Raw genomic sequence first — 55527 nt, 5'->3', positions numbered from 1 at the left:
AACTCGGTTCCGCGCGCGGTTCGGCTGGGCTCGGTGTAGGGGAGCAGCTCGTCGATCACCGAGGGCAACGTGGTCTCACCCTGGTAGACCGGAATCACGATGGAGATGGTGTGCAAGTGCGTGCCCTCGCCCTGAGTCGTCGGAGACTGGATCAACGACATCGTAGACGCAGGCCGGCAGCACGGGCCGGGGGCCACCGTCGAGGCGGCGACCCGTCGTCGACCTGCACGACGCGGGCACCTCCGGAGGGGGCGCTCCGACGACGACGCCGCAGGAGAGTCGAGGGATCCGGGTGGCGACACCTCAGGCGGCGTGTCGGGTTGCGGTCCAGGCCGGATTTGGCCGCGTGCACCCCGACTCGGTACTCTTGATGGGTGCTTGGGCGGAAGTCTGCCCATTGCCACACCCTCGCCGGGCAGTCGTATGTCAGGCAAGGTCCGCCGGACCGGCGGATCGTCTGCGCGAAAGTGCAGGGGAGGGGTCGCGCCGGACACGCCCGAGAGCGTGGGTGCGCGGCATGACAAGGAGCTCGTCGGCCCAGGTCGACGAGCGGAACAGAAACGACACGTTCGGAGAACCAGGTTGCCTACGATCAACCAGCTCGTCCGTAAGGGTCGCCAGGACAAGGCCGTCAAGGCTGCAACTCCGGCTCTTAAGGGCAGCCCCCAGCGACGCGGTGTCTGCACCCGCGTCTACACCACGACCCCGAAGAAGCCGAACTCGGCTCTGCGCAAGGTCGCCCGCGTCAAGCTCACCTCGGGTATCGAGGTCACGGCCTACATCCCGGGCGTCGGCCACAACCTGCAGGAGCACTCGATCGTGCTCGTGCGTGGCGGCCGTGTGAAGGACCTTCCCGGTGTGCGCTACAAGATCATCCGCGGCTCGCTCGACACCCAGGGTGTCAAGGGCCGTAACCAGGCGCGTAGCCGCTACGGCGCGAAGAAGGAGAAGAAGTAATGCCTCGTAAGGGTCCTGCTCCTAAGCGCCCCCTCGTCGTCGACCCGGTCTACGGTTCGCCGCTCGTCACGCAGCTCGTCAACAAGATCCTCATGGATGGCAAGAAGTCCATCGCTGAGCGCATCGTGTACGACGCCCTCGAAGGCTGCCGTGAGAAGACGGGCACCGACCCCGTCGTCACGCTGAAGCGTGCGCTCGACAACATCCGTCCGTCGCTCGAGGTCAAGTCCCGCCGCGTCGGCGGTGCGACCTACCAGGTGCCGATCGAGGTCAAGCCGGCCCGCGCCACGACGCTCTCGCTGCGTTGGCTCGTCGGCTACTCGCGTCAGCGTCGTGAGAAGACGATGACGGAGCGCCTGATGAACGAGATCCTCGACGCCAGCAACGGCCTGGGTGCCGCTGTCAAGCGTCGCGAGGACACGCACAAGATGGCCGAGTCCAACAAGGCCTTCGCGCACTACCGCTGGTGATCGAGTTGGGGTGGCGGTCCGTTCTCTTCGTAGAATGGATCGGGCCGTCACCCCGGCTCACCCAGTACTGATACTGAACTTCGAACGAGAAGAGACACCGTGGCACAGGACGTGCTGACCGACCTGAAGAAGGTCCGCAACATCGGCATCATGGCGCACATCGACGCCGGCAAGACGACGACGACCGAGCGCATCCTCTTCTACACCGGCGTCAACCACAAGATCGGTGAGACGCACGACGGTGCGTCGACGACCGACTGGATGGAGCAGGAGAAGGAGCGTGGCATCACGATCACGTCTGCTGCTGTGACGTCGTTCTGGGAAGGTACCCAGATCAACATCATCGACACCCCGGGTCACGTGGACTTCACGGTCGAGGTCGAGCGCTCGCTGCGCGTTCTCGACGGTGCCGTCGCTGTCTTCGACGGCAAGGAGGGCGTCGAGCCCCAGTCCGAGACGGTGTGGCGCCAGGCTGACAAGTACGACGTTCCGCGCGTCTGCTTCGTCAACAAGATGGACAAGATGGGCGCTGACTTCTACTTCACCGTCCAGACGATCAAGGACCGCCTGGGTGCGGAGCCGCTCGTGCTCCAGCTGCCGATCGGTGCCGAGAACGACTTCGTCGGTGTCGTCGACCTCATCTACAACCGCGCTCTCGTGTGGCCTGGTGACGCCAAGGGTGACGTCACCATGGGTGCCAAGTACGAGATCCAGGAGATCCCGGACGACCTCAAGGCCAAGGCCGAGGAGTACCGCAACGCGCTCGTCGAGCGTGTCGCCGAGTCCGACGACGACCTCATGGAGAAGTACCTCAGCGGCGAGGAGCTGACCGAGGACGAGATCAAGGCCGGCATCCGCAAGCTCACGGTCAACTCCGAGCTCTACCCGGTTCTGTGTGGCTCCGCGTTCAAGAACCGCGGCGTCCAGCCGATGCTCGACGCCGTCGTCGACTACCTCCCGAGCCCGCTCGACGTGCCGCCGATGATCGGCCACGTCCCGGGTGACGAGGAGCAGGAGATCACGCGTAAGCCGGCTCTCGACGAGCCCTTCTCGGCCCTTGCGTTCAAGGTCGCTGCGCACCCGTTCTTCGGTTCGCTCACCTTCATCCGCGTCTACTCGGGCAAGATCTCCGCAGGCTCGCAGGTCGTCAACACGACCAAGGGCAAGAAGGAGCGCATCGGAAAGCTCTTCCAGATGCACGCCAACAAGGAGAACCCGGTCGACGAGGCACAGGCTGGTCACATCTACGCCGCCATCGGTCTCAAGGAGACGACGACGGGTGACACCCTGAGCGACCCGAGCAGCCAGATCGTCCTCGAGTCGATGACGTTCCCGGAGCCGGTCATCTCGGTCGCCATCGAGCCGAAGACGAAGGGTGACCAGGAGAAGCTCTCCACGGCCATCCAGAAGCTGGCTCAGGAGGACCCGACCTTCCAGGTCGAGCTCGACGAGGAGACTGGCCAGACCATCATCCGTGGTATGGGCGAGCTCCACCTCGACATCCTGGTCGACCGCATGAAGCGTGAGTTCAAGGTCGAGGCCAACGTCGGCGCCCCGCAGGTGGCGTACCGCGAGACGATCCGCAAGGCCGTCGCGAAGTACGACTACACGCACAAGAAGCAGACCGGTGGTTCCGGTCAGTTCGCGAAGGTCCAGATCACCTTCGAGCCCCTCGACACGTCCGAGGGCGAGCTCTACGAGTTCGTCAACGCCGTCGTCGGTGGTCGCGTGCCGCGTGAGTACATCCCCAGCGTCGACAACGGCATCCAGGACGCCATGCAGCAGGGTGTCCTCGCCGGTTACCCGCTGGTGGGCCTCAAGGCCACGCTGGTCGACGGCGCCTACCACGACGTCGACTCCTCGGAGATGGCGTTCAAGATCGCCGGCTCCATGGCACTGAAGGAGGCCGTCCGCAAGGCCGACCCGGTGCTGCTCGAGCCGATGATGGCAGTCGAGGTCCGTACGCCCGAGGAGTACATGGGCGACGTGATCGGCGACATCAACTCCCGCCGTGGCCAGATCCAGGCCATGGAGGACGTCAGCGGCGCCAAGGTCGTTCGTGGCCTCGTTCCGCTGTCGGAGATGTTCGGGTACGTTGGTGACCTTCGTTCCAAGACGCAGGGTCGTGCCAACTACACGATGCAGTTCGACTCGTACGCCGAGGTTCCCCGGAGCGTCGCGGACGAGATCATCAAGAAGATCCGGGGCGAGTGAACGGGTCCGTCCCGTCTAGAGACCCGTAACACAACCTGTAAACAACAGACGCGTCCCGGCGCCTTCAACCCCGAAGGCGACAAAGCGTTTGACCAACACAAGTCCTGAGGAGGACCCAAGTGGCGAAGGCGAAGTTCGAGCGGAGCAAGCCGCACGTCAACATCGGCACCATCGGTCACATCGACCACGGCAAGACGACGCTGACGGCAGCAATCTCTAAGGTTCTGCACGACAAGTACCCGGAACTCAACCCCTTCACGCCGTTCGACGAGATCGACAAGGCGCCGGAGGAGAAGCAGCGCGGTATCACGATTTCGATCGCGCACATCGAGTACCAGACGGAGAAGCGTCACTACGCTCACGTCGACTGCCCCGGTCACGCTGACTACGTGAAGAACATGATCACCGGTGCTGCTCAGATGGACGGCGCCATCCTCGTGGTCGCGGCCACCGACGGCCCGATGCCGCAGACGAAGGAGCACGTCCTCCTGGCCCGCCAGGTCGGCGTTCCCTACATCGTCGTCGCGCTGAACAAGGCTGACATGGTCGACGACGAGGAGATCATGGAGCTCGTCGAGATGGAGGTCCGCGAACTGCTGTCCTCCTACGACTTCCCGGGCGACGACCTGCCGGTCGTTCAGGTCTCGGCGCTCAAGGCGCTCGAGGGCGACGCCGAGTGGGGCGACAAGCTCATGGAGCTCATGAACGCTGTCGACGACTCCATCCCGGAGCCGGAGCGCGACATCGACAAGCCGTTCCTCATGCCGGTCGAGGACGTCTTCACGATCACCGGTCGTGGAACCGTCGTCACGGGCCGCATCGAGCGCGGTGTCCTGAACGTCAACGAGGACGTCGAGATCGTCGGCATCCACGAGGGCCCGGCCACCAAGACGACCGTCACGGGCATCGAGATGTTCCGCAAGCTGCTCGACGAGGGTCGCGCCGGTGAGAACGTCGGTCTGCTCCTTCGCGGTGTCAAGCGCGAGGACGTCGAGCGTGGCCAGGTTGTCGTCAAGCCGGGTTCGATCACCCCGCACACGGACTTCGAGGGTCAGGTCTACATCCTCTCGAAGGACGAGGGTGGCCGTCACACGCCGTTCTACGACAACTACCGTCCGCAGTTCTACTTCCGTACGACGGACGTCACGGGTGTTGTTCACCTGCCCGAGGGCACCGAGATGGTCATGCCCGGCGACAACACCGACATGACGGTGGAGCTCATCCAGCCCATCGCCATGGAGGAGGGCCTGAAGTTCGCCATCCGTGAGGGTGGTCGTACGGTCGGCGCCGGTCGCGTCACGAAGATCATCAAGTGATCTGAACCCTTCGGGGAACATCAACCAAAGGGTCCGAGGCATGTCGCCTCGGGCCCTTTGGTCATGTTCGGGTCGCTCGCCCGAGCCAGCCCGTACGATGTTCCGGTGCTGAACCGCCGTAACGCCCCCGCGTTCGTCATCCTTCTCGTCGTGATGTTCGCGGCTCCCGTTCTCGTCGACGTGACGTGGGCGGCAGCGCTGCGTTACGCCGCGTGGTCAGCACTGTGGTGGGCTTTCGGGTACCTCGTGGTCGCGAAGCACACGGCCGGTGGTCTCGAACGGGCGACGATCGGTGCCCTCGTCGGCATGGCGGTGCAGTTGGCGAACTGGTGCCTGTGGCAGCTGATCGGCGCCCCCTCGCTCACGGTGGTGGGTGGCGTCGTCGCCCTGGTCGTCGGCGTGCTTCTTCACTGTCGCGCCGGGTCCCCATCGCGCCCGTCACCGCAAGGCCACGAGCCGAACTCCGTGCCCGAGTCGGTCGCGGACGCGTCAGGGGCGCCGACGGGCTCGCTGTGGCTTCTCGTCGCGTCGACCTCGTGGCTGGGGTGGCTCCTCGTCGGGTTCAGCCGTCATCAGACGCGCCCGCCCGGCCCCAGCACGATGTACCAGGATCTGTACTGGCACCTGGGCATCGTGGCCGAGCTCAAGAGGGCGGTTCTGCCGACCGTGCCGCAGGCCGAGGTGTTGGGTCAGCTGAACTACCACTGGCTGAGCAACGCCTACATGGCCTCGGGCAGCCTGGGCTCCTTCACGAGCACGTCCGACGTGGCCCTGAGATTGTGGTACCTGCCCGTCGTGGCGCTCGTGCTGGCGTCGTGTCTCGTGGTCGGGCGTCGGCTCAGCGGGACGTGGGTCGCCGGCAACGTCGCCGTCGTCCTTCTCGTCGTCCCGTCGGCCATCCTGCCGTTCGCGTGGAAGGGCGCGACGGGTCCGACGAGCCCCTTCGTGTGGGCCAGCCCCTCGCAGATCTTCGGGCTGGCGTTCACGCTGGGCGCGACGTGGCTGTTCGTGCCCGTGCTTCGTGGAGCGCGGCCCACGAAGCGGGGGCTGGCGCTCCTCGTCGCGGCAGCCTTCCTGTGCGCCGGGTCGAAGTCGAGCATTCTTCCGACCTTCCTGTGCGGTGCGCTGGCCGTGGGCGTCCTCTTCATCCGGCGTGCTGCGATCAGGCGCGGCGCGGCCGTCGTCGCCGGTGTCTGCCTCGTCGGCATCGCGCTCGCCATGCCGCTGTTCGCCGGCGGGTCCGCGGGCTCCAAGATCCGACTGTTCTCGAGCTTCCGACGCGAGGTGGCCTACAAGGACTACGTGCACCTGCCTACGGCGTTCGATCACGGACCGTTCGTCATGCCCTACATCGCAACCGGGGGAGGGTTCCTCCTCGTGACGGGCCTGGCCCTGGCGCTGCTCGCGCAATACGGCTACGTCGCCACGAGTCTCTCGTTGGGGCGGGTGTGGACGAAGGACCCGATGCCGACGTTCCTCGCGGCCTCCTTCGTGGCGAGCCTCGCCGCCTACCTGCTCATCGATCACACCGGTGCGTCGCAGGGCTACTTCCCGCTGGGGGCGTTGCCCCTGCTCGCGGTGTTGGCCGGCTGGGGTGTGTCCGTTGTCTGGGAACGATGCCGCACGGCACGGTGGCGCCTCGTGGGATCGGGCTTCGTCATCGGAGGGGCCGCGCTGCTTCTCCTGCGCTGGGCGAGTGGCACGGCCAAGCCGGAGCGGGACTCCATCCCCGTCGCCGTCTTCACGGTGGCCGTGGCAGCGCTCGTCCTCGTGGGCGCGGCGCTCATGATCGGCCGTCGCAGCCCGCTCGTCGGCATCGGCGTGCTGCTCGGAGCAGCGTTGACCTTCCCCGCCTACACCGTTGTGAAGAACGCGGGTGGATCGCCCTTCACCCCGGTCTCGAACGACGCACCGTGGACCGTGTCTGCGGACGAGACAGCCGCCGCTGCATGGGTGCGCGAACACTCCGGGCAGACGGATGTCGTGGCGACCAACGTGCACTGCAGGGTGGCCCGCACATCCGAATGTGATGCGCGAGCCTTCTGGGTGAGCGCGCTCACCGAACGTCGCGCCTTCATCGAGAGCTGGGGGTACTCGGATCCGGCACAGCGCCAGGCGGGCCGACACGGGCTGCGAGCCACCTCGCAGCCGTTCGAGGACCGTGAGCTCTTCGCCCTCAACGAGAAGGTCTTTCACGATCCCGACCGCGCCACCGTCGAGCAACTGCAACGGCGGGGAGTCCGTTGGCTCTACGCCGACACCGCGGCCAGCGACGTCTCTCCCGACCTCGCGGATTACGCGGATGCCGTACATCACTCCGGAACCGTCACGGTCTATCGACTGGACTAGGGGAACGCACGAACGTGGGCCGGGGGGGGGCACGCGATGGTCCGGCCCACGTTCGTTCGAACTCAGAGCGTGCCGCTCTGGCCGACGTAGCAGGTGCTCGCCTTCCAGTCGCGCGGCGCTTCGTGCAGCTCAGCCTTGAAGGTGCCGCTCTTGGCGCCCTTGACGTCCGGCAGGCCGTGGCCGACGATCACACGCTTGTTCGCGTCCATGCAGATGGCCCGGATCCCGGTGACCGGCGAGTCACCGTTCGCGGCGTAGTTGCCGGTGATGACCGGGCGGCGGTTCGGGCCGTCGTTGTTGATCTTGACGTTGCTCATCGTGATGTCGTCCGAGCGGTCGTCGGTCTCGTTCTTGGTGAGGCTGAGGCGCACCTTCTTGATGCCCGCCGGGGCCTTGCCGAGCTTGGTGCTGATCTTGATCATGTCCTTGCCCTTGCCGACCTTGATCGTGTCCTCGACCGTGCCGATCACCTTGCCGCTCGCGTCGAGCATGTCGTAGCGGACCGTGGCCTTGCCCGGGCCGGTGCCGTCGACCTTGAGGACGGCGTAGAACTCGCCGTACTTGCTGTTCGGACGCTTCTGGTAACCGCCGGCGGTGACGAGCGTCGCCTTCGTCACGGGGCCGCTGGGCATGCTGGCCGCCTGTTCGGGTGATGCTGCCCCCTGGTCCTTCTCGTCCGTCGTGCCTGCGTCCTCGGTCGGGTCAGAGGGCGTCGTCGTGGACGACGTCGTGTCTTCGCTCGACTTCTCGGACTGCGTCGACGGCGAGGCCTCGTCCGTGCTGCTGGACTTCGACGTGGTCGAGGAGGAACCGCTCCCGCCGGTTGCCGACTCCGGGCCGCAGGCGCCGAGAGCCAGCGCCGAGGCGAGGGAGAGGGAAAGGACCGTAGCTCGTGTCGTCTTACGCATGATCGTCTTCCTTCGTGTGTGAGCCGGGCTGGATGAACGTCTGACGGGCCTGCGCGCCGAGAGGTTCCATCGAATTCGTGTACGGCGGAAGTCTGCTCGAACCCGAGGCGGCGTTGGGGGAGTGAGACGTGTCTGGCTGCGGGGCTCCGTGCGTGGAAGGATGAGAACGACTGTGAGCGACCGGAAGGAACCCGATGACCCTCGCCGACATGGCCGCCGATGACCTGGCGGGCCTGGTGACATCCCTGCGTGACGAGTACGAGCAGCTGAAGGGCAAGGGGCTGAAGCTCGATCTGACGCGCGGCAAGCCTTCGGCCGAGCAGCTCGACCTTGCGAACGCCTTGCTCACCCTCCCCTCGCAGACGACGGCCGACGGCGTCGACGTACGCAACTACGGCGGGCTCGCGGGCCTCCCTGAGATCCGCAGCATCTTCGCCGAACTGCTCGGTGTGGGGCTCGACCAGATCGTCGCGGGCAACAACTCGAGCCTCACGATGATGCACGACACCCTCGTGTACCACCTCCTGCGTGGCGGCCTCGACTCCCCGCGCCCCTGGGCACTGGAGGAGAAGGTTCGCTTCCTGGCCCCTGTGCCCGGCTACGACCGCCACTTCGCGCTCCTGGAGTCGTTCGGCATCGAGATGATCACCGTCCCGATGAACGACGACGGCCCCGACGCCGAAGAGTGCGCCCGCCTCGTGGCGACCGACCCGAGCATCAAGGGCATGTGGGTCGTGCCCACCTACGCGAACCCGACGGGGGCCGTCTGCTCGCAGGAGGTCGCGGCCGCGCTCGCCGCGATGCCGACCGCAGCTCCCGACTTCCGCATCTTCTGGGACAACGCCTACGCCGTGCACCACCTCGACGGCGTGGAGGCCAAGACGGCGGACATCGTCAGCCTCGCGCAGGCGTCGGGTCACCCGAACCGCCCGATCATGTTCGCCTCGACGTCGAAGATCACCTTCGCCGGTGCCGGTGTCGCCTTCCTCGCGGGCTCGCGCGACACCGTGGCCTGGTACCTCGAGAACCTGGGCAACGGTTCCATCGGACCGGACAAGGTCAACCAGCTCGCCCATGCCGAGTTCTTCGGTGACGCAGCCGGGGTGCGCGCACACATGGTCAAGCACCGCGACATCATGGCGCCGAAGTTCGCCGCCGTCGGCGCAGCCCTCGAGGCTCGGCTCGGAAGCTACGACGTCGCGCGATGGAACACGCCGCACGGCGGCTACTTCGTCAACCTCGACGTCGTGCCCGGCACGGCCTCACGCGTCGTGGAACTCGCCAAGGAAGCCGGCATCGCGCTGACACCCGCCGGCTCGTCGTTCCCCTACGGCAAGGACCCGAAGGACGAGAACATCCGTCTCGCACCGTCGCTCCCTCCGCTCGACGAGGTACGCACGGCCATGGAGGGTGTCGCCCTCTGTGTGCTGCTCGCAGCGGCCGAGGCGAAGAACACAGCCTGAACACGACACACGACCGAACCACGGTCCCGTGCCGGGGTTCGAGAGGCCGGGCCCGCTCGGGGCGCACCGTGCTCGAACCGAGCGGTGCGCTCCGAGGTGGGCTCGGTCGGTGTGTGAGGACAAGGCGCGGTGTGGCCATCGCCACGGCCGCCCCGATTTGGCCATCGCCGGGGCGTCTGGCACTATGGACAAGTTGCTTGACGCGTGGTGAAGGTCCGTACCTGCACTGCCGCCTCTGAAACGCACCTGTTCTGCGCCTCCTGAAGGTGCGACCACCCCGAGCGGGTGACGTGCGCTTCAGGGAAGCGCAAGCACCGGCTGAAAAGCCCTCGCCTCCCCGACGGAGGCGACGGCCCGAAGGGGTCGCGACACGCCCGAGCGCGTGGGTGGGGAGCCGGCACTGAACATGATTGGCGAGAAGAGAGACTCACGCGAATGGCGGGACAGAAGATCCGCATCCGACTGAAGTCGTATGACCACGAGGTCATCGACAGCTCGGCGCGCAAGATTGTCGACACGGTGACCCGTGCAGGCGCAACGGTCGTCGGACCGGTGCCGCTGCCGACGGAGAAGAACGTTTTCTGCGTCATCCGGTCGCCGCACAAGTACAAGGACAGCCGCGAGCACTTCGAGATGCGTACGCACAAGCGCCTCATCGACATCGTTGACCCGACGCCGAAGGCCGTCGACTCGCTCATGCGACTCGACCTTCCGGCTGACGTCAACATCGAGATCAAGCTGTAAGCGAGGGTTTGACTCATGACTGCAACCACTGAGCGCTCCGTGAAGGGGCTCCTCGGCGAGAAGCTCGGCATGACCCAGGTCTGGGACGCCGACAACCGCCTCGTCCCCGTCACGGTCGTCGCCGTCGGCCCCTGCGTCGTCACGCAGGTCCGTAACGCTGACGCCGACGGCTACAACGCGGTCCAGATCGGCTACGGCCAGATCGACCCGCGCAAGGTCACCAAGCCGCTGACCGGCCACTTCGAGAAGGCCGGCGTCACGCCGCGTCGTCACCTGGCCGAACTGCGTACCTCCGACGCCGGCGAGTACTCGCTCGGCCAGGAGATCACGGCCGAGGCTTTCGAGGCCGGCCAGAAGGTCGACGTCGTCGGCCGCACCAAGGGCAAGGGTTTCGCCGGTGTCATGAAGCGTCACGGCTTCGCCGGTGTCTCGGCCTCGCACGGTGCGCACCGTAACCACCGCAAGCCGGGCTCGATCGGTGGCTGCGCCACGCCGGGTCGTGTCTTCAAGGGCATGCGTATGGCCGGTCGCATGGGCGGCGTTCGCCAGACCACCCAGAACCTCCAGATCCACGCCGTCGACGCCGAGAAGGGTCTGCTGCTCATCAAGGGTGCCGTTCCCGGCCCCGCGGGCGCTGTCGTTCTCGTGCGTACGGCACTCAAGGGAGCCTGAGCATGACTACCGTTGACATCCTGAGCCCTGAGGGCAAGAAGTCCGGTTCTGTCGAACTGCCGGCTGACATCTTCGACGTTGTCACCAACGTGCCGCTGATCCACCAGGTCGTGGTGGCTCAGCTCGCAGCAGCTCGTCAGGGCACTCACGCCACCAAGACCCGCGGCATGGTCCGCGGCGGTGGCCGCAAGCCTTACCGCCAGAAGGGCACCGGTCGCGCCCGCCAGGGCTCGACCCGCGCGCCGCAGTTCGCCGGCGGTGGCACCGTCCACGGCCCGCAGCCGCGTGACTACAGCCAGCGCACGCCCAAGAAGATGAAGGCCGCCGCTCTGCGTGGCGCCCTGTCGGACCGTGCACGCTTCGAGCGCATCCAGGTTCTCGAGTCGGTCGTCGCGGGCGAGACCCCGTCGACGAAGGCCGCCGCGAAGTTCCTCGCGTCGCTGTCCGACCGCAAGAACCTGCTCGTCGTCATCGACCGCTTCGACTCGGTCTCCGAGCTCAGCGTTCGCAACCTGCCGAACGTTCACGTTCTGTGGGCCGACCAGCTCAACACGTACGACGTGCTGTGCGCCGACGACATCGTGTTCACGAAGGCCGCCTTCGACGGCTTCGTCTCCGGTGGCGCTGCACAGGTGAAGGAGGAGGCCAAGTGAGCTCGCTGAACAAGGACCCGCGCGACGTCATCATCAAGCCGGTGGTGTCGGAGAAGTCCTACGCGCTCCTCGACGAAGGCAAGTACACGTTCATCGTTGACCCCCGTGCGAACAAGACGGAGATCAAGATCGCCATCGAGCAGATCTTCGACGTCAAGGTCGCTTCGGTGCACACGCTGAACCGCAAGGGCAAGACGCGCCGTACGCGTTTCGGCATGGGTAAGCGCAAGGACACCAAGCGCGCCATCGTCTCGCTCACGGAAGGCAACATCGACATCTTCGGTCAGGCTTCCTGACCAACAGATGACGATCGCCGAATCAATCCAAGACTGAGGACGACTTAGACCCATGGCTATTCGCAAGTACAAGCCCACGACCCCCGGTCGTCGTGGCTCGAGTGTGGCCGACTTCGTCGAGATCACTCGCTCCACGCCCGAGAAGTCGCTGGTGCGCCCGCTTTCCAAGACCGGTGGCCGCAACGCTTCCGGTCGCATCACGACCCGTCACATCGGTGGTGGCCACAAGCGCGCCTACCGTGTGATCGATTTCCGCCGCGCGGACAAGGACGGTATCCCGGCCAAGGTCGCTCACATCGAGTACGACCCCAACCGCACCGCCCGGATCGCGCTGCTTCACTACGCCGACGGCGAGAAGCGCTACATCATTGCGCCGAACCGCCTGAAGCAGGGTGACCGCATCGAGAACGGCCCCGAGGCCGACATCAAGCCGGGTAACAACCTGCCGATGCGTCACATCCCCGTCGGTACGGTCATCCACTGCGTCGAGCTCCGCCCCGGCGGTGGCGCGAAGATCGCCCGTTCCGCGGGTGTTCGCGTTCAGCTCGTCGCCAAGGACGGCCCCTACGCCCAGCTGCGTATGCCCTCCGGTGAGATCCGCAACGTCGACGTCCGCTGCCGCGCGACGATCGGCGAGGTGGGCAACGCCGAGCAGAGCAACATCAACTGGGGCAAGGCCGGCCGCATGCGTTGGAAGGGCAAGCGCCCGACCGTCCGCGGTGTCGCCATGAACCCGGTGGACCACCCGCACGGTGGTGGTGAGGGTAAGACCTCTGGTGGTCGTAACCCCGTCAGCCCGTGGGGCCAGAAGGAAGGCCGCACCCGCCGCCCGAACAAGGACAGCGACAAGCTCATCGTGCGTCGCCGTCGCACTGGCAAGAAGCGCTGATAGGAGCCTTTCGAAATGCCTCGTAGCCTCAAGAAGGGCCCCTTCGTCGACGATCACCTCGCGAAGAAGGTCGAAGCCCAGAACGCCGCCGGCACGCAGAACGTCATCAAGACGTGGTCGCGCCGCTCGATGATCACCCCGGACATGCTCGGCCACACCCTGGCCGTGCACGACGGCCGCAAGCACGTCCCGGTCTTCGTGACCGAGAGCATGGTCGGCCACAAGCTGGGTGAGTTCGCTCCTACTCGTACCTTCAAGGGTCACGAGAAGGACGACAAGAAGGGTCGCCGTCGCTGACGCGGCGGGGGTACTCCACCATGACTGACGAAAGTAAAGGGACAGCGATGGAAGCCAAGGCGCAGGCGCGGCACGTCCGCGTAACGCCGATGAAGGCCCGCCGCGTCGTGGACATGATCCGTGGCAAGCAGGCCGCTGACGCGATCGCGCTGCTGCAGTTCGCTCCGCAGGCGGCCAGCGAGCCGGTTCTCAAGACGCTCAACAGCGCCATTGCGAACGCACGATTCACGGCGGACAAGAACTCCGTGGCCTTCGACGAGAACGCGCTGGTCGTCAAGACCGCGTTCGTCGACGAGGGTCCGACCATGAAGCGATTCCGTCCGCGCGCTCAGGGTCGCGCAAGCCGCATCCTCAAGCGCACGAGCCACATCACGATCGTTGTGGGCGAGCGCGACTCGAAGGGAGGTAACCGCTGATGGGTCAGAAGATCAACCCGAACGGTTTCCGCCTCGGTATCACCACCGAGCACAAGAGCCGCTGGTTCGCCGACTCGACCAAGCCGGGTCAGCGCTACAGCGACTACGTCAAGGAAGACGTCGCGATCCGCAAGCTCCTCTCGGAGGGCATGGAGCGCGCCGGCATCGCCCGCGTCGACATCGAGCGCACGCGTGACCGCGTTCGCGTCGACATCCACACCGCTCGCCCGGGCATCGTCATCGGTCGCCGCGGCGCCGAGGCCGACCGCCTGCGCGGTCGCCTGGAGAAGCTCACGGGCAAGCAGGTCCAGCTGAACATCCTCGAGGTCAAGAACCCCGAGGCCGACGCTCAGCTCGTCGCCCAGGGCATCGCCGAGCAGCTCTCGGCCCGCGTGTCCTTCCGACGCGCGATGCGCAAGGGCATCCAGTCCGCACAGCGCGCCGGCGCCAAGGGCATCCGTGTCCAGTGCTCCGGCCGTCTGGGCGGCGCAGAGATGAGCCGTTCGGAGTTCTACCGCGAGGGTCGTGTGCCGCTGCACACGCTGCGCGCGAACATCGATTACGGCTTCTTCGAGGCCAAGACGACGTTCGGTCGCATCGGCGTCAAGGTCTGGATCTACAAGGGTGACCTGACGGCCAAGGAGCTCGCTCGCGAGCAGGCCGCCGCCCCGCAGCGTCCGCAGCGCGGTCGTCGTGGCGACGGTCCCCGCGGTGAGCGTGGAGAGCGCGGTCGCGGTCGCGGCCAGCGTTCGGAGCAGACCGCACAGGCGAACGACGTGGCCACCGAGGCCACCGAGTCCGCCCCGAAGACCGAGGGAGCTGAAGCCTGATGCTTATTCCCCGTCGTGTGAAGCACCGCAAGCAGCACCACCCGAAGCGTACGGGTATGGCCAAGGGCGGCACCGAGGTGACGTTCGGCGACTACGGCATCCAGGCTCTCGAGCCGGCCTACGTCACCAACCGTCAGATCGAGTCCGCTCGTATCGCCATGACGCGCTACATGAAGCGTGGCGGAAAGGTGTGGATCAACATCTACCCGGACCGTCCGCTCACGAAGAAGCCGGCCGAAACCCGCATGGGTTCCGGTAAGGGTTCGCCGGAGTGGTGGGTTGCCAACGTCAAGCCGGGCCGCGTCATGTTCGAGGTCAACGGTGTGTCCGAAGAAGTTGCTCGTGAGGCCATGCGCCTGGCGATGCACAAGTTGCCGATGAAGTGCCGCTTCGTCGCGCGTGAAGGTGGTGACATCTGATGGCCAAGGGTTCGGAGGACCTGCAGCCGCAGGCACTGCGCGAGATGACGGACGAGGTGCTGGCTTCGAAGCTCGCAGAGGCGAAGAAGGAACTCTTCAACCTGCGCTTCCAGTCGGCTACCGGCCAGCTCGAGAGCTCGGCACGTCTGCGTTCCGTCCGCACGGACATCGCGCGTATCTACACGGAGATGCGTGAGCGCGAGCTCAACATCGGCCGTGACGAGAAGGTTGGCTGAAGATGAACGACAAGCAGGAGACCGCCGTGAGCGAGAGCGCCGAGCGTAACTACCGCAAGACGCGCCAGGGCTACGTCGTCAGCGACAAGATGGACAAGACGGTCGTCGTCGAGGTCGAGGACCGCGTCAAGCACGCGCTCTACGGCAAGGTCATGCGCCGTAGCAGCAAGGTCAAGGCCCACGACGAGCAGAACAGCGCCGGTATCGGCGACCGCGTGCTCATCATGGAGACCCGCCCGCTGTCGGCAACCAAGCGCTGGCGCATCGTCGAGATCCTCGAGCGCGCCAAGTAAGCCGGATGGCACAGCCGGAGCCGGGGCAGTTCTGAGCCACGCACACCACGGGGGACGAGCCTGCTCGTCCCCCGTGGGAGGGCGCAGATTACCCCGGTTTTTGGCTGTGCGGACCGGTATGAGACCATTAAACGTTCCGCAAGGCTCGCTCAGGTAGGGCGAGAACCAGTGAGACGACAGGAGTAGAAACTGTGATTCAGCAGGAGTCGCGACTTCGTGTCGCCGACAACACCGGTGCCAAGGAGATCCTGTGCATCCGCGTGCTCGGTGGCTCTGGCCGTCGGTACGCCGGCATCGGTGACACCATCGTGGCCACCGTCAAGGACGCCATCCCCGGTGGCAACGTCAAGAAGGGTGACGTCGTCAAGGCCGTCATCGTTCGCACCAAGAAGGAACGCCGTCGTGCAGACGGTTCCTACATTCGCTTCGACGAGAACGCGGCCGTCATCCTCAAGGGCGACGGCGACCCGCGTGGTACGCGCATCTTCGGCCCGGTCGGGCGCGAGCTGCGCGACAAGAAGTTCATGAAGATCATTTCGCTTGCCCCGGAGGTGCTCTGAACCATGGCGGCCAAGATGAAGATCAAGAAGAACGACCTCGTCCAGGTCATCAGCGGCCGTTCCGAGAAGAACGGTGGCGACAAGGGCAAGCAGGGCAAGGTCATTGCCGTGTTCCCGGAGACGCAGCGAGTCCTCGTCGAGGGCATCAACCGCGTCACGAAGCACGTCAAGGCCGGTCAGCCCGGTGCCGGCACCGGCGGCCTCACGGTCGTCGAGGCGCCGATCCACGTCTCGAACGTGGCCCTGGTCGACCCTGAGACGAACAAGCCCACCCGTGTGCGCACCCGCGTCGAGCAGGTCGAGCGCGACGGCAAGACCAAGAACGTGCGTACCCGCGTGGCCGTGCGTTCCGGTAAGGACCTGTGATGTCTGAGACCACCAAGACCACCCCGCGTCTCAAGACGCGCTACGCCGACGAGATCAAGGGCCAGCTGCAGGGCGAGTTCAACTTCGCCAACGCGATGCAGGTTCCGGGTGTCGTCAAGGTCGTCGTCAACATGGGTGTCGGCGACGCCGCGAAGGACAGCAAGCTGATCGAGGGCGCCATCCGCGACCTCGAGGCGATCACCGGTCAGAAGCCGGCCGTCACCAAGGCGCGCAAGTCCATCGCTCAGTTCAAGCTGCGCGAGGGTATGCCCATCGGTGCGCACGTCACGCTGCGTGGCGACCGCATGTGGGAGTTCCTCGACCGTCTGGTCTCGGTTGCGCTCCCGCGTATCCGTGACTTCCGCGGCCTGTCGCCGAAGCAGTTCGACGGCAACGGCAACTACACGTTCGGTCTGAACGAGCAGTCGATGTTCCACGAGATCGACCAGGACAAGATCGACCGCGTGCGCGGCATGGACATCACCGTTGTGACCACGGCCGCCAACGACGACGAAGGCCGCGCCCTGCTGCGCGCCCTCGGATTCCCGTTCAAGGAGAAGTGACGATGGCGAAGACCGCACTGATCAACAAGGCGAACAAGAAGCCGAAGTTCGGCGTCCGTGCCTACACGCGCTGCCAGCGCTGTGGCCGTCCGCACTCGGTTTACCGCAAGTTCGGCCTCTGCCGTATCTGCCTGCGGGAAATGGCGCACGCCGGCGAGCTGCCCGGCGTCACCAAGTCCAGCTGGTAAGAACTCACAACTCCCACAATTCTCTCTACACCGTAGGTCGACCAGGACTGGTTGAAACCCCGGTGAGGAAGGGCGGAGAAGCCCAATGACCATGACCGACCCGATCGCGGACATGTTGACGCGAGTCCGGAACGCCAACTCGGCGCACCACGACTCGACGTCCATGCCGTTTTCGAAGCTGAAGTCCCACATCGCTGAGATTCTCGAGCGCGAGGGTTACATCGCCGGCTGGACCGTCGAGGACGCCCGCGTCGGCAAGACACTCACGATCAACCTGAAGTACGGCCCGAACCGTGAGCGCGCCATCGCCGGCGTGCGTCGCGTGTCGAAGCCCGGTCTTCGCGTGTACGCCAAGTCCACGAACCTCCCGCGGGTTCTCGGTGGCCTGGGTGTTGCCATCATTTCCACGTCGTCCGGCCTCCTGACCGACAAGCAGGCAGCCGCGAAGGGTGTGGGCGGGGAAGTCCTCGCCTACGTCTGGTAATCAGGAATTAGGAGGAGAAACAGATGTCACGTATTGGACGTCTCCCGGTTCCTGTCCCGTCCGGTGTCGAGGTGACCATCGACGGCCAGGACGTCACGGTGAAGGGCCCCAAGGGCACCCTCGACCTGACGGTTCCCGCGCCGATCACCGTCGCCAAGGGCGAGGACGGTTCCGTCGAGGTGACGCGTCCGAACGACGAGCGCGACTCGCGCTCGCGTCACGGCCTCACGCGTAGCCTCATCAACAACATGGTCGTCGGTGTCACCGACGGCTACACCAAGAAGCTCGAGATCCACGGCACGGGTTACCGCGTCACGGCCAAGGGCAGCGACCTGGAGTTCGCTCTGGGTTACTCGCACCCGATTCTCGTCAAGGCGCCCGAGGGCATCACCTTCGCCGTCGAGAACCCCACGCGCTTCTCGGTCTCCGGTATCGACAAGCAGCTCGTCGGCGAGATCTCGGCCAACATTCGCAAGCTGCGCAAGCCCGACCCGTACAAGGCGAAGGGTGTCCGCTACGAAGGCGAGCACATCCGCCGCAAGGTCGGAAAGGCTGGTAAGTAAGCCATGGCAAAGATCGTCAAGCGTTCTGCGTCCAAGTCCGCAGCTCGTGGCCGTCGCCACCTGCGTCTGCGCAAGAAGGTCACGGGTACGGCTGTCCGTCCCCGTCTGGTCGTCTCGCGTTCCAGCCGTCACGTCTTCGTCCAGGTCGTCGACGACACCGTCGGTAAGACGGTTGCGTCCGCTTCCACCATGGAAGCCGACCTGCGCACCTTCGACGGTGACAAGTCCGCCAAGGCCCGCAAGGTCGGTGAGCTCGTCGCCGAGCGCGCGAAGGCTGCCGGCATCGAGGCCGTCGTCTTCGACCGTGGTGGTAACCGGTACGCCGGTCGCGTCGCCGCGATCGCTGACGGTGCCCGCGAGGGTGGCCTGAGCCTGTGATGACCAACAAGAACAACGCCGAGAAGAGGAATGTCTGATGGCTGGACCCCAGCGTCGAGGCGCCGGTACCGCTCAGACGGGCGGCGAGCGCGACAACAACCAGCGTGACAACCGTCGTGACGGCGGTCGTCGTGACGGCGGCCGTGGCCGCGGTCGCGAGGAAGAGCGCAACCAGTACGTCGAGAACGTCGTCACCATCAACCGTGTCGCCAAGGTCGTGAAGGGTGGTCGTCGCTTCAGCTTCACCGCCCTCGTGGTCGTCGGTGACGGTGACGGCACCGTGGGTGTCGGATACGGCAAGGCCAAGGAAGTTCCGGCCGCCATCGCCAAGGGTGTCGAGGAGGCGAAGAAGAACTTCTTCCGCGTCCCGCGCATCCAGGGCACCATCCCGCACCCCGTCCAGGGTGAGGACGCCGCAGGCGTCGTCCTGCTGAAGCCGGCTTCGCCGGGTACCGGTGTCATCGCCGGTGGTCCGGTTCGCGCCGTGCTCGAGTGCGCAGGTATCCACGACGTCCTGTCGAAGTCCCTGGGTTCGTCGAACTCGATCAACATCGTCCACGCGACGGTCGCGGCCCTCAAGGGTCTCGAGCGTCCGGAGGCTGTCGCCGCCCGCCGTGGTCTGCCGCTCGACGCGGTTGCCCCGGCAGCGATGCAGCACGCGATGTCGGCAGGAGCTGATGCGTGATGGCTAAGCTCCAGGTGACCCAGATCCGTTCCGAGATCGGTGGCAAGCCGCAGCACCGCGAGACCCTGCGTTCGCTGGGCCTCAAGCGCATCGGCCACACGGTCGTCAAGGAGGACCGCCCCGAGTTCCGTGGCATGGTCCGCGCGGTCGCGCACCTCGTGACCGTCGAGGAGGTTGACTGACAATGGCTGACACCAAGGCAGCTACGGGCGGTTCGACCCTGAAGATCCACAACCTGCGTCCCGCCCCGGGAGCCAAGACCGCGAAGACCCGTGTCGGTCGCGGTGAGGGCTCGAAGGGTAAGACCGCAGGCCGTGGTACCAAGGGTACGAAGGCTCGTTACCAGGTTCCCGCCCGCTTCGAGGGTGGCCAGACGCCGCTGCACATGCGTCTGCCCAAGCTCCGCGGCTTCAAGAACCCGTTCAAGGTCGAGTACCAGGTTGTGAACCTGGACAAGATCTCGGCTCTCTTCCCGAACGGTGGCGACGTCGACGTCGCTGCGCTCGTCGAGAAGGGTGCGGTCCGCAAGGGCCAGCCGGTCAAGGTGCTCGGCACCGGTGACATCACCGTCAAGGTGAACGTCACGGCCCAGAAGTTCTCGGCTTCGGCCAAGGAGAAGATCGAGGCCGCCGGCGGTTCCGTCACCGCTGAGTGACGCACTGTTCGACCGATGAACCCCGGTCCGGGGGAGTCACGATGTGACCGCCCGGGCCGGGGTTCTTCGCATCACGGGGGAACGGACAGGTATCGTTCATCCGTTGATGCTTGCGCCCGGCGTACCCGCGCCCGAGTCGCGAACTCACCTGACGGCCTTTTGGCCCGACGGATCGATCCAAAAACCTGCCACGTAAGCGCGTGGCGCAGGAGGTTGTAGTGCTCACCAGTTTTGGACGCGCCTTCCGGACGCCCGAACTGCGGAACAAGATCCTGTTCACGCTGGCCATCATGGCGCTGTTCCGGCTCGGGTCGCACATTCCGACGCCCGGCATCAGCTTCGACCTGGTGAAGAAGTGCCAGGAGGCGGCTACCGGATCGGGCAGCCTCCTCGGCCTGGCCAACCTGTTCTCCGGTGGCGCGCTGCTCCAGCTGTCGATCTTCGCGCTCGGCATCATGCCGTACATCACCGCGAGCATCATCGTTCAGTTGCTCACCGTGGTCATTCCCCGCTTCGAGCAGTTGAAGAAGGAAGGCCAGAGCGGCCAGGCCAAGATGACGCAGTACACGCGTTATCTGACGATCGCTCTCGCTCTGTTGCAGAGCTCGACGCTCATCACGGCGGCCCGCAACCCGTCCTCGATCCTGGGTGGCTCGCCGGCGACGTGTTCGACGATCATGCCGGACGACTCGATCCCGACGATCCTCATCATGATCATCACGCTCACGGCGGCCACGGGCCTCATCATGTGGCTCGGTGAGCAGGTCACGGAGCGTGGAATCGGCAACGGAATGTCGCTGCTCATCCTCACCGCTGTCGCCGCCAGCGTGCCGCAGAGCATCTGGGCGATCCGCGATCAGGGTTGGGGCAAGTTCCTCATCGTCGTCGTCATGGGTTTGGCCATCACCACGGCCGTCGTCTTCGTCGAGAACAGCCAGCGTCGCATCCCGGTGCAGTACGCCAAGCGCATGATCGGTCGCCGTTCCTACGGCGGGACGACGACGTACATCCCGCTCAAGGTCAACATGGCCAACGTCATCCCGATCATCTTCGCGACGTCGTTGCTCTCGTTGCCCATGCTCGTCGCGCAGTTCCAGGGATCTTCGACCAACCCGCCGAAGTGGGTGGAGATCATCAACACCTACTTCGCGCGAGGCGACCACCCGCTGTACATGGCCGTGTACACGGTGCTCATCGTGTTCTTCACGTTCTTCTACGTCTCGATCACGTACCAGCCCGACGAGGTTGCCGACAACCTCAAACAGGCCGGCAGCTTCATCCCGGGCGTGCGCGCCGGATCCTCGACGGCGAAGTATCTCAGCTACGTGCTGAACCGCATCACGACGGTGGGTGCCATCTACATCGCGGTGCTTGCGCTCATTCCGCTCATCGCCCTCGCGCTCGTCAACGCGAACCAGAACTTCCCGTTCGGTGGCGCGTCGATCCTCATCCTCGTCGGTGTGGGTCTCGAGACCGTCAAGCAGGTCGACTCCAAGCTCCAGCAGCACAACTACGAAGGGTTCCTCCGATAATGCGACTCATCATTCTCGGCCCTCCCGGGGCCGGCAAGGGAACTCAGGCCGAGCGACTCGCGGCCGGACGCGGTATCCCGCACATCTCGACCGGTGACATCTTCCGGGCGAACATCAAGAACGAGACCGAGCTCGTCTCAAGGTGAAGGACATCCTCGCCTCGGGCGGTTACGTCACGGACGAGATCACCAACGAGATCGTCAAGAACCGTCTGGCCGAGGACGACGCGAAGGCCGGCTTCCTCCTCGACGGTTACCCCCGCACGGCGAACCAGGTGGACGCTCTCGACGCCATGCTCGCGGAGAAAGGTGAGGCGCTCGACGCCGTCCTCGAGCTCACGGTCGACGCGGAGGAAGTCGTGCAGCGACTCGTCAAGCGCGCCGAGACCTCGGGTCGTAGCGATGACACCGAAGAAGTGATTCGCGAGCGCCAGGAGCTGTACGTGCGTGAGACTGCACCGCTCGCGGAGGCGTACACGCAACGCGGGATGCTCGTGCAGATCGACGGCATGGGTTCCATGGACGAGGTCGAGGCTCGCATCAACGCCGCGCTCGATCAGGTTTCCTCGGCACGCTGATGTTCGGACGCACTCGCCTTCCCCTGAAGTCGAGCGACGACATCCGCGCGATGCGCCGGGCCGGTCTCGTGACCGGCTCGGCGCTTCGTGCGTCCGCGCTCGCCGCCCGTCCCGGCATGACGACGCAGGACGTCGACGCCGTCGCCCACGACCACATGCGTGAGCGTGGCGCCACGCCCTCCTTCCTCGGCTACCACGGCTTCCCGGCCACCTTGTGCATCTCGGTCAACGACGAGGTTGTTCACGGCATCCCCGGGCCCCGGGTCCTGAGCGAGGGCGACGTCGTCTCCCTCGACTGCGGTGCGATCGTCGACGGCTGGCACGGCGACTCCGCGCTGACGTTCGTCGTCGGCGCGAGCGACGACAACCCGGCCGGCGCCGCACGGGTGGCGGCTCGTCACGCGGGGGAGGACCTCCACCTCGACGAAGCAGGGCTGATCGCGGCCGCCGGGGGCGATGCCGTGCGTTCCCTCGTCCTCGCGGCCGAAGGTTCGATGTGGGCCGGCATTCGAGCCCTTGCCGCCGGCAAGCGCCTCAACGACGTCGGCTCCCAGGTCGAAGCCGCCCTGCGCACGGGGTACGCCGAACTGGCCGACTTCGAGATCGTCGACGGGTACACGGGCCACGGCGTCGGGCGCGAGTTGCACCAGGAGCCGACGGTCTACAACGAGGCAGTCTCGGAGCGGCTGCCGAAGGTCGAGACCGGCCTAGTTGTCGCCGTCGAGCCGATGGTGACGCTCGGAACGTACGAGACCCACGAACTCGACGACGGCTGGACGGTCAAGACCGACGACGGCTCGCTCGCCGCCCACTTCGAGCACACGGTCGCCGTCACCGAGCGCGGCCTGTGGGTTCTCACCGCGCACGACGGCGGGCGCAGCGCGCTCGGCGACCTCTACGGAGGGCTCGACGACTGAGGTGTCCGTGCGCCTTCGCAGGCGTGTGCCTCGGCGCCCGCCGTCCCCGATTTGGGGATGGCGGACGCTGATCGTAGACTGGTGAACGGTCTGTTTGTCACACCCTGCCCGAACCTGGGTCAAGGCGTGTCGCGGACCTGCACGAGATCACACCCAACCGGGGTGGGATCGCTCAGCGAAATGCGGAGGACATGGCCAAGAAGGACGGTGTCATCGAGATCGAGGGCACGATCGTCGAGGCTCTCCCGAACGCAATGTTCCGGGTCGAGTTGACGAACGGTCACAAGGTGCTCGCTCACATCTCGGGCAAGATGCGTCAGCACTACATCCGAATCCTCCCTGAGGACCGGGTCGTGGTGGAGCTCTCGCCGTACGACCTGACCCGCGGCCGTATCGTTTTCCGTTACCGCTGATTCAACCCAGTCCTTGGCCGGCGCGCTGCTCCCTCGCGGATGCAGCGCGGCTCGCGTGTCAGGGGCGCGATCGACAAGACAGCAGGCAGATGAAGGTTCAGCCGAGCGTCAAGAAGATCTGCGACAAGTGCAAGGTGATTCGCCGTAACGGGCGCGTCATGGTGATCTGCGACAACCTGCGCCACAAGCAGCGCCAGGGCTGATCATCCCCTAGAGCATCTTGCTCGCAGCGTCTTCCACAGGACGCAGCAAAAACAACTGCAGCACCCGGCCCCACTGGGCTCTGACGAGACCCGCACGCGGATCGTCGTCGAGATCTCATCAGAGCGATGGAAACAGCGATCTGTTCACGAGACACGCCAGTGGACGTCACCCCCGGCGCGGAGGCCGGGGACCCGCGGACCCGCCGACATCGGCAACGGGGTTCACGCCATAGCGGGACCGGTGTTGCTCCAGACCTCCGCTCATGATTCAGGAGAACTCATGGCACGTCTCATCGGTGTCGACCTGCCGCGCGAGAAGCGCGTCGAGGTTGGCCTCACTTACATCTTCGGCGTCGGACGCACCCGCGCTCAGGAGACGCTGGCAGCAACCGGCGTCAACCCGGACACCCGTGTCCGCGACCTCACCGAGGAAGATCTCGTCAAGTTGCGTGACCACCTCGAGGCCAGCTTCCGCCTCGAAGGTGACCTGCGCCGTGAAATCGCCGCCGACATCCGCCGCAAGGTCGAGATCGGTAGCTACGAGGGTCTGCGCCACCGCCGTGGCCTGCCCGTGCACGGTCAGCGCACCAAGACGAACGCTCGTACCCGCAAGGGTCCGAAGCGCACCGTGGCCGGCAAGAAGAAGGCCAAGTAAGTCACTCAGCTCACGCTGAGCACGACTACTTCCTCTAACGAGCGTCGAAACAGGAGATTCGAACTATGCCTCCCAAGAGCCGTACGGCCGCGGGCGCCAAGAAGGTGCGCCGCAAGGAGAAGAAGAACGTTGCTGCGGGCCAGGCCCACATCAAGAGCACGTTCAACAACACCATCGTTTCCATCACGGACCCCACCGGTGCCGTGATTTCGTGGGCGTCCGCGGGCCAGGTTGGCTTCAAGGGCTCCCGCAAGTCGACCCCCTACGCAGCGCAGATGGCCGCCGAGGCCGCCGCGCGTCGTGCCATGGACCACGGCATGCGCAAGGTCGACGTCTTCGTCAAGGGCCCGGGTTCCGGTCGTGAGACCGCCATCCGCTCGCTCACCGCAACCGGCCTCGAGGTCGGCGCGATCAGCGATGTCACGCCCACGCCGCACAACGGCGTCCGCCCGCCCAAGCGTCGTCGCGTCTGATCACCAGATCCGCACGACCTTCCTGACGAACTAGGAGACAACCCACCATGCCCGTTACACCGGCCCGATCACCAAGAAGTCGCGTCGACTCAAGACCGACCTCGTCGGTGGCGACAAGAACTTCGAGATGCGCCCCTTCCCGCCCGGACAGCACGGCCGCGGCCGCGTCCAGGAGAAGGAGTACCTCCACCAGCTGCAGGAGAAGCAGAAGGCTCGCTTCACCTACGGCGTCATGGAGAAGCAGTTCATCCGTTACTACAAGGAGGCCGCGCGCCGTCCTGGTAAGACCGGTGAGAACCTGCTCGTCATCCTCGAGTCCCGCCTCGACAACGTCATCTACCGCGCAGGCCTTGCCCGCACCCGTCGTGCCGCTCGTCAGCTCGTGACGCACGGTCACTTCGAGGTCAACGGCAAGCGCGTCGACGTTCCGTCCTACCGCGTGGAGCAGTACGACATCATCACGGTCCGTGAGAAGTCGCGCGAGGCTTTCCCGATCCAGCTCGCTCGCGAGACGTTCGGCGAGCGTCCGGTTCCGGCGTGGCTGCACGTCGTGCCCGGCACGCTGCAGGTGCTCATCCACCAGCTGCCGACCCGTGAGCAGATCGACAGCCAGCTCACCGAGCAGCTCATCGTCGAGCTCTACTCGAAGAACTGATCCTTCTTCACGTCGGACGGCGGCAGGCCGCACCCAGTGCGCCCGCCGCCGTCCACCGGCCGGTTCGAGAGACAGAGCTCGTTCCGGCGCAGGACTCGATTCCTGCTCGTTCACCCGGCGTCAAATAGCGGTCGCCGTAGGAAAGGACATCGACAGTGCTCATCGCACAGCGCCCCACCCTGTCGGAGGAAGTTGTCTCCGAGAGCCGTTCGCGGTTCGTCATCGAGCCCCTGGAGCCGGGCTTCGGCTACACGCTCGGCAACTCCCTGCGTCGCACCCTGCTCTCGAGCATCCCCGGTGCCGCCGTCACCAGCCTTCGCATCGACGGTGTGCAGCACGAGTTCTCGACGATCCCGGGCGTCAAGGAAGACGTCACCGAGGTCATCCTCAACATCAAGGGTCTGGTCGTCTCCTCGGAGCACGACGAGCCCGTGGTGATGTACCTGCGCAAGCAGGGCCCCGGAGTGGTCACCGCCGCTGACATCGCGCCCCCGGCCGGTGTCGAGGTGCACAACCCGGACCTCGAGATCGCCACGCTCAACGACAAGGGCAACATCGAGATGGAGCTGACGGTCGAGCGCGGCCGCGGTTACGTCTCGGCAGCGCTGAACAAGTCGGCGGAGCAGGAGATCGGCCGCATCCCGGTCGACTCCATCTACTCGCCCGTGCTGGCCGTGACCTACAAGGTCGAGGCCACGCGAGTCGAGCAGCGCACCGACTTCGACAAGCTCATCGTCGACGTCGAGACGAAGAACTCGATGGCTCCGCGTGACGCCATGGCTTCGGCCGGTTCGACGCTCGTCGAGCTGTTCGGTCTGGCCCGTGAGCTCAACGTCGAGGCCGAGGGCATCGACATGGGCCCGTCGCCGACCGACGCCGCGCTCGCCGCGGACCTGGCTCTGCCGATCGAGGACCTCGACCTCACCGTCCGCTCCTACAACTGCCTCAAGCGCGAGGGCATCCACACCGTGGGTGAACTCGTGTCCCGCAGCGAGGCTGACCTGCTCGACATTCGTAACTTCGGTTCGAAGTCGATCCACGAGGTCGCCGACAAGCTCCGTGACATGGGCCTCCAGCTGAAGGACAGCCCGCCCGGGTTCGACGCCAGCGTCATCGCCGACCGCTACGACGAGGACGCCGACGGCGCGGACCTCGCCGAGGACGAGCAGTACTGAGCAGCTTTTCGGATCGCTCCGAGCCCACTCGGAGCGGACCGGTAGACCAAGGAGAAACACATGCCTACCCCCACGAAGGGTGCCCGCCTCGGCGGTAGCCCGGCGCACCAGCGGCTGATCCTGGCCAACATGGCCACGCAGCTGTTCGCCCACGACCGCATCACGACGACGGAAGCCAAGGCCAAGCGCCTGCGTCCGTACGCCGAGCGTCTCGTGTCGTTCGCCAAGCGCGGTGACCTCGCCTCGCGTCGTCGCGTCATGCGTTCGATCGGCGACAAGGGCGTTGTCCACCGCCTCTTCACGGAGATCGCGCCCGACATGGCCGAGCGTCCGGGCGGTTACACGCGCATCACCAAGATCGCTCCCCGTAAGGGCGACAACGCCCCCATGGTCGTCATCGAGCTCGTGCGTGAGGCCTACTCCGCCAAGCAGTCGACGGTCAAGGAGGCCGAGGCTGCCACGCAGCGTGCGGCCAAGGACGAGCAGGCCGCTCCGGCCGCGACTGAGGCTCAGAAGGTCGACGAGGCCTGAGCGTCACGCTCGTGATTCCCGCCTTGCGGTGATCATCTCGGACGGAGCCCACCCTTCCTCTTCGGAGGTCGGGTGGGCTCCGTCGTTGTCGGTAGGCTTTCGCCCATGCGCTTTCGGATCGACTTCGCCTACGACGGCACCGAGTTCAGCGGGTGGGCGGCGCAGCCGGGGCGCAGGACGGTCGAGGGTGAACTGACCTCGGCCCTCGAGACGGTGTGCCGCGTCGACGGCCTCAAGCTCACCGTGGCCGGCCGGACGGATGCCGGTGTCCACGGCCGTGGGGGCGTCTGCCACGTCGACCTCGACCAGGTGGTGGCTGAGCGTCTTCCGGGACGCAGCGATCGCACGCCCGCCGAGGCGCTCGTCACCCGCCTCAACGGAGTTCTCGCGCGTGACGTCGTCGTGCGACGCGTGGCGAACGTCTCCGAAGACTTCGACGCGCGCTTCTCGGCGACACAGCGGCGGTATTCGTATCGCATCCTCGATCGGCCGGAGCAGCTCGACCCGTTGCGCCGCCACGACACGGTCGTCGTGAAGCGGGGCCTTGACGTCGAGGCCATGAACGAGGCAGCCGCACGACTCGTCGGGCTGAACGACTTCGCGGCGTTCTGCAAGAAGCGCGAGGGAGCCACGACGATTCGCACTCTCCTGCACTACGGCTGGAGCCGGGACGACGAGGGTGTCGTCGTCGGGCGGATCGAGGCCGATGCCTTCTGCCACTCGATGGTGCGGGCCCTCGTCGGCGCGGTGGTGCCTGTGGGGGAGGGGCGCAGGGATGTCGGCTGGCCACGCGAGGTGATGACATCCGGCCGTCGTGACCCGGGCGTCGTCGTCATGCCGGCGCACGGCTTGTGCCTCGAGGAGGTCTCGTACCCGCCGGCCGAGGAGTGGGCAGCGCGCGCGGAGGCGTCGCGTGTCATGCGCGAGCTGCCGCACGCCTGAGCTCAGCTCGGCGGCAGGGGCAGCGGGATGACGGTGACGGCCACCCGGCGAGCGCCGGGTGTACCTGCACCCATGCGGCGGTAGCGCCCGAGCAGCGCCTCCATCTCGGAACGCAGCGCGCTCATCTGCTCCTCGCTCACCAGGACGGGAGCGTCGAAGGCGCGGCACTCCTCCTGCCACACGTAGGTCCAGCCCTCCTGCTCGTCGACCCAGGCGTGGGCGCGTTCGCTGACGTGGGTGACGTAGTCGTGCTCGAGCCACCGCGCGTCCTCCGCGTCGGCCTCGTCGATGAAGCCGAGAGCATCGGTCGTCGGACCGTCGTCATCGTCGGATTCGTCGTCGGCGATCGCCCACACCCGGGTCTTGGCGTTGCCGAGCCCGGTGTCCTCGACGAGGCCCGCCGATTCGAGGACACGCACGTGGTAGCTCGTGGCGCCGGTGTGTGTGCCGAGTGCGCGGGCGAGCTCGGCGGAGGTCGAGCCACCGTGCAGACGCAGATGGGCGAGGATGCGTGAGCGCAGAGGGTGAGCGAGCACTCGGTAGGTGTCTGCGGCAGCCGTGGGCTCCATGGCATCCAGGGTACGACGCGTGAAGATTTTGCACAAAAGTTGTGCAAAGAGTGACTCGTGCGCGGAGGTGGCCCACTGAACGGCGATGAAAAGCGTTGGGCCGCAATGGTTGTCACGGTTTGCGCTCGATTGGTTCAGGTCAGCAGGGCCGCGTAACATTGACATCTGTTGCTTCGCAGCGCGCCCTGCACAGGGTGTGACGTGCGAAGTGGCCGCCCCCATCGTCAACGACAGAACGAAGGGAACGACCGTGCGTACGTTCACCCCCAACCAGGAGTCGGCGCAGGCCGACCGCGCCTGGCACGTCATCGACGCCACCGACGTCGTTCTGGGCCGCCTCGCGTCCCAGACCGCGGCGCTGCTGCGCGGCAAGCACAAGCCGACGTTTGCTCCGCACATCGACACCGGTGACTTCGTCATCATCATCAACGCCGACAAGGTTGCCCTCACCGGCGCCAAGCTCGAGAAGAAGAAGGCCTACCGCCACTCCGGTTTCCCGGGTGGTCTGACGGCGACTTCCTACACCGAGCTCATGGCGAAGGACCCGGAGAAGGCCGTCGAGAAGGCCGTCCGAGGCATGCTGCCCAAGACGAAGCTGGGCCGCGCCCAGATCGCCAAGCTCAAGGTGTACCGCGGTGCCGAGCACCCGCACGCCGCGCAGCAGCCCAAGCCGTTCGAGATCACCCAGGTCGCGCAGTAATCGCGCCTGCCAAGAATTCTTAGGAGAAACGTGGCAGACCAGAATGTCGAGCTCGACGCCCTCGAGACGGACGAGCCGCAGCTGACGGAGTACACGAGCGAGTCGACCGGCCCGGTCGGCGAGGACGGCGAGGTTCGTCGTCCGTCCGCATCCGCACCGGGTGCGGCCACGGGCCGTCGCAAGCAGGCCATCGCCCGCGTGCGCATCGTCCCGGGCACGGGTGAGTGGAAGATCAACGGCCGCTCGCTCGAGGAGTACTTCCCGAACAAGGTGCACCAGCAGATCGTCAACGAGCCCCTCGTTGCCCTCGAGCTGAACGGTGCGTACGACGTCCTCGTGCGCGTGCACGGCGGTGGCCCCTCGGGCCAGGCCGGTGCTGTTCGCCTCGGTGTCGCTCGTTCGCTGAACGGCGTCGACGAGGAGCTGAACCGTCCGGTGCTCAAGAAGGCCGGCTTCCTCACGCGTGACGCACGCGTGCCGGAGCGCAAGAAGGCCGGTCTCAAGAAGGCCCGCAAGGCTTCGCAGTTCAGCAAGCGCTGATCCACGCGCTGCACTGCTCGAATCGCTCCGTATCCGGCCCATGCGCCGGGTGCGGAGCGATTCGCGTACCGCCGCGTATTGTGGAGAGAGATTCCGAAGACCACAGGAGGGGCACATGGGCCGCATGTTCGGCACTGACGGTGTGCGTGGCGTCGCCAACCAGGACGTCACGGCAGAGCTCGCACTCGGGCTGTCCGTCGCAGCAGCACGGGTACTCGTCGAGGCCGGGGAGGTCTCGGCCGATCACGAGCGTCCCGTCGCCGTCGTCGGACGCGACCCGCGCGCGTCGGGGGAGTTCCTCGGTGCGGCCACCGTCGCCGGGCTCGCAAGCGCGGGCGTCGACGTCTACGACGCGGGCGTGCTGCCGACGCCGGCCATCGCCTACCTGACGGCGACGATGAACGCCGACCTCGGCGCGATGCTGTCCGCCTCGCACAACGCGATGCCCGACAACGGCATCAAGTTCTTCAGCCGCGGCGGCCACAAGCTGCCCGACGCGCTCGAGGACGCGATCGAGGCGCACCTGCATGAGGAATACGAGCGTCCGACGGGTGCGTCGGTCGGTCGTGTGCATTCCTACGCTGAGGGCGGTGAGAAGTACATCGGTCACCTGCTCGGGGCGCTTCCGCACCGCCTCGAGGGCCTCAAGATCGTCGTCGACTGCGCGCACGGCGCGGCCTCCGTCGTCGGGCCCGAGGTGTTTCGACGCGCGGGCGCGGACGTCGTCGTCATCGGTGCGACGCCGGACGGGCTCAACATCAACGACGGCTACGGCTCGACGCACCTGGAGAAGCTGCAGGAAGCGGTCGTCGCGAATAGAGCCGACTTCGGTGTGGCCTTCGACGGTGACGCGGACCGCTGCCTCGCCGTCGACGGAACGGGTGAGGTGGTCGACGGTGACCAGATCATGGCGATCCTCGCGCTCGACCTCAAGGAGCGCGGCGTGCTCGCCGAGGACACGCTCGTCGCGACGGTCATGAGTAACCTCGGCATGATCAAGGCGATGGAGCGCGAGGGCATCACCGTCAAGCAGACCGGTGTCGGCGACCGCTACGTGCTCGGGGAGATGCGCCGCGGGTCGTACTCGCTCGGGGGCGAACAGTCCGGGCACGTCATCGCACTCGACCACGGCACGACCGGTGATGGCGTGCTCACCGGCCTGCTCCTCGCTGCACGCGTGGCCTCGAGTGGGCGCTCGCTCGCCCAGCTCGGCGCCGTCATGCAGCGGATGCCGCAGAAGCTCATCAACGTCAAGGGCGTCGACAAGTCGGCCGTCGATTCGCACGAGGGCGTCCAGGCCGCTGTGCGCGCCGCCGAGAGCGACCTCGCCGGCGCCGGGCGCGTGCTGCTGCGCAAGTCGGGCACCGAACCGGTCGTGCGCGTCATGGTCGAGGCCGACACCGCCGAACGCGCGCACTCCGTCGCCTCGCACCTCGCCGACGTCGTCAAGCGCGAGCTGTCGATCGACTGAACTGCCGGCTACGCGCTTTCGTCCTGCGCCCAGATGCACCGGGTGCATCTGGGCGCAGTCGTCTGCCTCCCAGTCGTGTGGTGGCCCGGCGAGCTATCGACGGGAGCTGACGAACAGCGCCGACGGCCGTCACGCGTGCGGGGTGTGTCACAGTGGCAGGCATGAGCCTGCCAGCCGCCCAGCCGAGTCGACGCAGCGACGTCGAGCCGTTCCACGTCATGGAGGTGCTCGCCGCGGCAGCGGAACGTCAGCGCACGCACGGCGACGTCATCAGCCTGTGCGCCGGCCAGCCCTCGACGGGCGCGCCCCGTGCAGCCCGGGAGGCGGCCGTCGCGGCGATCGAGGCCGATGCGCTCGGGTACACCGAGACGGTCGGCATCCGGCCTCTGCGTGAGGCGATCGCCGCGTATCACCGCGACCTCGGCGTCGACGACGTGAGTGCTGACGACGTCGTCGTCACGACCGGGTCGTCGGGCGCGTTCACGCTGCTGTTCCTCGCTGCGTTCGACGGCGGCGACGAGGTGTGGATGACCCGCCCGGGCTACCCCGCCTACCGCAACACGCTGCAGGCGCTGGGGACGTCCGTCGTGGAGCTCGCGTGCGGCGCCGAGGTGCGCTTCCAACCCACCGTCGCGATGCTCGAGGCGGAACGTGCCGCGCGCGGCGCCGCGCCGAAGGGGCTCGTCGTCGCGAGCCCCGCTAACCCGACGGGCACGATCATCGACGCGGACGAACTCGCAGCTATCGCGCGCTGGTGCGACGCACACGGCGTGCTGCTCGTCAGCGACGAGATCTACCACGGCATCTCGTTCGGGCGCGCGACGTCGAGCGCGTGGCAGACGTCGCGCCAGGGCGCCGTCATCGGTTCGGTGTCGAAGTTCTTCTCGATGACGGGTTGGCGCGTCGGGTGGATGCTCGTGCCCGCGCACCTGCGCCCACGCGTCGCCATTCTCGCCTCGAATCTCACGATCTGCCCGCCGGCCGTGTCACAGCATGCGGCGCTCGCGGCCCTCGGCGAGGCGGCACGCGGTGAGCTGAAGGAGCACGTCGAGACGTACCGGCGCAATCGTGAGTTGGTGCAGCGGCGCCTTCCCGAGATCGGGGTGACGACCTACGCGCCACCGGACGGCGCGTTCTACGCCTGGTGCGACGTCGCGCACCTCACCGACGACTCCGCGCGCTGGTGCGCCGACGTGCTCGCCGCGACGGGCGTCGCCATCACGCCAGGGGTCGACTTCGACCCCGTCGACGGGCACCGGTTCATGCGGATGAGCTTCGCTGTCGCGAGCGATGAGCTCGACGAGGCGTTCGACCGGATGGTGAGGTTCGTCGATAGCTCGTCATGACGCTGTGACGTCCTGCGGTTCACCAGTCGTGCCGGCTACGTCAGACGGCCCCGGTCGCTCGGGCCCTACTGTTCGTGGGATGCACGTCGCGCGTCAGGAACCCCATGGTCTCCTGACGCGCCGACGCGCGGTCTCGACGCTCAGATGAGCCCGAGGGCTCGGACGGCGTCTCGCTCACTCGCGAGTTCGGCGACGCTCGCATCGATGCGGGCGCGGCTGAACTCGTCGATCGTCAGGTCCGGCACGATGCGCCAGGCGCGGTCACGCACCGTCACGGGGAAGCTCGACACGAGGCCCTCGGGGACCCCGTAGGAGCCGTCCGACGGAACGGCCATCGAGACCATCGCCTCGGTGCCGAGCGCCCAGTCGCGCGCGTGATCGATGGTTGCGCTCGCCGCGCTCGCGGCCGAGGACGCTCCGCGCGCCTCGATGATCGCGGCACCGCGCTTGGCGACGGTGGGAGTGAAGACGTCGTTGAGCCAGGCGTCGTCGCCCACCTCGAGGCGCGCGGCACGGCCATGGACCGTCGCGTGCGTGACGTCCGGGTACTGCGTCGCGCTGTGGTTGCCCCAGATGATGACGTCGTGGATGTCGGTGACGCTCGCACCCGTCTTCGTGGCGAGCTGCGCGACGGCGCGGTTCTGGTCGAGGCGCGTCAGCGCGCTGAAGCGCTCGTTCGGGATGTCCCGCGCGGCGTGCATCGCGATGAGGCAGTTCGTGTTCGCGGGGTTGCCGGTGACGGTGACCTGCACGTCATCGGACGCCGCGTCGTTGAGCGCCTCACCCTGCGGGCCGAAGATCCGGCCGTTGACCTCGAGCAGATCACTGCGTTCCATGCCCGGGCCGCGCGGCTTAGCCCCGACGAGCAACGCGTGGGAGACGCCGTCGAACATGCGGCGCGCGTCGGAGCCGGTCTCCATGCCCGCGAGCAACGGGAACGCGCAGTCCTGCAGTTCCATGACGGTGCCCTCGAGCGCGCCGAGCGCCTCGTCGACCTCGAGCAGGCGCAGCTCCACCGGCTGATCGGGCCCGAGCAGCCCACCCGCCGCGATGCGGAACAGGAGGCTGTATCCGATGGCACCTGCAGCTCCACTGACGGCGACGCGGACGGCGGGCTTGGGCATGACGGCTCATTTCGTCGGCGGGTTCTCGGACGAGACCTCGGGTCACCACGGACGGTAGGCCGAGCCGGCCCGCCGCGTCAGGGCCCAACGTCCCTGCGGGCCCTCCCGAGGCCCCCGAGTGTGCGAGTGGCCCGGGAGGGGCGCACAGCAGCCTGTGCGTGCCGCGACATCAGGCGTGCCGCCACTCGCTGGGGGACGGCGGCACGGTGACAGCGTCGGACGATCAGGCCGTGATGTCACCCAGGGTGCCGACGACGTGCGCCTCGCCCTCACCGATGTCGTAGTGCACGGCGACGACGGCGAGCCGGCCGGCGTCGATGCGATCACGGATCAGCTGACTGCGCTGGGGGAGGAGCTCGCTCGTCGCCCGGGCATGCTCGGCCTCGAACTGCTCGCCGGTCGTCAGCCCGTGCTTGCGCCCGTGCAGGATCGACGGCATGACGCGCTCGATGATCGTGTGGAGGTACCCCGGCGGCATGGCGCCGGTCTCCTCGGCGGCGAGCGTCGCGTTGATGGCGCCGCAGCTCTTGTGCGCGAGCACGACGACGAGCGGTGCGCGCAGCACCTCGGTGCCGAACTCGATCGAGCCGAGCACGCTGGGGTCGAGCACGTGGCCCGCGGTGCGCACGACGAACAGATCGCCGAGGCCCTGGTCGAAGATCATCTCGGCCGGCACGCGCGAGTCGCCGCACCCGAAGATGACGGCCTGGGGTGCCTGCCCGGCGACGAGCTCGCGCCGGCGCTCGCCGTCACTGTGCGGGCGCTGCGTCGTGCCGGAGACGAAGCGTCGGTTGCCCTCGACGAGGGTGTCCCAGGCCTGCTGCGGCGTGAGGGTGCTGCTCATGGTGGCTCCTTGGTGATGTCGCCGACGCCGTCAGCTCAGGCCGGGGCGGGTGGTGATGGTCATGGCGGTGGGCTTCGCGGTGGTGGCGAAGAAGTCGTTGCCCTTGTCGTCAACGACGATGAACGCGGGGAAGTTCTCGACCTCGATCTTCCACACGGCCTCCATGCCGAGCTCAGGGTACTCGAGCACCTCGACCTTGGTGATGCAGTCCTGCGCCAGGCGGGCAGCGGAACCGCCGATCGAACCGAGGTAGAAGCCGCCGTGGGCCTTGCACGCCTCCGTCACCTGGGCGCTGCGGTTGCCCTTGGCGAGCATGATGAGCGAGCCGCCCGCGGCCTGGAACTGCTCGACGTAGGAGTCCATGCGCCCGGCCGTCGTCGGCCCGAACGAACCCGACGCCATGCCTTCGGGCGTCTTGGCCGGGCCCGCGTAGTAGACGGGGTGGTTCTTGAGGTACTCGGGCATCTCCTCACCGGCGTCGAGGCGTTCCTTGATCTCCGCGTGCGCGATGTCGCGCGCCACGACGAGCGTGCCCGTGAGAGACAGGCGGGTCTTGACCGGGTGTTTCGTCAGCTCCGCGAGAATCTCGGGCATGGGCCGGGTGAGGTCGATCTCGACCGCGGCGCCCTTGCCGGTGGAGCCTGCGCCCGTGGCGTCGGACAGATCCTCACCGCCGTCCTCGATGAGATGCGCCTCGGTGACGTCGGGCAGGTACTGCGCGGGTTCGGTCTCGAGCTGCTCGATGAAGACGCCTTCGGGCGTGATCTTCGCGAGGCACTGACGGTCGGCCGAGCAGCTGACGGCGATGGCCACCGGAAGCGACGCACCGTGGCGCGGCAGGCGGACGACGCGCGTGTCGTGGCAGAAGTACTTGCCGCCGAACTGGGCGCCGATACCGAAGTTGCGGGTGAGCTCGAGGATCTCCTCCTCGAGCTGCGAATCGCGGAAGCCGTGACCCGTGGCCGCGTCTCCGGACGTGGGCAGTTCGTCGAGGTACTTGGCGCTCGCGTACTTGGCCGTCTTGAGCGCGAACTCGGCGCTCGTGCCGCCGATGACGACGGCGAGGTGGTAGGGCGGGCACGCGGCGGTGCCGAGGCTGCGCAGCTTCTCGTCGAAGAACTCGAGCATGCGCTTCGGATTCAGGATCGCCTTCGTCTCCTGGTAGAGGAACGACTTGTTCGCGCTGCCGCCGCCCTTGGCCATGAAGAGGAACTTATAGGCCGTCTCGTGTCCCGGCTGGCTGTCGGCGTAGACCTCGATCTGCGCGGGCAGGTTGGAGCCGGTGTTCTTCTCGTCCCACATCGTCACCGGCGCCATCTGGCTGTAGCGCAGGTTGAGCTCGGTGTACGCGTCGTAGATGCCCTTGGAGAGGGCCTCTTCGTCGGGCGCCGACGGGCTGTCGACGAGCACCTGCGAGCCCTTCTTGCCCATGACGATGGCGGTGCCGGTGTCCTGGCACATCGGCAGCACGCCGGCAGCCGCGATGTTGGCGTTCTTGAGCAGGTCCAGGGCCACGAACTTGTCGTTGTTGCTGGCCTCGGGGTCGTCGAGAATGCGGCGCAGCTGCGCGAGGTGCGCCGGACGCAGGTAGTGGGCGATGTCGTGCATCGCCGTCTTCGCGAGGAGTTCGAGGGCGCTCGGGTCGATCTCGAGGAAGGTTCGTCCGCCGGGGCCCTCGACGGTTCGGACGCCCTCGTCGGTGAGCTTGCGGTAGGTCGTCGTGTCCTCGCCGATCGGAAGGAGGTCCGAGTACGCGAAATCTGCCATGCGCGGAGCCTATCGGAGCGGGTGCGGTCCGCCGTGTGGGCGGATCCGTCGGACGTGTCCCACGCGCAGCGGGCCGAAGAAACTGGACAGGGGTTCAGAATTCACCCCTTGGGAGGCAGCTGTCGTCGCCATATCACCGCTCCTATAACGAGCCGGTTGCTGCTGCGTAACCGTTTGGTCTCGGTGCTTACCTGACTATGGCGATCGTCACACGAGCAGGCGATCATGAGACGTCAATCATCAAGGATGGAGCGGTGTTCATGAACACATCCAAGTCACGCCGGCGGGTAGCCGTCGCAGCATCGATGGCGATGCTCGCGACGGGCGTGCTCGCCGGTTGCGGCGGGGACAGCGGCGGGGGCAGCACGCCCACGCTGACCTGGTACATCAACCCTGACGTCGGTAACTCCGACGCCAGCAAGGGTGGCCAGGCCACGTTGGCCGCCAACTGCACGAAGAACTCGGGCGGCAAGTACAAGATCAAGGTCGAACTGCTGCCGAACTCGGCCTCGGATCAGCGCACGCAGCTGCTGCGTCGTCTCGCGGCGGGTGACAGCTCCATGGACATCATGAGCGCCGACCCCGCCTTCGTCACGGAGTTCGCGGCCGCGGGTTACCTCGCGCCGATCCCGGCCGGGATGGAGAAGAACTTCACCGAGGACCGTGTGCAGAGCTCCATCGACGCCTCGATGTACAAGGGCAAGCTGACGTCGGTTCCGTTCTGGGCCAACACCCAGCTGCTCTGGTACAAGAAGTCCGTCGCCCAGAAGGCCGGCCTCGACATGAGCAAGCCCGTCACCTGGGACCAGCTCGTCAGCGCCGCGCAGAAGACGAACACCAAGGTCGGTGTCCAGGCCAAGCTCTACGAGGGGTACGCGGTGTGGATCAACGCGCTCGTCGCGGGTGCCGGTGGCAAGCTCGTCGAGAACCCCAGCGCCACGTACGAGAACATCAAGCTCGGCCTCGACTCCGAGGCGGGCAAGAAGGCCGCCACGATCATCAACAAGGTCGCCACGAGCGGTGTGGGTGGCCCGGCCGTCGGCTCTTCCGACGAAACGGCCTCGCTGACGCTCTTCCAGGCACCCAACGGTGGCTTCCTCGTGAACTGGCCGTACACCTACGGCGCGTACACGGGTGACAAGAAGGACGTTGCCGCGGCGATCTACCCGCGCACGGTCGCGGACAAGGACTCCGCGCCGCCGTTCGGTGGAATCCAGCTCTCGGTCGGCAAGAACTCCAAGCACACGGACCTCGCCTACCAGGCCATCGACTGCATCACGAACCAGGAGAACACCACGGCTTACATGGTGGCCTCGGGTAACCCGAGCAGCCGCAAGAAGTCGTACGACGACGCCAAGGTCAAGGAGGCCTTCCCGAACGGAATCGCCGCCCAGATCCGTACGTCGCTCGACAAGGCCGTCCCGCGCCCCCTCTCGCCCTACTGGGGCGATGTCTCCGGTGCGCTCCAGCTGAAGTTCTCGCCGCCCAGCGCCGTCAACCAGCAGACCCCGGCCACGGCTCAGAAGTACATCCTTGACGTTCTGAAGGGGAAGGCACTGCTGTGAGTTCCGCTGCTGTAGACACCAAGAAGTCGGCCGCAGCCGACTCGGGAAAGCCCAAGAAGGCGCGCCTTTCCGACCGCGCGAAGGCCGAGCGCAATCTCGGCTGGAAGCTCGCGGGCCCGGCGTTCGTCGTCATGGTTCTCGTGACGATGTACCCGATCCTCAACGCCCTCTACCTGTCGTTCTTCAAGTACCGCCTCACCGACCCGGCGGGCAAGAAGTTCGTCGGTCTGCAGAACTACCTGTCCGCGTTCAGGGACACGCTGTTCTGGGAGGCCATGTGGACGACGCTCATCATCACGCTCGTGACGGTCGTCGTCGAGCTGATCCTCGGCTTCGCCATCGCGATGCTGATGAACAAGATCGTCATGCCGCGTCGCACGCTGCGCACCGTCGTCCTGCTGCCGTACGCGATCATCACGGTCGTCTCCGCGTTCGCGTGGAAGTTCGGCTTCGACGTCTCGACGGGCTTCGTCAACCACTGGCTGCACACGCTGTCGTTCGGTAGCTTCCCGCTCGACTACGACTGGTTCGGCGACCGCTGGAGCGCGCTGTTCGTCATCTGCCTCTCGGAGATCTGGAAGACGACGCCGTTCATGTCCCTGCTGCTCCTCACGGGTCTCGCCCAGGTCGACTCCTCCATGGAGGAAGCGGCCAAGGTCGACGGCGCCACGTGGTGGCAGCGCCTCACGAAGGTGATCCTGCCGAACATGAAGGCCGCCATCATGGTCGCCCTGCTGTTCCGCACGCTCGACGCCTTCCGCATCTTCGACAACCCGTACGTCATGACCGGCGGTGCCAACAAGACGACGTCCCTGTCGATGCTCGTCTCGCGTGAAGCCATCGACCGAGTGGAGATCGGCATGGGCTCGGCCCTCGCCGTCATCCTCTTCCTCTGCGTGCTCATCATCGCGGTGATCTTCGTCAAGGGCTTCAAGGTCGACCTCGCCGCTGGGAGGAACAACTGATGGATACCAACGTCTCCAACAAGGCCAAGTGGGGAATGCTCGGGTTCGCCATTCCCGTCATGATCTGGACGCTGCTGCCGCTCGTGTGGATCTTCGCCCTGTCGCTCAAGAGCGACAAGGCCCTGACCGACACGACGGGCAAGGAGAACACCTTCGGTAACTTCTTCCCGACGAACCCGAGCTTCGAGAACTACGAGCTGATCCTCAAGGGCGGTGCGTCCGACCTGTTCATGCCGGCGCTGCGCAACTCGATCATCGTCTCGCTGCTCGCCACGGTCATCTCGGTCATCCTTGCGACGTTCTGTGCGTACGCGATCGCCCGCCTGGACTTCCCGGGCAAGAAGGTCATCCTCACGATGGCCCTCGCGGTCTCGTTCTTCCCGGTCATCGCCATGGTGACGCCGCTGTTCAACATGTGGCGTCAGATCGGCCTGTTCGACACGATCCCCGGCCTCGTCATTCCGTACCTCGCGCTGACGCTGCCGCTGTCGATCTGGACGCTCTCGGCGTTCTTCCAGCAGATCCCGTGGGAGATGGAGCAGGCGGCTCAGGTCGACGGCGCCTCCTCATGGGAAGCGTTCCGCAAGGTCATCGCTCCGCTGGCCGGCCCGGGCGTCTTCACGACGGCGATCATCACGTTCTTCACGGCGTGGAACGACTTCGTCTTCGCCATCTCGCTGACCTCCGGCAACGCCCGCACGGTTCCCGCCGCGCTGAGCTTCTTCACCGGTGCCAGCCAGTTCACGCAGCCGACCGGCGCCATCGCCGCGGCGGCCGTCATCGTGACGATCCCCGTCATCATCCTCGTCCTGATCTTCCAGCGTCGGATCGTCTCCGGCCTCACGTCCGGCGCCGTCAAGGGCTGACGCCCGGCCCTCTTAGGAGAGACAGAAAATGTCAAGCATTCAGCTCAAGAACATCGTCAAGAAGTACGGCGACGGCTTCCCGGCCGTGAACGACGTCAGCCTCGACATCGCCGACGGCGAGTTCATGATCCTCGTCGGTCCGTCCGGCTGTGGTAAGTCCACCCTGCTGCGCATGGTCGTCGGCCTCGAGGACATCACCTCCGGTGACCTCGAGATCAACGGCAAGCGCGTCAACGACCTGGCCCCGCGCGACCGCAACCTCGCGATGGTGTTCCAGAACTACGCCCTCTACCCGCACCTGACGGTCTTCGAGAACATCGCGTTCCCGCTGCGCCTTTCGAAGGGCACGCACTCCGAGGACGAGATCCAGCGCAAGGTGCGCGAGGCGAGCAAGATGCTCGAGCTCGACGACCACCTCGACCGCAAGCCGGGCAACCTCTCCGGTGGTCAGCGTCAGCGAGTCGCCATGGGCCGCGCCATCGTCCGTGAGGCCGACGCGTTCCTCTTCGACGAGCCGCTGTCGAACCTCGACGCCAAGCTGCGTGGCCAGATGCGTACCGAGATCGCTCGCATGCAGCGTCGCCTCGGCATCACGACGATCTACGTCACCCACGACCAGACCGAGGCCATGACGCTGGGTGACCGCGTCGCCGTCCTCAAGAAGGGCGTCCTGCAGCAGTGCGCGAGCCCGCGTGAGTTGTACGAACAGCCCGTCAACCTCTTCGTCTCCGGCTTCATCGGCTCCCCGCCGATGAACTTCGTCCCGGCTCGCGTCGAGGGCGACCAGCTGCGTCTGCCCTTCGTCTCGGTTCCGATGACGCCGCAGCTCGCTGCCGACGTCAAGGGCAAGGACGTCGTCATCGTCGGTATCCGCCCCGAGTACATCAAGGACGCCGAGGTCAACCCGGTCTCCGGCGGTGCCACGTTCCGTGCGCTCGTCGACCAGACGGAGTGGCTGGGTAACGAGCAGTACGCCTACATCCCGTTCGAGCAGGACGCTTCGGTCCAGGGCCACCTCGACAACCTCGACAAGGAGCTCGACGGCGAAGGCGCTCGCAGCCAGATCGTCGTCAACCTCGACGCTCGCTCGCAGATCTTCGAGGGTGACGAGGTCGAGTTCGCGTTCGACCCGGCACACATGCACGTCTTCGACCCGGAGTCGGGCCACAACTACACGCGCAACGAGGAGAAGGCGGCTCGCATCGCCGAGGCCTCGGAGAAGCAGCGCAAGGCTGCTCTCAAGCGCGCGCAGGAGCGTGACGCCAAGGGCGCCATCTCGCGTGGCAACGACGTCGCCTGAGTGGTGAACGCCGATCGCCTGATCCACTGACGAGGGCCGCATCCTCCCGAAGGGGAGGGTGCGGCCCTCGTCATGCCCGGTTGTGGCTCGGGGCGATCAGCCGGCGATCGGGTTGGCGATCTCTCCTGTCTTGATGAGCGAGCCGACGGTGTCGTCGAGGCTCACCATCTCGAGCGGGTTGCGCAGCTGGAGTCGGTTGAGGCAGCTGCGGGCGAACGACGGCGCTCGCAGCGGCAGCGACGTGGCGTACTCGGGGTGCTCACGCTCGTACGTGGCGACGACGTCGCTCACCTCGTTCCAGAATTCGGCCTCGGTGAGCAGCCCGTCCTCGACGAGGATCGGCGCGAGGAAGCGCAGGAATCCGTCGAAGACGTCGGTGAAGAGCCCGAGCGCGATGTCGGCGCTGCTTGCCTCGACGACGATGCGGCGGATCTCCGCAGGGAGAGCCTCGACGCGCTCGGGTGAGGTGCCGTCGTCCATGAGGCCGACCTCCTCGCCGATGTCCTTGAGGAAGGCGCCGACGACGCGGTGATCGCGAAGACGCAAGATGATGTTCTCGCCGTGCGGGATGAACGCCAGTCGGCGCGCCGACAGCATGTGCACGACCGGCAGGACGTACGCGTCGAGGTATCCACGCAGCCACTCGCGTGCCTTGAGGCCCGACGCTTCGACGAGTTCGGTGACGAACGCCCGCCCGTGCGGATCGCGGTGGAGCAGCGCCGCCATCGTCATGGCCTGCTCGCCCTCGGGGGTGCGGGAGGCAGCGGACTCGCGCCACAGCCCGGCGATCATCTTCGTCTGCGGGCCGGTGAGGTTCTCTCGGTGGAAGACGTCGCCGGTGTAGCCGATGGCGGCGAACTCGGTGAGGACGTCGAAACCGGCTGCTTCGAGCGTGGCGTCATGACGGACGATGCTCGCGACGTAGTCGTTGATCGCAGGCGTCGCGCGCATGTAGGCGGGTGACAGCCCACGGACGAACCCCATGTTGCGCACTGCCAGGGCAGTCTTCACGTAGGGACGGGCCGGGTCGTCGACGTTCGTCCAGGTTCGGATCGACTGGCAGGCGCGGTGGTTGTCCGTGTCCTCGCCGAGCAGGACGATGCGCCGACGCGCCACGTCCTCGGCGAAGGTCGTCCGGACCCGCTCGCTCCACTGCCACGGGTGCAAAGGCATGACCCGGTGGGTGCTCGGCTCCACGCCAACCTCCCGCATGCGCTCCTGCAGACGCTCGTACTGCGCGTCACCGAGCGCGAGACGGTAAGCGCGCTCCTCGTCGAGCTGATCGCTGTGCGACAGGTGTGAGACGTCCTTCGGTACGGCAGCCCACAGCGGCCGCACGTCGGCGCCGGCCTCGGGGGAGTAGGCCGCGAGGTCGTCGGCGGAGAAGCCGATCCGCCCGTTCGTCGCGACGAAGCACGGGTGGCCCTCGGCCATGGCCGCCTCGACGTCGTGTGCGGGGGCATCGAGCAGGTCCGCGCTCGTCGGACGCGACGGGTCGCTCGTGCGCACGCGGTGAGCGACGGTTGAGGAGAGTTCCTCGAGATAGGTGGTGAGCAGGTCTCCGTCGAGGCTCAGAGCGTCGCGCAGGTCGAGGACGAGCGTCGTGGCGCTCGCCGGGCCGATGCGCCCGTCGAGGGTGCGGCGTTCGATGCTGCGCGGGTCGACGTGCCAGTGCTCGAGCGCGTAGCGCCGCGCACGGAAGTACCAGTCGACGGCTTGCCGGTCGTCACTCGCGGGGATGCGCAGTGCGTAGGCGCCGGATTCGAGCGGCTCTGGAGTGATGAGCAGCTCGTGGGCGAACTCGCCGATCGCCTTGGCCGTGACGAGGCGTTCGGCTTCGTCCCACGCACGGTTCGTCGGGGAGCACGCGCGGGTGAACGCGTCGCGGGTGCAGACGCTGAACGCAGCCCGCTTGTCGGGAAGCTGAACGTCGGCCACGCGCTCGAACCCGACTTCGGCGTTCTTCGCGTGGACGGCGGTGTTGCGCACATCGGGTTCGACGACAATGCGGTCGGCGCCGCGGGAGAAGCAGAACCCGACGACGGCTTCCATGACGGCGCTCGTCAGGCCGCGGCGTGTTTCACCCTCCGGCGGGGCGACGAGCAGGTGCATGCCGAGGTCACCGTCACGCACATCGGTGCCGACTGCCGGGTCGGAGAGGGGGTGGTGTGCGGGATCGTACGTCTCGACGAGAACGATCGGCATGCCGTCGATCTCTCCGATCCAGGCGTCCTCGTGCAGGGATTCGGCGGTGCGGCGGTAGCCGGCAGCAACGTCGTCACGCGTGGCCTCCTGCATGTCCCAAAAGTGCGAGCGCGGGTGAGTCAGCCAGCTGTGCACGAGCGGGACGTCCCGCTCGACGTCGAGTGGCCTGAAGTTGACGTCCTGGGCGCGGACGCTCTTGCCGGCGTGACGGTTGGGGCTGGTCTGGGTGTCAGTCATGGAGCGGACCGAACGTCTGGAACGCGATGCGCTCTTCGACGCGGTATGCCTCCCTTCCGAGGATGCGGTTGAGGATGACGCTGTTGCGGTGGGCACCCATGCCGAGGTCGGGCGCGGTGAGCGAGTGGGTGTGCTCCTCCCCGTTCTGGACGAAGATGCGCCCGCGGCCGTCGTCGAGCGTGAAGTCGCGGGTGACGGCGGGGCGACCCCGCTCGTCGAGCTGTACGTTCGGCAGGCCCTCGACGAGGCAGCCGACACGGGAGGCGTAGCCCGTGGCCGCGACGATGCGCTCGCTCGTGAGCGTCGAGGTCTCGTCGGTGTCGAGGTGGCGAAGCTGAAGGAGCTGGCCGTCCGCTGTCGTCTCGGCGGCGACGACCTCCTGTGCGGTGCCGAGCCGGGCCGGCACGCGTCCGTGCAGCGACGCCTCGTAGAGCGTGTCGTAGATGGCGTCGATGAGGTCACCGCTGATGCCCTTGAACAGGTTGCGCTGATCGCGCCCCAGAGCGTCACGACGAGCGCTGGGCAGCGCGTGGAAGTGGTCGACGTAGTCGGGCGACGTCATCTCCAGCGTGAGCTTCGTGTACTCCATCGGGAAGAAGCGCGGAGACCGTGTCACCCACGTGAGGTCGCCGGGAGCGTCCTCACCGCGCCGCACGAGCAGGTCGTGGAAGACCTCCGCGGCACTCTGGCCACTGCCGACGATGGTGACGCGTTCTGTTTCGGCGAGCTCGTCGCGGTGGTCGAGGTAGTCGGCGGTGTGAATCACGCCGTCGAGGTCGGCCAGTGATTCCGGCACGTGCGGTGCGGTGCCGACACCGAGGACGAGATGCCTTCCGTAGCGGGTGACCTGAGTGCCGTCGGCGAGAGTGCAACGGGCCTCGAAGGCGTCGCGTCCTTCGTCGTAGGTCACGCGATCGACGTGGTGCCCGAACTCGACGGACTCGAGCTCGCTCGCGACCCAACGGCAGTAGGCGTCGTACTCGGCGCGCAGCGGGTAGAACGACTCACGGATGTAGAAGGGGTAGAGCCGCTCGTGGTGCTTGAGGTAGTTGAGGAACGACCAGCGCGACGTGGGGTCAGCCATCGTCACGAGATCGGCCATGAACGGAACCTGGATCGTGGCGCCCTCGAGCATCATGCCGGGGTGCCAGAAGAACTCGCCGCGTGCCTCGAGGACGGCGACGTCGAGGTCAAGTGGTTCCGCGAGGGCCGCGAGGCCGAGGTTGAACGGCCCGCAGCCGACCGCGAGGACGTCGTGAACCGTGCTCATGCGCTCACCTCCGCACTCAGGTCACCGGCCAGGAGGTGGCCGGTGCGCACGACGTCGTCGAACGTCGCGCGCAGATCGGCCGCGTCGGCCATCGGGTTGAGCAGCGTGAGCTTGAGCCACGTCTCACCGCCCCAGCGGGTGCGGGCGATGACCGTGCGGCCCTCCATGAAGAGGGTCTCCCGGATGGCGTCATTGACGTCGTCGCGCTGTTCGAGGTCGACGGCCGTGAAGCGGAAGAGCAGCATGTGGGTCGACGGGCGCTCGAAGAGCTCGAGATCGGGCATCGCCTCCGCGATCGTGTGGGCCTCCTGCGCGAGGTCGAGCGAGGCGTCCAGCCACGATCCGATGGCGTCGGCGCCGTGGGTGCGCAACGTGATCCACGGCTTGAGCGCATCGAAGCGACGCGACGTGGCGAGGCTCTTGTCGACGAGGTTGGGCACACGCGCGTGCTCGGGGTTGAGGTAGTCGGCATTCGTGCGCGAGTGCGCGAACATGCGGCGGTCCCGCACGAGCAGGGCGCTCGCGGCCACGGGCTGGTACCACGTCTTGTGGAAGTCGACCGTGACCGAATCAGCGCCACCGATCCCGTCGAGCAGCGAGGAGTGGCGGCTCGACGTCACGAGCGCGCCGCCGACGGCGGCATCGACGTGCAGCCACAGCCCGCGTCCGTGCGTGATCTGTGCCAGCGCGGCGAGCGGGTCGACGGCGCCGCGGTCGGTCGTCCCCGCAGTGGCAGAGACGGCCATGACCGTGAGGCCAGCTTTCTCGGCGTCGTCGATGGCGCTCTCCACGCCGTCGGGGCGCAGGCGGCCGCGCTCGTCGGTGGGGCAGTGGACGACGGCGTCGGCTGCGAGGCCGAGGGTTCGGGCGGCCTTCGTCACGCTGAAGTGGGCCTCGGGTGAGGTGAGGATGCGTAGCGCGTCGAGGGGAGTGCCGTCGGCGGTGGAGTGTTCCCGAGCGAGCAGGAGCGCCTGGAGGTTCGACGCCGTGCCGCCGCTCGTGAAGACGCCGTCGGCGAGATCGCCGAGTCCGAGTCGGCCGGCCAGCCACTCGAGCAGATGCGTCTCGATGTGGGTGGCAGCGAGGCTCTGATCCCACGTGTCCACCGACGTGTTGACGCTCGAGGCGATGACGTCGGCCGCGATGGCGGCCGTGGCGACGGGGCAGTTGAGGTGGGCTTGGTAGCGGGCGTCGTGGAACCACACCGCGTGCTCGAGGAAGAGGTCGCGTGATTCCTCCAGTGCCGAACTCAGCTCACCGAGGGGGCGATCGAGGTCGACCTGGCGGACGACGGAGCGCAGGTGAGCCGGTGGCCGTGGTGTGGCCGGGTGGTTCGCCGAGGCCACGGCGTCGGCAACGACGGCCCCTGCTTCGCTGATCGCCTGCTTGTACTCGGGCAAGCTCTTGCCGCTGAAGAGTGCGTTGGGACGCACGGCACCTCCTGAATTAGTTAGGTAAGGCGAACCTAACTAAACCAAAGGGTGGAATGCACCGTGGGAGGCGCGGGGTGAGAAGTCTCACGCCTCGTCGGCGACGACCTCGAGGCGGTGAGGTGGGTTCGAACCGGCGCGCGTCACCGTCGTGGCCGAGGTGAGGAGGGCGCGCTCGAGGGCGGGGCGCACGTCGTCGGCCTGCGCCATCTCGAAGCGGCTACGGGCTTCCGCGCCACCCAGCAGGCCGGCGTCGAGGAGGCCGGAGATGAGACCGGACATGAACGAGTCGCCGGCGCCGACCGTATCGGTGACCTCGACGGAGTGGCCCGCGAACTCGAGCTCCTCGCCGTTGCCCACGACGACTAAGGCGCCGTCGCCACCGCGCGTGATGACGACGAGTCGCGGGCCGAGTTCGGCCCAGCCGTGCGCGATCTCGCGCAAGCTACGGTTCGGGTAGATCCACTGGGCGTCCTCGTCGGACGACTTCACGACGTCGATGTGGTGGAGGAACTCCTCGACGCGAACCCGCTCGTCCTCGGGGGACTTCATGAGGGAGGGCCGCACGTTCGGGTCGAACGACGTCGTCGCGGCTCTGCGCGCGGCCTTGAGTGCGTCGAGAACGGACACGGCCCCCGTGTCGAGAGAGGCACCGATCGAGCCGGTGTGGACGTGTTCGGCGTCGTGCGGAATGCCGGTGACGGGAGGCCACTCGATGGCGAACTCGTACTCGGCGGCACCGTCCTCGCCGAGCGTGGCCTGGGCCGTCGAGGTCGACTCGAGGTCGAAGCTCGACATCGTGACGTCGACGCCCTCGTCCGTGAGCAGGTCACGGATGCGCTCGCCACGTGCGTCGTTGCCCAGGTGCGTGGCAAGCACGGCGGTGTGCCCCAGCCGAGCGAGGCCCACGGCGACGTTGAGCGGGCTGCCGCCGACGTGCTCGGTCACGTCACCGTCGAGTGCGTGGACGACGTCGATGAGTGCCTCGCCGATGACGAGCGTGGTGCGGGTGTTCGGCTGGGACATGCGGCTCCTCGTGGGGGCGTGAACCCCCACGAGGGCGCGGGGGACGGGTCGTGCTTACTGGTACTGCTCGGAGGCGTACTCGGCCACCTTGCTCAGGCGGTGCTCGCCCTCGATGGCTCGTACGGTACCGCTCTTGCTGCGCATGACGAGGGAGCTGGTCGTGCAGCCGTCCTCGCGGTAGCGCACGCCGCGCAGCAGTTCGCCGTCGGTGACGCCGGTGGCGACGAAGAAGCAGTTGTCGCCGCGCACGAGGTCGTGCGTCGTGAGGACGCGGTTGATGTCGTGGCCGGCGTCGAGAGCGCGCTGCTTCTCCTCGTCGTCCTTCGGGGCGAGACGGCCCTGGATGACGCCGCCGATGCACTTGATCGCGCAGGCGGCGATGATGCCCTCGGGGGTGCCGCCGGTGCCCAGGAGCAGGTCGACGCCGGTGTTCGGGCGTGCGGCCATGATGGCGCCGGCGACGTCACCATCGGAGATGAACTTGATGCGGGCGCCGGCGTCACGGATCTCCTGGGCAAGGCCCTCGTGGCGCGGGCGGTCGAGCAGGACGACGGTGACGCCGTTGTTCGAGGTGCCCTTGGCCTTCGCGATGCGTCGGATGTTCTCGGCGACAGGCAGGCGGATGTCGACGACGTCCGCAGCCTCGGGGCCGGTGGCGAGCTTGTCCATGTAGAACACGGCGCTCGGGTCGTACATGGAGCCACGCTCGCTCACGGCGAGCACGGAAACGGCGTTCGGCATGCCCTTGGCGGTGAGCGTGGTGCCGTCGATCGGGTCGACGGCGACGTCGACGTCCGGGCCCGTACCGTCCCCGACGCGCTCGCCGTTGAACAGCATCGGCGCCTCGTCCTTCTCGCCCTCACCGATGACGACGGTGCCGTTCATGCTCACCGTCGAGATGAGCGTGCGCATGGCCTCGACGGCGGCACCGTCGGCTGCGTTCTTGTCGCCGCGGCCCACCCACGGGCCGGCGGCCATCGCGGCGGCCTCCGTGACGCGCACGAGTTCGAGCGCGAGGTTGCGGTCGGGGATCTGATAGGTCGGCAGGGACGTGGTCACGTCGATGTCTCCTCGGGGTTGGAACGACGGCGTCGAACGGCTCGGCATCGCACCGCCGTGAGCGCTCGGACGGACCCGGTTCGCTCCGACGGGGCATTGTCGGAGACCATAGGGGCGTGAGCACGCCCCCCGAAACCGCCACGAACGACAACCCGACACCCCAGCCGCCGAAGCGGCGTGGGATGCAGGGCAATGCCAAGAGCATGGTCCTGTCCATGATCGCCTGTATCGCGGGGTGTTTGGTGCTTTTGGCCCTGATTCCTCGTCAGGGTGCGACGAAACTCGCCACGGTCGACGCGGCAGGCGTGGCCGGGCAGGTCTCGCAGTCGAAGAAGTGGGACGTCGCTGTTGCCGACGGCCTCGGTTCGCCCTGGCGTCCCGTTCACGCGGCGATGATCCCCGGCGACAAGGAGAACCCGGAGCGTTGGCGCGCCGGATACCAGGGTGCGGGCGAGGACTACCTCTCGATCCAGCAGCGCAAGGACGGTGGCGCGGCGTGGTTCGCGAAGGTCGCCAAGGGCACGAACTCCGGTGAGCTCAAGGCTGGAGGTGCCACGTGGCGCAAGGTCGAGATGGACGGCGACCAGAAGGCGCTCGTGCGCACGACGCCGCTGGCGGGCCTCGACACCGTCGTCACCGGCAAGGGCACGTGGAATCAGCTCGAGCAGGTCGCGAAGTCGGCCAAGCCCATCAGCGCCGTCACGAAGTGACGCTGCGGCTCGGCCGTCGTCGGTCGAGCTGAATCTCGGAACTTCGACGCCCGGCCGGTCAGCTCACTCCTGCTCGGCGTCACCCTCACCGTCGCGGCCCTCGCGCCGCGCCACGGCGTCCTCGATGCGTGACTGTGCACCGTCGAGCCACGTCGAGCAGTGATCGGCGAGAGCCTCGCCGCGTTCCCACAGGCGCATGCTCTCCTCGAGTGGGGTGCGGCCACTCTCCAGCGTGGACACGATGGACGCGAGTTCGTCGCGGGCCTGCTCGTAGCCCATCTGGGCGATGTCGCTGGTGTCGACGGCCGTGAGTGTCGAGGCGTTGGTGCCGGTCGCTTCGCCTGCGTTCTGTGTGTCGTCGCTCATGCGTCGTCTCCTCGTGTCTTTCGGGCGGCGTTCGTCTTCTTCTTCGGCGTGGGCGCCTTCGAGTCTCGCGTCGGGGGTGCCGACACCGGGGTGGCGGCGAAGTTGCCGTCGGCCACCGTCACCTTGAGCAGGTCGTTGGCCCTGACGCTCCTACGCGAGGTGACGAGGGTGCCGTCGACCTGCTGGACGACGGCGTACCCACGATCGAGCGTGCGTTGCGGTGAGAGCGCGACGACCTGCGCACGGGCGTGAGCGACTTGGTCGTGGGCGCGCGAGAGGCGTTGGCGCAGGGCGTAGGCGCTGCGGTTCGTCATGCGGTCGAGGTCGTCACGTCGGTCGGCGACGAGCGAACTCGGGTCGGCCAACGCCGGCCGGGAAGCGAGGGCGTTGAGGTGGCGCCGTTCGGCGGCGAAGCGCCCGCGCAGCCCCTGGCTGAGGCGCACCCGCGCCTCACGCAGCGACGAGCTCTCGAGGGCCAGGTCCGGCACGATGCTCTTGCCCGCGTCCGTGGGCGTCGACGCGCGCAGGTCGCCACGTGGTCGAGCAAGGGCGTGTCGACGTCGTGGCCGATGGCACTGACGATCGGCGTGCGGGCTGCGGCGACGACGCGCACGAGTGCTTCGTTGCTGAACGGCAGGAGGTCTTCGAAGGAGCCGCCGCCGCGCGCGACGACGATCACGTCGACGTCGTCGATCTCGTCGAGTTCGCGGATGGCACCGCCGACCTGCTGCACCGTGTCGGGGCCCTGGACGGCGACCTGACGAATCTCGAAGCGTGCTGTGGGCCATCGTCTGCGAGCGTTCTCGACGACGTCGTTCTCTGCGGCACCCGCTCGGCCGGTGACCAGCCCGATGCGGCGGGGGAGGAACGGAAGGGCCTTCTTGCGGTCGCGGTCAAAGATGCCTTCGGCCGCGAGCGTTCGCTTGAGTTGCTCGAGACGGAGCAGCAGTTCGCCCTCGCCGACGGGACGCATGACGCGACCCTCGAGCATGAGTTGGCCACGTTTCGTCCAGAACGTCGGTTTCGCGTGGACGACGACTCGCGCCCCCTCGCGCACGAGCGGCCCCATCGCGTTGAGCGTGTTCGTCGGGACGGTGAGCGACAGGGACATGTCGACGTCGGCATCACGCAGGGTGAGGTAGGCGGTGCGGGCGCGCACGTTGAGCTGGACGATCTGGCCCTCGACCCACAGCGGCGACATGCGATCGACGTACTCGGCGATCTTCATGCTCAGCACGCGCACGGGCCACGGCGATTCGGCGCTCGTGTCACCCGCAAGCTGAGGAAGGTGTGGGGGAACGTTCGTCACCCCGCCCACTGTAGGCGTCAAGGCGGCACACAGCGCGGGTCGTTACCATGGGGTTGTGGAAACTCAGACGAAGCGTGTCCTGCTGGCCGCCCCGCGCGGGTACTGCGCGGGCGTCGACCGTGCCGTGATCACCGTCGAGAAGGCTCTCGACCTCTACGGCCCGCCGGTGTACGTGCGTAAGGAGATCGTCCACAACAAGCACGTCGTGACGACGCTCGAACGTCGCGGCGCGATCTTCGTCGACGAGACCGACGAGGTGCCCGAGGGCGCCACCGTCGTCTTCTCGGCGCACGGTGTGGCCCCCGTCGTTCACGACGAGGCCAAGGCGCTGTCACTCAAGACGATCGATGCCACGTGCCCGCTCGTGACGAAGGTGCACCGCGAGGCCATCCGGTTTGCGGATGCCGATTACGACATCCTCCTCATCGGGCACGAGGGGCACGAAGAGGTCATCGGTACTTCCGGCGAGGCGCCCGAGCACATCACCCTCGTCGACGGCCCCGACGACGTGAAGAACGTCGAGGTTCGCGACCCGGAGCGCGTGGTGTGGCTGTCGCAGACCACACTTTCCGTGGACGAGACGATGGAGACGGTGCGCCGTCTGCGCGAGAAGTTCCCGAAACTGCAGGATCCGCCGAGCGACGACATCTGCTACGCCACGCAGAACCGTCAGCTCGCGGTCAAGGAGATGGCGGCGGACACCGACCTCATGATCGTCGTCGGCTCGCGTAACTCGTCGAACTCGGTGCGTCTCGTCGAGGTGGCGCTCGAGCACGGTGCCAAGGACGGTCACCTCGTCGACTACGCCGCCGAGATCGACCCGGCGTGGCTTGACGGCGTCGGCACGGTCGGCGTCACCTCCGGAGCCTCGGTTCCCGAGATCCTCGTGCGCGAGGTTCTCGAGTTCCTCGCCGAGCGCGGTTACGAGGACGTCAAGCCGATCATCTCGGCCGAGGAATCGCTGACGTTCGCGCTGCCGATGGAACTGCGTCGCGACCTCAAGGCGCGCGGTCTTCCGGACGGTGCCAAGGTCGTCGGTCAGGGTTTCGTCGCAGACCTTCACTGACCTCGCGGCGTAAGACGATTTTTGGCTCACCCCCGCGGGTGAGCGTTGTCAAATCGTGACCGGAATGCCGCGGAATTTCGGGGGGCATTAAGAGTCCTTTCTTATGGTCGGACCACGCGGTGGGCGGGGAACTCCACCGTGGTGAGTCGATTTTGAAGTGCGGACGCCGGTGCCACGGCCCACAGACGCGCGCGCTGCTTATTACCCGGAGTTGGACGGCCTGCGTGCCATTGCCGTCGCCCTCGTCATCGCCTACCACGTGGGTGTGCCACACATGAGTGGTGGCCTGCTGGGCGTGGGTGTGTTCTTCACCCTCAGCGGGTACCTCATCACGTCGCTGCTCATCAGTTCGTGGCAGCGCAAGGGCAGCCTGAGGCTGAAGACGTTCTGGATCCGTCGTGCCCGCCGACTTCTGCCGGCCGTCGTGCTCCTGCTCGTCGTCGTCACGATCGCGGTTGCGTTGCTCACGCCCGACAAACTCGGTGAGCGAACGAGCGAGGCGCTCGCGGCTCTCTTCTATGTGGCGAACTGGCGCACGATCCTCGAGGGCGACACCTACTTCAACCGCTTCGAGGGGCCCTCGCCCCTGGAGCACCTGTGGTCGCTGTCGGTGGAAGAGCAGTTCTACGTCCTGTGGCCGCTGCTCCTGCTCGGTCTCCTCACGGTGTTCAAGGGGCGCTTCAAGCAGGTCGCCGGTGTGACGTTCGCGCTCGGGCTTGTCTCGATGATCCTGCTCGCCGTCGTCGCGCCGACGGGCAACGCCGACGCCACACGGGCCTACGAGGGCACGGACACCCGTGCCGGCGGGCTCCTCTGGGGTGCTGCCCTCGCCTTCCTGTGGCACCCGAGCGTCGCCGAGCGTTTCGCGAGTGCTGCTCATCGCGCGGGCGTGACCCTCATCGGCGCCCTAGGTCTCGTCGGCATCGGCCTGCTCGCGGCGTTCACGACGGAGACGTCCCCCTTCATCTACCGCGGTGGCATCGCGCTGCTCACGATCGCGACGTGCATGGTGCTCTTCGCCGCGGCACACCCGAACAACGTCATCGCGAAGGTGCTGTCGGTGCAGCCGTTGCGCTGGCTCGGTGAGCGTACGTACGGCATCTACCTTTGGCACATGCCGGTTGCGGCGTTTCTGCCCGAGCGTTCGTTCTACGGCAACACCCTCCTGCGAGGCACGATCGTCGTCGTGTTGACGCTCGTCATCGCGTCGCTGTCCTGGGTCGTGGTGGAGGACCCGATCCGCCGTTACGGGCTCGTCGGGGCGTGGAAGCGCGGCACAGCGCCGATGCGTGCAGGTGCGAGCCGACGTGTGCTGCCGCCGTTCATCGTCGGTGGTGCTGCTCTGACGGCGCTCTCCGTCGGCGCGATGGCGGCGGTCGGCAACCTGCCGCAGATGTCGGTCAACGAAATCGCGGCGAAGCAGAATGCGGACTCGGAGAAGAAGGCGGCGAAGAAGGCCGCTGCGGCTCCAGCCGTTGCCTACCCGCAACCGGGGAAGCCGCTCAAGACGTCCTGCGACAAGGTTGTGCACATCGGTGACTCGTCGTCGCTCGGGCTCGAGGACGGTGCCTCGACCAACATCACCGATCCGGCCAAACGCATCCGCGCGCGCTACCAGGGCGTTGGGGTGACGACGGTGCTCGAGGACATCAAGGGCGGCCGCAACATCATCGAGCACTTCGGTAGCGACACGAACGGCAAGGAGGCCGTGGCCCAGCACGTGCGCGAAGGCTTCGACGGCTGCTGGGTCATCGCGCTCGGCATGAACGATGCCGCGACGATGGCGAAGGGCGAGCCGCCGTTCACGGCCGACATGCGCGTCGATGCGCTGCTCAAGCAGATACCGAAGAACGCCAAGGTGCTGTGGGTGACGTCGGTGACGCAGGCCTGGGTGAACAACCCGCTGTACGCCAACAAGAACATGGCGGCGTTCAACGAGAAGGTCGTGGCGGCCACGAAGCGCTACCCGAACCTGCGCGTCTACGACTGGGCGTCGGAAGCCCTGCCGCACCCCGAGTGGTTCCTCCAGGATGATGCGAACCACAACAACGGCACGGGGTCGTCAGCCAAGGCGCGGGGCATTTCTCGGGCGCTCGCGGTGGCGTACCCGAAGGGTGGCGACCCGATCGGCGTGTCGACGGTGTACGCCGACAAGCCGAAGGCGGCCGCAGCCAAGTAGGCCGCTGTTCTCGTCTCGTCGTTCGCGGCCCGGCCTCAGGCTCGGCGGCGTTCGTCGTCCTCGGGGTCGTCGTAGATCGCCTCGAGGAGCGATTCGTGGGTGAGCGGACGCGGCACCGAGGTGAGGGGGGTGACCTCGGGCGCCGGTGCGGTGGCGAGGTCGAGCTCGTGCATGCGGCGCGACGTCACGAGGACGCGAGATTCGAGGGAACCGACGAAGAGGTTGTAGGCCTCGACGCTGCGGCGCAGTGAGCCGCCGAGGTCGTGGGTGTGCTTGGCGAGGGTGCCGATGCGCTCGTGGAGTTCGCGACCGAGCGTGAGGAGTTCGCGGGCGTTGTCCTCGACGGTGGCGTGCTGCCACAGCACGGCGACGCTGCGCATCGTGGCGAGCAGGGTGCTCGGGGAGGCGAGGACGACGCGCCGCTCCATGGCGCTCTCGAGCAGGCCAGGTGAGGCGTTGAGCGCAGCGGCGAGCATGGCATCGCCGGGCACGAACGCGATGACGAAGTCGGGGGAGGTGGCCACGGCGCTCCAGTAGCGCTTCGACGCGAGAGTGTCGACATGCGCCGCGAGGGCCTTGCCGTGGCGTTTGAGGGCTGCGGCGCGCAGGGCGTCGTCGGTGTCCGTGGCCTGCGCCTCGAGGAACGCGCTCATGGGTGCCTTGGCGTCGATGACGAGCTGGCGGTTGCCGGGCAGGTGGACGACGACGTCCGGGCGCACGGGGCGGCCTTCGTCGTTGTGTCCGCGCCACTGCTCGTCGAAGTCGCAGCGGTTGAGCATGCCGGCGAGTTCGAGGATGCGGCGCAACTGCGCCTCGCCCCACTGCCCGCGCACGTTCGAGGCGTTGAGCGAGCCGGCGAGCGACGACGTCTCGCGCCGCAACAGCTCCGTGCTGGCTCGCACGTCCTTGAGCGCGACGTCGACGTGGCTGTACTGCTCCACGCGGTCACGTTCGAGCGTTGCCACCTGGTGTTCGACACGGGCCAGGGTGTCGCGCAGCGGCAGTAGCGCGGCGGCCGTCTGGGCGTCGTCGCTCACGGTGGCTTCGAGGTCGACGACGCGTTCGCGCAGCACGTCACGCTCGGCACTGACAGCGGCGAGGTCGTCGCGTGCGCGCCCCGCGGTGACCAGCGCGGTGAGGCGCCAGGCGACGATGGCGCCGAGCGTCAGCCCGAGGGCGAACAGGGCGACGGCGAGAAGCGGAGACATGCCCTCACGATGGCATGGGCCACCGACAACCGCGGAACGACGGGGATTTCGGTGGCCCCGCGCGTCAGCGGTGTGCGCGGTTGAAGTGCCGCTGCGTCAGGGTGAATCGGCTCTCCTCGCCGAGCTGGCGCCACACGAGGCGCTCGACCACGAGCGTCACGACGCCGGCAATGAGCATGCCTGCGATGTTGAGGCCGAGTTGTGCCAGCGAGCCGCGGATCTCCTGCCAGTCCCAGATCGCGAGGCCGAGCGCCACGTTGCCGGCGGCGGGCACCGTCGTCACGCTGATGAAGACGCCGACCATGGCACTCGACTTGTCGATGGCCATGGCGAGCACCCCGGCCGCGCCCGCGAGAAGAGCGACGATGAACGACCACTTGTCCGGCCGCCAGATGAAGTTCGTCTGCGGTCGCTCGCGGGTCACCATGTCGGCGTCGAAGAGCCCGACGTGGAGGCCGACCCACGCGA

At 66.9% G+C, this 55527-nt stretch carries 61 protein-coding genes and 3 pseudogenes (2 of these 64 running past the window's edge); 49 read left to right on the top strand and 15 right to left on the bottom strand.

What is annotated here, in order from left to right:
- On the bottom strand, positions 1–98 hold the 5' portion of the coding sequence (locus tag D1832_RS01155) for a glycosyltransferase (protein WP_241510797.1). 910 nt of this gene lie to the left of the window's left edge; 98 of the gene's 1008 nt are visible here — the first part of the coding sequence; the start codon lies at positions 96–98; its stop codon lies off the left edge, out of view.
- A gap of 484 nt (positions 99–582) precedes the next feature.
- Between D1832_RS01155 and rpsL the strand changes: the two genes are divergently transcribed.
- The 5 genes from rpsL (at position 583) to D1832_RS01130 (ending at position 7306) form a co-directional block, all read left to right on the top strand.
- Positions 583–957: a 30S ribosomal protein S12 gene (gene rpsL, locus D1832_RS01150; protein ID WP_047310400.1), complete on the top strand. Its 375-nt coding sequence runs from the start codon at positions 583–585 to the stop codon at positions 955–957.
- Positions 957–1427: a 30S ribosomal protein S7 gene (gene rpsG / locus D1832_RS01145; protein WP_047310399.1), complete on the top strand. Its 471-nt coding sequence runs from the start codon at positions 957–959 to the stop codon at positions 1425–1427. Before rpsL ends, rpsG begins: the two co-directional genes overlap by 1 nt.
- A 99-nt stretch (positions 1428–1526) precedes the next feature.
- A complete protein-coding gene (fusA, locus tag D1832_RS01140; protein ID WP_047310398.1) occupies positions 1527–3641 on the top strand; it encodes an elongation factor G in 2115 nt (704 codons plus the stop codon).
- A 119-nt stretch (positions 3642–3760) separates the two neighbouring features.
- Complete coding sequence (gene tuf / locus D1832_RS01135) at positions 3761–4957, top strand: elongation factor Tu (RefSeq protein WP_047310397.1); 1197 nt, start codon at positions 3761–3763, stop codon at positions 4955–4957.
- A gap of 105 nt (positions 4958–5062) precedes the next feature.
- A complete protein-coding gene (locus tag D1832_RS01130) occupies positions 5063–7306 on the top strand; it encodes a hypothetical protein (protein ID WP_147362583.1) in 2244 nt (747 codons plus the stop codon).
- A 62-nt stretch (positions 7307–7368) separates the two neighbouring features.
- On the opposite strand, the gene D1832_RS01125 is transcribed toward D1832_RS01130, so the two are convergent.
- Positions 7369–8214 carry a hypothetical protein gene (locus D1832_RS01125; RefSeq protein WP_118912239.1) on the bottom strand — a complete coding sequence of 282 codons (846 nt, stop codon included), beginning with the start codon at positions 8212–8214 and terminating at the stop codon, positions 7369–7371.
- 194 nt (positions 8215–8408) lie between these two features.
- Here D1832_RS01125 and D1832_RS01120 point away from each other — a divergent pair, with 194 nt between their 5' ends.
- The 33 genes and pseudogenes from D1832_RS01120 (at position 8409) to truA (ending at position 27937) form a co-directional block, all read left to right on the top strand.
- On the top strand, positions 8409–9677 hold the full coding sequence (locus tag D1832_RS01120) for an aspartate aminotransferase type Ic (protein WP_118912238.1): 1269 nt from the start codon (positions 8409–8411) through the stop codon (positions 9675–9677).
- A gap of 435 nt (positions 9678–10112) precedes the next feature.
- On the top strand, positions 10113–10421 hold the full coding sequence (rpsJ, locus tag D1832_RS01115; RefSeq protein WP_006946210.1) for a 30S ribosomal protein S10: 309 nt from the start codon (positions 10113–10115) through the stop codon (positions 10419–10421).
- A gap of 15 nt (positions 10422–10436) precedes the next feature.
- Complete coding sequence (gene rplC / locus D1832_RS01110) at positions 10437–11093, top strand: 50S ribosomal protein L3 (protein WP_118912237.1); 657 nt, start codon at positions 10437–10439, stop codon at positions 11091–11093.
- Between the two features lie 2 nt (positions 11094–11095).
- The gene (rplD, locus tag D1832_RS01105; protein WP_118912236.1) at positions 11096–11746 is read left to right on the top strand and encodes a 50S ribosomal protein L4; all 651 of its coding nucleotides are present in this window, start codon (positions 11096–11098) and stop codon (positions 11744–11746) included.
- The gene (gene rplW, locus D1832_RS01100; protein WP_047310391.1) at positions 11743–12042 is read left to right on the top strand and encodes a 50S ribosomal protein L23; all 300 of its coding nucleotides are present in this window, start codon (positions 11743–11745) and stop codon (positions 12040–12042) included. Before rplD ends, rplW begins: the two co-directional genes overlap by 4 nt.
- A 52-nt stretch (positions 12043–12094) precedes the next feature.
- Positions 12095–12931 (top strand): 50S ribosomal protein L2, encoded by an 837-nt coding sequence (gene rplB, locus D1832_RS01095; RefSeq protein WP_047310390.1) that lies wholly within the window; start codon positions 12095–12097, stop codon positions 12929–12931.
- A 15-nt stretch (positions 12932–12946) separates the two neighbouring features.
- Positions 12947–13228 carry a 30S ribosomal protein S19 gene (gene rpsS / locus D1832_RS01090; RefSeq protein ID WP_047310389.1) on the top strand — a complete coding sequence of 94 codons (282 nt, stop codon included), beginning with the start codon at positions 12947–12949 and terminating at the stop codon, positions 13226–13228.
- A gap of 47 nt (positions 13229–13275) precedes the next feature.
- Positions 13276–13644, top strand: a complete 369-nt coding sequence (rplV, locus tag D1832_RS01085) for a 50S ribosomal protein L22 (protein WP_047310388.1) — start codon at positions 13276–13278, stop codon at positions 13642–13644.
- Positions 13644–14474 carry a 30S ribosomal protein S3 gene (gene rpsC, locus D1832_RS01080; RefSeq protein ID WP_118912235.1) on the top strand — a complete coding sequence of 277 codons (831 nt, stop codon included), beginning with the start codon at positions 13644–13646 and terminating at the stop codon, positions 14472–14474. Before rplV ends, rpsC begins: the two co-directional genes overlap by 1 nt.
- The gene (gene rplP / locus D1832_RS01075; protein ID WP_047310386.1) at positions 14474–14893 is read left to right on the top strand and encodes a 50S ribosomal protein L16; all 420 of its coding nucleotides are present in this window, start codon (positions 14474–14476) and stop codon (positions 14891–14893) included. The genes rpsC and rplP overlap by 1 nt, the downstream gene beginning before the upstream one ends.
- Positions 14893–15129, top strand: a complete 237-nt coding sequence (gene rpmC / locus D1832_RS01070) for a 50S ribosomal protein L29 (RefSeq protein ID WP_118912234.1) — start codon at positions 14893–14895, stop codon at positions 15127–15129. The genes rplP and rpmC overlap by 1 nt, the downstream gene beginning before the upstream one ends.
- Before the next feature lie 2 nt (positions 15130–15131).
- Positions 15132–15422, top strand: coding sequence for a 30S ribosomal protein S17 (gene rpsQ / locus D1832_RS01065; protein WP_047310384.1), 291 nt, complete (start codon positions 15132–15134; stop codon positions 15420–15422).
- A gap of 191 nt (positions 15423–15613) precedes the next feature.
- Positions 15614–15982, top strand: coding sequence for a 50S ribosomal protein L14 (gene rplN / locus D1832_RS01060; RefSeq protein ID WP_006946197.1), 369 nt, complete (start codon positions 15614–15616; stop codon positions 15980–15982).
- Positions 15983–15985: 3 nt separating this feature from the next.
- Complete coding sequence (gene rplX, locus D1832_RS01055) at positions 15986–16348, top strand: 50S ribosomal protein L24 (RefSeq protein WP_047310383.1); 363 nt, start codon at positions 15986–15988, stop codon at positions 16346–16348.
- Positions 16348–16911: a 50S ribosomal protein L5 gene (gene rplE / locus D1832_RS01050; protein WP_047310382.1), complete on the top strand. Its 564-nt coding sequence runs from the start codon at positions 16348–16350 to the stop codon at positions 16909–16911. The genes rplX and rplE overlap by 1 nt, the downstream gene beginning before the upstream one ends.
- Positions 16912–16913: 2 nt before the next feature.
- The gene (locus tag D1832_RS01045; RefSeq protein ID WP_047310381.1) at positions 16914–17099 is read left to right on the top strand and encodes a type Z 30S ribosomal protein S14; all 186 of its coding nucleotides are present in this window, start codon (positions 16914–16916) and stop codon (positions 17097–17099) included.
- Between the two features lie 85 nt (positions 17100–17184).
- Positions 17185–17583, top strand: coding sequence for a 30S ribosomal protein S8 (gene rpsH, locus D1832_RS01040; RefSeq protein WP_047310380.1), 399 nt, complete (start codon positions 17185–17187; stop codon positions 17581–17583).
- Positions 17584–17606: 23 nt separating this feature from the next.
- Positions 17607–18146: a 50S ribosomal protein L6 gene (gene rplF / locus D1832_RS01035; protein ID WP_118912233.1), complete on the top strand. Its 540-nt coding sequence runs from the start codon at positions 17607–17609 to the stop codon at positions 18144–18146.
- Positions 18147–18149: 3 nt separating this feature from the next.
- Complete coding sequence (gene rplR / locus D1832_RS01030) at positions 18150–18524, top strand: 50S ribosomal protein L18 (protein ID WP_047310378.1); 375 nt, start codon at positions 18150–18152, stop codon at positions 18522–18524.
- Positions 18525–18561: 37 nt separating this feature from the next.
- Positions 18562–19209, top strand: a complete 648-nt coding sequence (gene rpsE / locus D1832_RS01025) for a 30S ribosomal protein S5 (RefSeq protein ID WP_047310377.1) — start codon at positions 18562–18564, stop codon at positions 19207–19209.
- Positions 19209–19391, top strand: a complete 183-nt coding sequence (gene rpmD / locus D1832_RS01020) for a 50S ribosomal protein L30 (RefSeq protein ID WP_047310376.1) — start codon at positions 19209–19211, stop codon at positions 19389–19391. The genes rpsE and rpmD overlap by 1 nt, the downstream gene beginning before the upstream one ends.
- Positions 19392–19393: 2 nt before the next feature.
- Positions 19394–19864: a 50S ribosomal protein L15 gene (rplO, locus tag D1832_RS01015; RefSeq protein WP_047310375.1), complete on the top strand. Its 471-nt coding sequence runs from the start codon at positions 19394–19396 to the stop codon at positions 19862–19864.
- 218 nt (positions 19865–20082) lie between these two features.
- Positions 20083–21396, top strand: a complete 1314-nt coding sequence (gene secY / locus D1832_RS01010) for a preprotein translocase subunit SecY (RefSeq protein ID WP_118912232.1) — start codon at positions 20083–20085, stop codon at positions 21394–21396.
- A pseudogene (locus D1832_RS01005) lies at positions 21396–21973 on the top strand (adenylate kinase). The gene secY and the pseudogene D1832_RS01005 overlap by 1 nt, the downstream one beginning before the upstream one ends.
- Positions 21973–22890: a type I methionyl aminopeptidase gene (locus tag D1832_RS01000; protein ID WP_118912231.1), complete on the top strand. Its 918-nt coding sequence runs from the start codon at positions 21973–21975 to the stop codon at positions 22888–22890. The pseudogene D1832_RS01005 and the gene D1832_RS01000 overlap by 1 nt, the downstream one beginning before the upstream one ends.
- Positions 22891–23081: 191 nt before the next feature.
- Positions 23082–23303, top strand: coding sequence for a translation initiation factor IF-1 (infA, locus tag D1832_RS00995; RefSeq protein WP_006946284.1), 222 nt, complete (start codon positions 23082–23084; stop codon positions 23301–23303).
- Between the two features lie 89 nt (positions 23304–23392).
- Complete coding sequence (gene rpmJ / locus D1832_RS00990; protein ID WP_007928044.1) at positions 23393–23506, top strand: 50S ribosomal protein L36; 114 nt, start codon at positions 23393–23395, stop codon at positions 23504–23506.
- Between the two features lie 280 nt (positions 23507–23786).
- A complete protein-coding gene (gene rpsM, locus D1832_RS00985) occupies positions 23787–24161 on the top strand; it encodes a 30S ribosomal protein S13 (protein WP_047310371.1) in 375 nt (124 codons plus the stop codon).
- A 65-nt stretch (positions 24162–24226) separates the two neighbouring features.
- Positions 24227–24634 (top strand): 30S ribosomal protein S11, encoded by a 408-nt coding sequence (gene rpsK / locus D1832_RS00980; RefSeq protein WP_047310370.1) that lies wholly within the window; start codon positions 24227–24229, stop codon positions 24632–24634.
- A gap of 49 nt (positions 24635–24683) precedes the next feature.
- Positions 24684–25289 (top strand): annotated as a pseudogene (gene rpsD, locus D1832_RS00975) (30S ribosomal protein S4); the annotation flags it as partial.
- 155 nt (positions 25290–25444) lie between these two features.
- On the top strand, positions 25445–26464 hold the full coding sequence (locus tag D1832_RS00970) for a DNA-directed RNA polymerase subunit alpha (RefSeq protein WP_047310368.1): 1020 nt from the start codon (positions 25445–25447) through the stop codon (positions 26462–26464).
- 60 nt (positions 26465–26524) lie between these two features.
- Complete coding sequence (rplQ, locus tag D1832_RS00965; RefSeq protein ID WP_047310367.1) at positions 26525–26995, top strand: 50S ribosomal protein L17; 471 nt, start codon at positions 26525–26527, stop codon at positions 26993–26995.
- Positions 26996–27100: 105 nt separating this feature from the next.
- Complete coding sequence (gene truA / locus D1832_RS00960; RefSeq protein ID WP_118912229.1) at positions 27101–27937, top strand: tRNA pseudouridine(38-40) synthase TruA; 837 nt, start codon at positions 27101–27103, stop codon at positions 27935–27937.
- 2 nt (positions 27938–27939) lie between these two features.
- Here the strand turns inward: truA and D1832_RS00955 are convergent, their stop codons facing one another.
- A complete protein-coding gene (locus D1832_RS00955; RefSeq protein ID WP_118912228.1) occupies positions 27940–28506 on the bottom strand; it encodes a winged helix-turn-helix domain-containing protein in 567 nt (188 codons plus the stop codon).
- Between the two features lie 250 nt (positions 28507–28756).
- Here D1832_RS00955 and rplM point away from each other — a divergent pair, with 250 nt between their 5' ends.
- From rplM to D1832_RS00935, 4 genes are all read left to right on the top strand, one after another.
- Positions 28757–29206: a 50S ribosomal protein L13 gene (gene rplM, locus D1832_RS00950; RefSeq protein WP_047311058.1), complete on the top strand. Its 450-nt coding sequence runs from the start codon at positions 28757–28759 to the stop codon at positions 29204–29206.
- 30 nt (positions 29207–29236) lie between these two features.
- Entirely contained in the window at positions 29237–29746 is a 510-nt protein-coding gene (gene rpsI / locus D1832_RS00945; protein ID WP_047310364.1) for a 30S ribosomal protein S9, read from the top strand.
- 115 nt (positions 29747–29861) lie between these two features.
- Positions 29862–31217: a phosphoglucosamine mutase gene (gene glmM, locus D1832_RS00940; RefSeq protein ID WP_118912227.1), complete on the top strand. Its 1356-nt coding sequence runs from the start codon at positions 29862–29864 to the stop codon at positions 31215–31217.
- Between the two features lie 161 nt (positions 31218–31378).
- Positions 31379–32563 carry an aminotransferase class I/II-fold pyridoxal phosphate-dependent enzyme gene (locus D1832_RS00935; protein ID WP_118912331.1) on the top strand — a complete coding sequence of 395 codons (1185 nt, stop codon included), beginning with the start codon at positions 31379–31381 and terminating at the stop codon, positions 32561–32563.
- Positions 32564–32703: 140 nt separating this feature from the next.
- Here the strand turns inward: D1832_RS00935 and D1832_RS00930 are convergent, their stop codons facing one another.
- The 3 genes from D1832_RS00930 to D1832_RS00920 all read right to left on the bottom strand — a co-directional run bounded on the left by D1832_RS00930 (position 32704) and on the right by D1832_RS00920 (position 36298).
- The gene (locus D1832_RS00930; RefSeq protein WP_118912226.1) at positions 32704–33687 is read right to left on the bottom strand and encodes a malate dehydrogenase; all 984 of its coding nucleotides are present in this window, start codon (positions 33685–33687) and stop codon (positions 32704–32706) included.
- A gap of 223 nt (positions 33688–33910) precedes the next feature.
- On the bottom strand, positions 33911–34531 hold the full coding sequence (locus tag D1832_RS00925) for a carbonic anhydrase (RefSeq protein ID WP_118912225.1): 621 nt from the start codon (positions 34529–34531) through the stop codon (positions 33911–33913).
- Between the two features lie 30 nt (positions 34532–34561).
- Entirely contained in the window at positions 34562–36298 is a 1737-nt protein-coding gene (locus D1832_RS00920; RefSeq protein WP_118912224.1) for a fumarate hydratase, read from the bottom strand.
- Between the two features lie 260 nt (positions 36299–36558).
- Between D1832_RS00920 and D1832_RS00915 the strand changes: the two genes are divergently transcribed.
- From D1832_RS00915 to D1832_RS00900, 4 genes are read left to right on the top strand one after another with little or no spacing between them, the layout of a single operon-like run.
- Entirely contained in the window at positions 36559–37863 is a 1305-nt protein-coding gene (locus D1832_RS00915) for an extracellular solute-binding protein (protein WP_182434604.1), read from the top strand.
- Entirely contained in the window at positions 37860–38828 is a 969-nt protein-coding gene (locus tag D1832_RS00910; protein WP_118912222.1) for a carbohydrate ABC transporter permease, read from the top strand. The genes D1832_RS00915 and D1832_RS00910 overlap by 4 nt, the downstream gene beginning before the upstream one ends.
- Positions 38828–39694: a carbohydrate ABC transporter permease gene (locus tag D1832_RS00905; RefSeq protein WP_118912221.1), complete on the top strand. Its 867-nt coding sequence runs from the start codon at positions 38828–38830 to the stop codon at positions 39692–39694. Before D1832_RS00910 ends, D1832_RS00905 begins: the two co-directional genes overlap by 1 nt.
- A gap of 28 nt (positions 39695–39722) precedes the next feature.
- Positions 39723–40994, top strand: a complete 1272-nt coding sequence (locus tag D1832_RS00900; protein ID WP_118912220.1) for an ABC transporter ATP-binding protein — start codon at positions 39723–39725, stop codon at positions 40992–40994.
- 96 nt (positions 40995–41090) lie between these two features.
- On the opposite strand, the gene D1832_RS00895 is transcribed toward D1832_RS00900, so the two are convergent.
- The 5 genes from D1832_RS00895 to glpX all read right to left on the bottom strand — a co-directional run bounded on the left by D1832_RS00895 (position 41091) and on the right by glpX (position 48221).
- The gene (locus tag D1832_RS00895) at positions 41091–43436 is read right to left on the bottom strand and encodes a GNAT family N-acetyltransferase (protein ID WP_118912219.1); all 2346 of its coding nucleotides are present in this window, start codon (positions 43434–43436) and stop codon (positions 41091–41093) included.
- Positions 43429–44706 carry a lysine N(6)-hydroxylase/L-ornithine N(5)-oxygenase family protein gene (locus D1832_RS00890; protein ID WP_118912218.1) on the bottom strand — a complete coding sequence of 426 codons (1278 nt, stop codon included), beginning with the start codon at positions 44704–44706 and terminating at the stop codon, positions 43429–43431. Before D1832_RS00890 ends, D1832_RS00895 begins: the two co-directional genes overlap by 8 nt.
- Positions 44703–46139: a pyridoxal phosphate-dependent decarboxylase family protein gene (locus D1832_RS00885; RefSeq protein WP_118912217.1), complete on the bottom strand. Its 1437-nt coding sequence runs from the start codon at positions 46137–46139 to the stop codon at positions 44703–44705. Before D1832_RS00885 ends, D1832_RS00890 begins: the two co-directional genes overlap by 4 nt.
- Positions 46140–46223: 84 nt before the next feature.
- Entirely contained in the window at positions 46224–47162 is a 939-nt protein-coding gene (locus D1832_RS00880) for a carbohydrate kinase family protein (RefSeq protein WP_118912216.1), read from the bottom strand.
- Between the two features lie 54 nt (positions 47163–47216).
- Complete coding sequence (gene glpX, locus D1832_RS00875) at positions 47217–48221, bottom strand: class II fructose-bisphosphatase (protein ID WP_182434603.1); 1005 nt, start codon at positions 48219–48221, stop codon at positions 47217–47219.
- 116 nt (positions 48222–48337) lie between these two features.
- Here glpX and D1832_RS00870 point away from each other — a divergent pair, with 116 nt between their 5' ends.
- Positions 48338–48931 (top strand): DUF4245 family protein, encoded by a 594-nt coding sequence (locus D1832_RS00870; protein WP_129664330.1) that lies wholly within the window; start codon positions 48338–48340, stop codon positions 48929–48931.
- Positions 48932–48994: 63 nt separating this feature from the next.
- On the opposite strand, the gene D1832_RS00865 is transcribed toward D1832_RS00870, so the two are convergent.
- Positions 48995–49297, bottom strand: coding sequence for an exodeoxyribonuclease VII small subunit (locus D1832_RS00865; protein WP_118912215.1), 303 nt, complete (start codon positions 49295–49297; stop codon positions 48995–48997).
- A pseudogene (gene xseA, locus D1832_RS00860) lies at positions 49294–50498 on the bottom strand (exodeoxyribonuclease VII large subunit). The gene D1832_RS00865 and the pseudogene xseA overlap by 4 nt, the downstream one beginning before the upstream one ends.
- A 163-nt stretch (positions 50499–50661) precedes the next feature.
- On the opposite strand from xseA, the gene D1832_RS00855 reads away from it, so the two are divergent.
- Positions 50662–51672 carry a 4-hydroxy-3-methylbut-2-enyl diphosphate reductase gene (locus D1832_RS00855; protein WP_118912214.1) on the top strand — a complete coding sequence of 337 codons (1011 nt, stop codon included), beginning with the start codon at positions 50662–50664 and terminating at the stop codon, positions 51670–51672.
- Between the two features lie 169 nt (positions 51673–51841).
- The gene (locus D1832_RS00850; RefSeq protein WP_182434602.1) at positions 51842–53851 is read left to right on the top strand and encodes an acyltransferase family protein; all 2010 of its coding nucleotides are present in this window, start codon (positions 51842–51844) and stop codon (positions 53849–53851) included.
- A 35-nt stretch (positions 53852–53886) separates the two neighbouring features.
- Here the strand turns inward: D1832_RS00850 and D1832_RS00845 are convergent, their stop codons facing one another.
- Positions 53887–55059: a DNA recombination protein RmuC gene (locus tag D1832_RS00845; RefSeq protein WP_118912212.1), complete on the bottom strand. Its 1173-nt coding sequence runs from the start codon at positions 55057–55059 to the stop codon at positions 53887–53889.
- Positions 55060–55123: 64 nt separating this feature from the next.
- Positions 55124–55527: the end of a DUF389 domain-containing protein gene (locus D1832_RS00840; protein WP_118912211.1), read on the bottom strand. The gene runs 571 nt beyond the window's last position; 404 of the gene's 975 nt are visible here — the last part of the coding sequence; the start codon falls outside the window, past its right edge — the gene reads right to left on this strand; it ends in the stop codon at positions 55124–55126.

This window comes from Dermacoccus abyssi (assembly GCF_003515945.1).
Classification (GTDB): Bacteria; Actinomycetota; Actinomycetes; order Actinomycetales; family Dermatophilaceae; genus Dermacoccus; species Dermacoccus abyssi.
The sequence above is the reverse complement of the archived record's forward strand: the minus strand, read 5'-3'. Positions and strand labels throughout refer to the sequence as shown.

Coding starts and splice junctions, on each gene's coding strand:
- rpsG (WP_047310399.1), top strand. CDS start 957: ATGCCTCGTAAGGGTCCTGCTCCTAAGCGCCCCCTCGTCGTCGACCCG.
- D1832_RS01125 (WP_118912239.1), bottom strand. CDS start 8,214: ATGCGTAAGACGACACGAGCTACGGTCCTTTCCCTCTCCCTCGCCTCG.
- D1832_RS01120 (WP_118912238.1), top strand. CDS start 8,409: ATGACCCTCGCCGACATGGCCGCCGATGACCTGGCGGGCCTGGTGACA.
- rpsJ (WP_006946210.1), top strand. CDS start 10,113: ATGGCGGGACAGAAGATCCGCATCCGACTGAAGTCGTATGACCACGAG.
- rplC (WP_118912237.1), top strand. CDS start 10,437: ATGACTGCAACCACTGAGCGCTCCGTGAAGGGGCTCCTCGGCGAGAAG.
- rplD (WP_118912236.1), top strand. CDS start 11,096: ATGACTACCGTTGACATCCTGAGCCCTGAGGGCAAGAAGTCCGGTTCT.
- rplB (WP_047310390.1), top strand. CDS start 12,095: ATGGCTATTCGCAAGTACAAGCCCACGACCCCCGGTCGTCGTGGCTCG.
- rpsS (WP_047310389.1), top strand. CDS start 12,947: ATGCCTCGTAGCCTCAAGAAGGGCCCCTTCGTCGACGATCACCTCGCG.
- rplV (WP_047310388.1), top strand. CDS start 13,276: ATGGAAGCCAAGGCGCAGGCGCGGCACGTCCGCGTAACGCCGATGAAG.
- rpsC (WP_118912235.1), top strand. CDS start 13,644: ATGGGTCAGAAGATCAACCCGAACGGTTTCCGCCTCGGTATCACCACC.
- rplP (WP_047310386.1), top strand. CDS start 14,474: ATGCTTATTCCCCGTCGTGTGAAGCACCGCAAGCAGCACCACCCGAAG.
- rpmC (WP_118912234.1), top strand. CDS start 14,893: ATGGCCAAGGGTTCGGAGGACCTGCAGCCGCAGGCACTGCGCGAGATG.
- rpsQ (WP_047310384.1), top strand. CDS start 15,132: ATGAACGACAAGCAGGAGACCGCCGTGAGCGAGAGCGCCGAGCGTAAC.
- rplX (WP_047310383.1), top strand. CDS start 15,986: ATGGCGGCCAAGATGAAGATCAAGAAGAACGACCTCGTCCAGGTCATC.
- rplE (WP_047310382.1), top strand. CDS start 16,348: ATGTCTGAGACCACCAAGACCACCCCGCGTCTCAAGACGCGCTACGCC.
- D1832_RS01045 (WP_047310381.1), top strand. CDS start 16,914: ATGGCGAAGACCGCACTGATCAACAAGGCGAACAAGAAGCCGAAGTTC.
- rpsH (WP_047310380.1), top strand. CDS start 17,185: ATGACCATGACCGACCCGATCGCGGACATGTTGACGCGAGTCCGGAAC.
- rplF (WP_118912233.1), top strand. CDS start 17,607: ATGTCACGTATTGGACGTCTCCCGGTTCCTGTCCCGTCCGGTGTCGAG.
- rplR (WP_047310378.1), top strand. CDS start 18,150: ATGGCAAAGATCGTCAAGCGTTCTGCGTCCAAGTCCGCAGCTCGTGGC.
- rpsE (WP_047310377.1), top strand. CDS start 18,562: ATGGCTGGACCCCAGCGTCGAGGCGCCGGTACCGCTCAGACGGGCGGC.
- rpmD (WP_047310376.1), top strand. CDS start 19,209: ATGGCTAAGCTCCAGGTGACCCAGATCCGTTCCGAGATCGGTGGCAAG.
- rplO (WP_047310375.1), top strand. CDS start 19,394: ATGGCTGACACCAAGGCAGCTACGGGCGGTTCGACCCTGAAGATCCAC.
- D1832_RS01000 (WP_118912231.1), top strand. CDS start 21,973: ATGTTCGGACGCACTCGCCTTCCCCTGAAGTCGAGCGACGACATCCGC.
- infA (WP_006946284.1), top strand. CDS start 23,082: ATGGCCAAGAAGGACGGTGTCATCGAGATCGAGGGCACGATCGTCGAG.
- rpmJ (WP_007928044.1), top strand. CDS start 23,393: ATGAAGGTTCAGCCGAGCGTCAAGAAGATCTGCGACAAGTGCAAGGTG.
- rpsM (WP_047310371.1), top strand. CDS start 23,787: ATGGCACGTCTCATCGGTGTCGACCTGCCGCGCGAGAAGCGCGTCGAG.
- rpsK (WP_047310370.1), top strand. CDS start 24,227: ATGCCTCCCAAGAGCCGTACGGCCGCGGGCGCCAAGAAGGTGCGCCGC.
- rplQ (WP_047310367.1), top strand. CDS start 26,525: ATGCCTACCCCCACGAAGGGTGCCCGCCTCGGCGGTAGCCCGGCGCAC.
- truA (WP_118912229.1), top strand. CDS start 27,101: ATGCGCTTTCGGATCGACTTCGCCTACGACGGCACCGAGTTCAGCGGG.
- D1832_RS00955 (WP_118912228.1), bottom strand. CDS start 28,506: ATGGAGCCCACGGCTGCCGCAGACACCTACCGAGTGCTCGCTCACCCT.
- glmM (WP_118912227.1), top strand. CDS start 29,862: ATGGGCCGCATGTTCGGCACTGACGGTGTGCGTGGCGTCGCCAACCAG.
- D1832_RS00935 (WP_118912331.1), top strand. CDS start 31,379: ATGAGCCTGCCAGCCGCCCAGCCGAGTCGACGCAGCGACGTCGAGCCG.
- D1832_RS00930 (WP_118912226.1), bottom strand. CDS start 33,687: ATGCCCAAGCCCGCCGTCCGCGTCGCCGTCAGTGGAGCTGCAGGTGCC.
- D1832_RS00925 (WP_118912225.1), bottom strand. CDS start 34,531: ATGAGCAGCACCCTCACGCCGCAGCAGGCCTGGGACACCCTCGTCGAG.
- D1832_RS00920 (WP_118912224.1), bottom strand. CDS start 36,298: ATGGCAGATTTCGCGTACTCGGACCTCCTTCCGATCGGCGAGGACACG.
- D1832_RS00915 (WP_182434604.1), top strand. CDS start 36,559: ATGAACACATCCAAGTCACGCCGGCGGGTAGCCGTCGCAGCATCGATG.
- D1832_RS00905 (WP_118912221.1), top strand. CDS start 38,828: ATGGATACCAACGTCTCCAACAAGGCCAAGTGGGGAATGCTCGGGTTC.
- D1832_RS00900 (WP_118912220.1), top strand. CDS start 39,723: ATGTCAAGCATTCAGCTCAAGAACATCGTCAAGAAGTACGGCGACGGC.
- D1832_RS00895 (WP_118912219.1), bottom strand. CDS start 43,436: ATGACTGACACCCAGACCAGCCCCAACCGTCACGCCGGCAAGAGCGTC.
- D1832_RS00890 (WP_118912218.1), bottom strand. CDS start 44,706: ATGAGCACGGTTCACGACGTCCTCGCGGTCGGCTGCGGGCCGTTCAAC.
- D1832_RS00880 (WP_118912216.1), bottom strand. CDS start 47,162: ATGTCCCAGCCGAACACCCGCACCACGCTCGTCATCGGCGAGGCACTC.
- D1832_RS00865 (WP_118912215.1), bottom strand. CDS start 49,297: ATGAGCGACGACACACAGAACGCAGGCGAAGCGACCGGCACCAACGCC.
- D1832_RS00845 (WP_118912212.1), bottom strand. CDS start 55,059: ATGTCTCCGCTTCTCGCCGTCGCCCTGTTCGCCCTCGGGCTGACGCTC.